Annotated in this window: 41 protein-coding genes and 2 pseudogenes; 24 read left to right on the top strand and 19 right to left on the bottom strand. The window is 44.1% G+C overall.

Going from position 1 to position 46,695, the window contains the following annotated elements:
- Positions 1-153: 153 nt before the first annotated feature.
- The 3 genes from MU515_RS19660 to MU515_RS19650 form a co-directional block, all read right to left on the bottom strand.
- Positions 154-870 (bottom strand): YebC/PmpR family DNA-binding transcriptional regulator, encoded by a 717-nt coding sequence (locus MU515_RS19660; protein ID WP_260262107.1) that lies wholly within the window; start codon positions 868-870, stop codon positions 154-156.
- Between the two features lie 83 nt (positions 871-953).
- Positions 954-1,163, bottom strand: coding sequence for a DUF3283 family protein (locus MU515_RS19655; protein WP_260262106.1), 210 nt, complete (start codon positions 1,161-1,163; stop codon positions 954-956).
- A 135-nt stretch (positions 1,164-1,298) separates the two neighbouring features.
- Positions 1,299-1,496, bottom strand: coding sequence for a PA3496 family putative envelope integrity protein (locus tag MU515_RS19650; protein WP_260262105.1), 198 nt, complete (start codon positions 1,494-1,496; stop codon positions 1,299-1,301).
- 370 nt (positions 1,497-1,866) lie between these two features.
- Between MU515_RS19650 and MU515_RS19645 the strand changes: the two genes are divergently transcribed.
- Genes MU515_RS19645 through MU515_RS19635 form a run of 3 tightly spaced genes read left to right on the top strand, consistent with a single transcriptional unit; the run spans position 1,867 to position 4,129 of the window.
- The gene (locus MU515_RS19645; protein WP_260262104.1) at positions 1,867-2,715 is read left to right on the top strand and encodes an ABC transporter ATP-binding protein; all 849 of its coding nucleotides are present in this window, start codon (positions 1,867-1,869) and stop codon (positions 2,713-2,715) included.
- Entirely contained in the window at positions 2,712-3,644 is a 933-nt protein-coding gene (locus tag MU515_RS19640) for an ATP-binding cassette domain-containing protein (protein WP_260262103.1), read from the top strand. Before MU515_RS19645 ends, MU515_RS19640 begins: the two co-directional genes overlap by 4 nt.
- Positions 3,641-4,129 carry a transcriptional regulator gene (locus MU515_RS19635; RefSeq protein ID WP_260262102.1) on the top strand — a complete coding sequence of 163 codons (489 nt, stop codon included), beginning with the start codon at positions 3,641-3,643 and terminating at the stop codon, positions 4,127-4,129. The genes MU515_RS19640 and MU515_RS19635 overlap by 4 nt, the downstream gene beginning before the upstream one ends.
- Before the next feature lie 389 nt (positions 4,130-4,518).
- On the opposite strand, the gene MU515_RS19630 is transcribed toward MU515_RS19635, so the two are convergent.
- Positions 4,519-6,489, bottom strand: coding sequence for a replication initiator protein RctB domain-containing protein (locus MU515_RS19630; protein WP_260262101.1), 1,971 nt, complete (start codon positions 6,487-6,489; stop codon positions 4,519-4,521).
- Positions 6,490-7,723: 1,234 nt separating this feature from the next.
- Between MU515_RS19630 and MU515_RS19625 the strand changes: the two genes are divergently transcribed.
- The 5 genes from MU515_RS19625 to MU515_RS19605 all read left to right on the top strand — a co-directional run bounded on the left by MU515_RS19625 (position 7,724) and on the right by MU515_RS19605 (position 14,641).
- Entirely contained in the window at positions 7,724-8,941 is a 1,218-nt protein-coding gene (locus tag MU515_RS19625) for a ParA family protein (protein WP_260262100.1), read from the top strand.
- A gap of 7 nt (positions 8,942-8,948) precedes the next feature.
- Positions 8,949-9,920 (top strand): ParB/RepB/Spo0J family partition protein, encoded by a 972-nt coding sequence (locus MU515_RS19620; protein ID WP_260262099.1) that lies wholly within the window; start codon positions 8,949-8,951, stop codon positions 9,918-9,920.
- Between the two features lie 158 nt (positions 9,921-10,078).
- Entirely contained in the window at positions 10,079-12,073 is a 1,995-nt protein-coding gene (locus MU515_RS19615; RefSeq protein WP_490723104.1) for a GNAT family N-acetyltransferase, read from the top strand.
- Positions 12,074-12,634: 561 nt separating this feature from the next.
- Entirely contained in the window at positions 12,635-12,934 is a 300-nt protein-coding gene (locus MU515_RS19610) for an STAS domain-containing protein (RefSeq protein WP_260262097.1), read from the top strand.
- Positions 12,935-12,943: 9 nt separating this feature from the next.
- Complete coding sequence (locus tag MU515_RS19605; protein ID WP_260262096.1) at positions 12,944-14,641, top strand: ATP-binding SpoIIE family protein phosphatase; 1,698 nt, start codon at positions 12,944-12,946, stop codon at positions 14,639-14,641.
- A gap of 15 nt (positions 14,642-14,656) precedes the next feature.
- Here the strand turns inward: MU515_RS19605 and MU515_RS19600 are convergent, their stop codons facing one another.
- A complete protein-coding gene (locus MU515_RS19600) occupies positions 14,657-15,700 on the bottom strand; it encodes an alcohol dehydrogenase family protein (RefSeq protein WP_260262095.1) in 1,044 nt (347 codons plus the stop codon).
- Positions 15,701-16,176: 476 nt separating this feature from the next.
- On the opposite strand from MU515_RS19600, the gene MU515_RS19595 reads away from it, so the two are divergent.
- From MU515_RS19595 to MU515_RS19580, 4 genes are all read left to right on the top strand, one after another.
- Positions 16,177-17,853, top strand: coding sequence for a flagellar assembly protein A (locus MU515_RS19595; protein ID WP_260262094.1), 1,677 nt, complete (start codon positions 16,177-16,179; stop codon positions 17,851-17,853).
- A 325-nt stretch (positions 17,854-18,178) separates the two neighbouring features.
- Positions 18,179-19,573: a glycoside hydrolase family 1 protein gene (locus MU515_RS19590; protein ID WP_260262093.1), complete on the top strand. Its 1,395-nt coding sequence runs from the start codon at positions 18,179-18,181 to the stop codon at positions 19,571-19,573.
- A gap of 197 nt (positions 19,574-19,770) precedes the next feature.
- Complete coding sequence (locus MU515_RS19585) at positions 19,771-20,496, top strand: IclR family transcriptional regulator (protein ID WP_432816163.1); 726 nt, start codon at positions 19,771-19,773, stop codon at positions 20,494-20,496.
- 5 nt (positions 20,497-20,501) lie between these two features.
- Positions 20,502-21,335 (top strand): arginase family protein, encoded by an 834-nt coding sequence (locus MU515_RS19580; protein WP_260262092.1) that lies wholly within the window; start codon positions 20,502-20,504, stop codon positions 21,333-21,335.
- A gap of 56 nt (positions 21,336-21,391) precedes the next feature.
- Here MU515_RS19580 and MU515_RS19575 read toward each other — a convergent pair whose 3' ends face one another.
- Positions 21,392-22,021 carry a bifunctional 4-hydroxy-2-oxoglutarate aldolase/2-dehydro-3-deoxy-phosphogluconate aldolase gene (locus MU515_RS19575; protein WP_260262091.1) on the bottom strand — a complete coding sequence of 210 codons (630 nt, stop codon included), beginning with the start codon at positions 22,019-22,021 and terminating at the stop codon, positions 21,392-21,394.
- Positions 22,022-22,890: 869 nt separating this feature from the next.
- On the opposite strand from MU515_RS19575, the gene MU515_RS19570 reads away from it, so the two are divergent.
- Positions 22,891-23,043 carry a hypothetical protein gene (locus MU515_RS19570; protein WP_260262090.1) on the top strand — a complete coding sequence of 51 codons (153 nt, stop codon included), beginning with the start codon at positions 22,891-22,893 and terminating at the stop codon, positions 23,041-23,043.
- A gap of 91 nt (positions 23,044-23,134) precedes the next feature.
- On the opposite strand, the gene MU515_RS19565 is transcribed toward MU515_RS19570, so the two are convergent.
- Positions 23,135-24,031: a LysR family transcriptional regulator gene (locus tag MU515_RS19565; RefSeq protein WP_260262089.1), complete on the bottom strand. Its 897-nt coding sequence runs from the start codon at positions 24,029-24,031 to the stop codon at positions 23,135-23,137.
- 126 nt (positions 24,032-24,157) lie between these two features.
- On the opposite strand from MU515_RS19565, the gene MU515_RS19560 reads away from it, so the two are divergent.
- The 4 genes from MU515_RS19560 to MU515_RS19545 all read left to right on the top strand — a co-directional run bounded on the left by MU515_RS19560 (position 24,158) and on the right by MU515_RS19545 (position 27,550).
- Positions 24,158-24,661, top strand: a complete 504-nt coding sequence (locus MU515_RS19560; protein ID WP_260262088.1) for a lactoylglutathione lyase family protein — start codon at positions 24,158-24,160, stop codon at positions 24,659-24,661.
- Between the two features lie 8 nt (positions 24,662-24,669).
- Entirely contained in the window at positions 24,670-25,659 is a 990-nt protein-coding gene (locus tag MU515_RS19555) for a zinc-binding dehydrogenase (RefSeq protein ID WP_260262087.1), read from the top strand.
- A gap of 207 nt (positions 25,660-25,866) precedes the next feature.
- A complete protein-coding gene (locus MU515_RS19550; protein WP_260262086.1) occupies positions 25,867-27,042 on the top strand; it encodes a MerR family transcriptional regulator in 1,176 nt (391 codons plus the stop codon).
- A 1-nt stretch (position 27,043) separates the two neighbouring features.
- Positions 27,044-27,550 carry a GNAT family N-acetyltransferase gene (locus tag MU515_RS19545; protein ID WP_260262085.1) on the top strand — a complete coding sequence of 169 codons (507 nt, stop codon included), beginning with the start codon at positions 27,044-27,046 and terminating at the stop codon, positions 27,548-27,550.
- 83 nt (positions 27,551-27,633) lie between these two features.
- On the opposite strand, the gene MU515_RS19540 is transcribed toward MU515_RS19545, so the two are convergent.
- The 4 genes from MU515_RS19540 to glpT form a co-directional block, all read right to left on the bottom strand.
- Positions 27,634-28,095 (bottom strand): RDD family protein, encoded by a 462-nt coding sequence (locus MU515_RS19540; protein ID WP_260262084.1) that lies wholly within the window; start codon positions 28,093-28,095, stop codon positions 27,634-27,636.
- A gap of 155 nt (positions 28,096-28,250) precedes the next feature.
- Positions 28,251-28,736: an RDD family protein gene (locus MU515_RS19535; protein WP_260262083.1), complete on the bottom strand. Its 486-nt coding sequence runs from the start codon at positions 28,734-28,736 to the stop codon at positions 28,251-28,253.
- A gap of 6 nt (positions 28,737-28,742) precedes the next feature.
- Positions 28,743-29,039, bottom strand: a complete 297-nt coding sequence (locus MU515_RS19530) for a putative quinol monooxygenase (RefSeq protein WP_260262082.1) — start codon at positions 29,037-29,039, stop codon at positions 28,743-28,745.
- Positions 29,040-29,272: 233 nt separating this feature from the next.
- Positions 29,273-30,655, bottom strand: a complete 1,383-nt coding sequence (gene glpT, locus MU515_RS19525; RefSeq protein ID WP_260262081.1) for a glycerol-3-phosphate transporter — start codon at positions 30,653-30,655, stop codon at positions 29,273-29,275.
- Positions 30,656-31,046: 391 nt separating this feature from the next.
- On the opposite strand from glpT, the gene glpK reads away from it, so the two are divergent.
- The 4 genes from glpK to MU515_RS19505 all read left to right on the top strand — a co-directional run bounded on the left by glpK (position 31,047) and on the right by MU515_RS19505 (position 37,410).
- The gene (gene glpK, locus MU515_RS19520) at positions 31,047-32,564 is read left to right on the top strand and encodes a glycerol kinase GlpK (RefSeq protein ID WP_260262080.1); all 1,518 of its coding nucleotides are present in this window, start codon (positions 31,047-31,049) and stop codon (positions 32,562-32,564) included.
- A gap of 167 nt (positions 32,565-32,731) precedes the next feature.
- Positions 32,732-33,523: a DeoR/GlpR family transcriptional regulator gene (locus MU515_RS19515; RefSeq protein ID WP_260262079.1), complete on the top strand. Its 792-nt coding sequence runs from the start codon at positions 32,732-32,734 to the stop codon at positions 33,521-33,523.
- 177 nt (positions 33,524-33,700) lie between these two features.
- Positions 33,701-35,260: a glycerol-3-phosphate dehydrogenase gene (gene glpD, locus MU515_RS19510; RefSeq protein WP_260262078.1), complete on the top strand. Its 1,560-nt coding sequence runs from the start codon at positions 33,701-33,703 to the stop codon at positions 35,258-35,260.
- A gap of 161 nt (positions 35,261-35,421) precedes the next feature.
- Entirely contained in the window at positions 35,422-37,410 is a 1,989-nt protein-coding gene (locus MU515_RS19505) for a U32 family peptidase (RefSeq protein ID WP_260262077.1), read from the top strand.
- A gap of 42 nt (positions 37,411-37,452) precedes the next feature.
- Here the strand turns inward: MU515_RS19505 and MU515_RS19500 are convergent, their stop codons facing one another.
- Positions 37,453-38,109 (bottom strand): HAD family hydrolase, encoded by a 657-nt coding sequence (locus MU515_RS19500; protein ID WP_349775481.1) that lies wholly within the window; start codon positions 38,107-38,109, stop codon positions 37,453-37,455.
- A 331-nt stretch (positions 38,110-38,440) separates the two neighbouring features.
- Between MU515_RS19500 and cspE the strand changes: the two genes are divergently transcribed.
- Entirely contained in the window at positions 38,441-38,653 is a 213-nt protein-coding gene (gene cspE, locus MU515_RS19495) for a transcription antiterminator/RNA stability regulator CspE (protein ID WP_260262076.1), read from the top strand.
- A 423-nt stretch (positions 38,654-39,076) separates the two neighbouring features.
- Here cspE and MU515_RS19490 read toward each other — a convergent pair whose 3' ends face one another.
- The 3 genes and pseudogenes from MU515_RS19490 to MU515_RS19480 all read right to left on the bottom strand — a co-directional run.
- Entirely contained in the window at positions 39,077-40,582 is a 1,506-nt protein-coding gene (locus tag MU515_RS19490; RefSeq protein ID WP_260262075.1) for an SgrR family transcriptional regulator, read from the bottom strand.
- A gap of 10 nt (positions 40,583-40,592) precedes the next feature.
- Positions 40,593-41,603 carry a Gfo/Idh/MocA family protein gene (locus MU515_RS19485; RefSeq protein ID WP_260262074.1) on the bottom strand — a complete coding sequence of 337 codons (1,011 nt, stop codon included), beginning with the start codon at positions 41,601-41,603 and terminating at the stop codon, positions 40,593-40,595.
- Positions 41,604-41,795: 192 nt separating this feature from the next.
- Positions 41,796-42,263 (bottom strand): annotated as a pseudogene (locus MU515_RS19480) (PTS fructose transporter subunit IIB); the annotation flags it as partial.
- A gap of 150 nt (positions 42,264-42,413) precedes the next feature.
- On the opposite strand from MU515_RS19480, the gene MU515_RS19475 reads away from it, so the two are divergent.
- Positions 42,414-42,950: a GNAT family N-acetyltransferase gene (locus tag MU515_RS19475; RefSeq protein WP_260262072.1), complete on the top strand. Its 537-nt coding sequence runs from the start codon at positions 42,414-42,416 to the stop codon at positions 42,948-42,950.
- A 204-nt stretch (positions 42,951-43,154) separates the two neighbouring features.
- On the opposite strand, the gene MU515_RS19470 is transcribed toward MU515_RS19475, so the two are convergent.
- A complete protein-coding gene (locus MU515_RS19470; protein ID WP_260262071.1) occupies positions 43,155-43,943 on the bottom strand; it encodes a glutathione S-transferase family protein in 789 nt (262 codons plus the stop codon).
- 50 nt (positions 43,944-43,993) lie between these two features.
- Positions 43,994-44,920 (bottom strand): glutathione S-transferase, encoded by a 927-nt coding sequence (locus MU515_RS19465; RefSeq protein ID WP_260262070.1) that lies wholly within the window; start codon positions 44,918-44,920, stop codon positions 43,994-43,996.
- A gap of 171 nt (positions 44,921-45,091) precedes the next feature.
- Here MU515_RS19465 and MU515_RS19460 point away from each other — a divergent pair, with 171 nt between their 5' ends.
- Complete coding sequence (locus tag MU515_RS19460) at positions 45,092-45,523, top strand: MarR family winged helix-turn-helix transcriptional regulator (RefSeq protein ID WP_260262069.1); 432 nt, start codon at positions 45,092-45,094, stop codon at positions 45,521-45,523.
- A 178-nt stretch (positions 45,524-45,701) separates the two neighbouring features.
- On the opposite strand, the gene MU515_RS19455 is transcribed toward MU515_RS19460, so the two are convergent.
- Positions 45,702-45,959, bottom strand: coding sequence for a YjhX family toxin (locus tag MU515_RS19455; protein ID WP_260262068.1), 258 nt, complete (start codon positions 45,957-45,959; stop codon positions 45,702-45,704).
- Positions 45,960-46,173: 214 nt separating this feature from the next.
- A pseudogene (locus MU515_RS19450) lies at positions 46,174-46,587 on the bottom strand (GNAT family N-acetyltransferase); the annotation flags it as partial.
- Between the last annotated feature and the right edge of the window lie 108 nt (positions 46,588-46,695).

Here is a 46,695-nt window from a genome sequence, read left to right as displayed (position 1 = left end):
GTTTATCCTACCGCCTCGAAGAGAAGATAGAAGTTATCCTCGATGGGTTAAGTTGAAACCCAAGAAGTACGCAACAAATAGGAAAAATGCCAGTCAGCTTAACTGACTGGCATTACTCGCATGTGCGAGGCTTTTTCATATCACGTTTAGCAATTACAGCTCAGCGTTGTGGTAAACCTGCTGAACGTCATCACAATCATCCAGCATGTCTTGGAACTTCTGGAATTTCTCAGCATCTTCACCAGTCACTGGAGTATGTGTTTGAGGTACGAAAGTAATCTCTTCCACATCTAGAGTTAGATCAGGGAATGCTGTGTTAAGCGCTGTCTTAGTTTTGAAAAACTCAGTGTGCGGAGCGAATACAGTAATAACACCGTCTTCTAGCTCAACGTCTGTCACATCTACGTCTTCCATCATCAGCGTTTCTAGGATCACTTCATCGTCTTCACCTTTAAACTGGAATACAGCTTGGTGATCGAACATATGCGATACTGAACCTTCAACACCGATTTTCGCGCCACACTTAACGAAGCATTGGCGAACATCTTGGAATGTACGGTTGCCGTTATCTGTCAGACAGTCAACGATTACACTTGTGCCACCAGGGCCAAAGCCTTCGTAACGAGCAGGAGCGTAATCTTCACCGCCACCGCCTGTCGCTTTATCAATCGCTTTTTCGATAACGTGTGCAGGAACTTGGTCTTTTTTAGCTTTAGCAATCAGGTGCTTAAGCGACAAGTTCATATCTGGGTCTGCACCGCCATTTTTGGCGCACATGTAAATTTCTTTACCGTATTTGGAATAAACTTTAATTTTTGCGCCAGCAGTTTTAGCCATAGAGGCTTTGCGCACTTCAAAACTTCTTCCCATCGGGATGTTCTCTCTTAATTCAATTTAACGCGGTGGATTTTAGCAAAATGTCGAGGCTTTTCAATTTTGCCTGACAGCTTGGGCTACGCGATACCCATTATTCGTTTGTATTTTGCAACACACTCCAAAAACCAAATGCGCTCATTCTCATCAATTAGCTTGTTAGCTTGCAGATCAATTTCTTCAGGGCCGCCTTTTGCTTCCCTCATTTTCCACACCAAAAACGAAGCCTGCTTATCAAGCTCGACTCGGTTCTTTTCATCGGCAGGTAGAAGTGACAAGTTTATCGACATGCTGGATCTCGAATCAGAAAATACAAAGGCGCAAATATAGCACACAAGAGGGGGATGTTGAGAATAGTAACAAGCGAAAATAACTAAGGGTGGCTCAAATATTAGCCACCCACAGGTCAAACATTACGATACACATCAGTGCAGCAAGCCAAGTTCCTTTGCTTCCTCAATAGTAAGACCGCTTTCTCGAATCTCTCTCAACGCTTCGATGCGACGACGAGCTTCGGCAGATTTTACCGTTGTGGTTGGCTTATGCGATTCTACTTCTTCCGTGAAGTCCCACTTATTCGCAATATTTGTCATTTCATCATGGTCAATAGAATTGATGGACATTGTAACCTCCGAACAAACCATGCTAGGGACGCCTCATTCTTAACAAACCTCAATCAAGTTTGTTAAGCATATTTGGTGAAGAATGTGATGGTGATAATAGTTCAAATACCTGATGCAAATTTTGCTTCGATTCTCTTTGCACCGACCAAATTTCCAAAGTACATTTAAAAAATTCCCCCTCAGAAAGGCCATGCTGTTCTAGATCAAGTGTGGTACAAAATCTCACCAGTTCAAACTTGCTTTCCCCGCGCACTATCTGCGTTTTCCTGCGCTCATTTTTCGACCTAGTTCACTCTTTTTTGTCACTCTTCTTTTCTCACGCAAAATAAGAGTTAATGATAACCATTATCTTTATCAAGTGAGTGTCATTATGAGTGAAACATTGTTACAGCATGCCTTTCATGCTGACCCTATAATTAAAATCCGCGACCTCTGCGTCGACTACATCACAGACACTGGTGACTTTAATGCCGTTAAGTCGGTTAGTTTCGATATTGGCAAGGGCGAAATCTTCGGTCTTGCTGGCGAATCTGGCTGCGGTAAAAGTACCATTGCGTTTGCGATAAACCGCCTACATAAGCCGCCTGCGTTTATCTCTGGCGGCCAAATCCACTTCGAAGGCCGTGACCTATTGAAACTGCCTGACAGCGAGCTAAACACCGTTCGTTGGAGTGAAATAGCCATGGTTTTCCAAAGTGCCATGAACTCGCTTAACCCTGTATTGCCAGTGAAAGAGCAGTTTGCAGACGTACTTCGCCACCACAAAGGCATGAGCGAAGCAGAATCAACCAAACGCGCTGAGCAACTGCTTGATTTGGTCAACATCCCTCGCGAGCGCTTAACGGAATACCCTCACCAATTTAGTGGCGGTATGCGCCAACGTTTGGTGATTGCAATTGCACTTTCATTGAACCCGAAATTGATTGTTATGGATGAGCCAACCACCGCGCTAGATGTTGTGGTTCAACGTGAAATCCTGCAACAAATCTATCAGCTACGTGAAGAGTTTGGTTTCTCGGTGTTGTTTATTACCCACGACTTAGCCTTGATGAGCCAATTGTGCGATCGCATCGCCATTATGCGCCATGGTGAGATTGTGGAGGTCAATACCTCAAAGAACATCCGTAATAACCCGCAGCATGCTTACACGCAAAAGCTATGGGCGTCTTTCCCGAATATCCATGAAGGTAAACACCAAACTGAAGGAGAGCCAGCATGAGCGAGCCAATCATCCAAGTAAACAATATTGTTAAAGAATTCACTATTGGTGGAGGCTTCTCTTCGGTTGAGCGTTTTAAAGCGCTGCAAGGAGTAAGCTTTGATTTGTATAAAGGGCGCACGTTAGCGCTGGTTGGAGAGTCTGGCTGTGGTAAAAGTACCTGTGCTCGCTTAATGACTAAAGTGTACCCAGCAACGAGCGGTGAGATCCTTTTCAAAGGCAAAAACATTGACCAGATTACCAGCCGCAAAGAGCTGCTTGATTATCGCAGCAAAGTACAAATGGTGTTCCAAGACCCATTTGGCTCATTAAACCCAACCCATACCATTGAGCACCACTTAACTCGCCCATTGAAGATTCATAAGCAAGTCTCAGACAACAGTAAGATCCCTGGTCGCTTACAAGAGCTGATTGATTTGGTTGAACTTGCTCCGGATACCTTGAAAAAGTACCCACACGAGCTTAGTGGCGGTCAGCGTCAGCGTGTTAACTTAGCCCGCGCTCTTGCCGTTGGCGCAGAAGTGATTCTGGCTGACGAACCAACCTCAATGCTGGATGTATCGATTCGTCTTGGCGTGCTCAACCTTATGCAACGCATGAAGAAAGAGCTTGGTATTGGCTTCTTGTACATCACCCACGACTTAGCCACTGCGCACTACATCGCGGAAGAGACAGCGGTAATGTACAAAGGCCAAATTGTGGAATGGGGTGATACGCAAGCGCTTCTAACCAACCCGCAGCACCCATACACCAAACTGTTGATCTCGGCGGTACCGGATCCTGATCTTCCATTTGGTCATTTGGTGGAAAGTGAACCAGACTATTCTGTAGACGCAGATAAGATCCGCGCGACCAGTGCCATTGTTCGCGATGGATTTGATCAAATAGGTCCTAACCACTTCGTTAAGCATTGGGTAGACGCAGCATGATCCAACTAGACACCTGGGTAGAACAAATCAGCACTTGGTACAAAAACCGAAAGCATGATCAAGATGAACAATTACAAACGTTGATCTTAACTGTGCCAGATTCGGTTTGGGGGCCAGAGGTGACCGAGCTGCAAAGCAAGGCCATTGCATGCTGGTTAGATGGCTGCCTGCGTGTCTTTCAAGGTTTGCGTTTTCAAAACCCAAATCAGGCTTACCAGTACTTGCAGCTAGCAACAAGCAAGCTGCAAGCGACGGTTAGCCAACCCCTCGCCGACCTTGAACTTCAAGATTGGTCAATGAAACGTTTGCAGCATCTCACTGTATTAGGCCTTGAATTTTGCAGCCAGCAAGAGCAAGACAAATGGCAGAGAGAGTCAAACGTGCTGGTGGAGAGCCACGTTGAATTTATGGCCGCTCATTCTTGGAATGAAGCCAATGGACAGAATTCACGGAACAATGATCAAGGCTCAGTCACATTGCACTGATTTTTAATCGACGAACAATGGAACGATGATCAAGGTCGCTAGCTTGATCATCGTTCCGTTTTATTTGGCAGATCAACTTAGCCACTCTCCTACTTCCCATCGCAAATTATCGCTCGGCAAGCTAAGTCCATTCTAGGTTTGGCAAATTTCAGGCAAAAAAAAAGCGAGCTCTTTCGAACTCGCAAAAATATTCAGAATGAATGTAACAATATGAGCCAATCTAAAGGGAAGATACTCCCTTATTCATCAGAAAGGACAAAAGGTTGTCTATTCGTGATTAATCATACTGTTTGGCGGTTGGCTTATGTCAATTGAGTGTCAGCGCAATGTTGTAAGTATGTTTGAATTGCAAATAATTCAAATTTACAGCGGTACTCAACGGACTTCCCCTAAACCGCAACTTCATCTAACGCCCTAAAGACCGTCTCATCAATGTGGCCTTCAAGCACTTGCTTACACACTTTACGGCGAACCGCCAAGCCTGCGATTAAGCGCTCAATCGATAAGTGCTTGTTTTCACTTTGACTGTTATACAGCTCCACCATTTTGCTCAATGTCTCGTATGGGATTTTGCTCTCACCGACGCGAAGCCAATCAAGCTTGTCTATAAGCTCCAGACACTCTTCTTTGATTGAGCTATGGGAGTGCCCTGTCATAGCGGCTAAAGCCGTTATACTGCGTTCTAGAGCCTCTGGAGAGGTATATTTCGATAGAGTAATGGTAATCTCATCCGCATTGACCTCAACCAAGTGTTTACGTTGTTTAACACGACGCCCCAAATGGCCTTTTGGAGAACGTTCTTTACGTTGGATTGGTTCAAACTCACCATCTATAATTTGCGACAGCTCATCAAGCTGTTGACGTGAGACCATCTCATTGCGTAATGGGTTTGGCAGTGTCGGCGCCATGTTGCGCTTACCCGCGTTGGTGGTGCGAGCACGCGAATAACGCAGCACTTCTTCAACGTCACACTTAATATCCACTTGGTAATCTTTGATCTTATCTTTTTCGATCATCGCTGAGATCGTTAAGTGATAACCCCAAAGATTCACCACAAACAACTCATCACTGCCCTTGCCATCAGAAAGACGTTTTAATTCACGAATCAGATCCATCGAGAAACGACGCCATTCGATATTACGCGCAAGCTTTTGGTTCAAGTCACTCAACATCATCACATCAGTATGGCGACGTGACATACGACTACGGAAGTAACTGTAGAGCTGGAAGACCAAAGTGTGCTGCTTCAGAATTTCAGGCGGGAACAAGAAGAAATAATCGCGCGTCAGCAGCTCTTCGTAGAAGGATGGCTCCCAAACTAGGATGTATAGGTTCGGTTTAATGCGTATTTCGCCGTCAGCGCCCTCTGTAGGGGCTTCTTCCGATGCAGTAATGGTACGGGCCAAAAATCTAAAACGATCGCTCTTAAAGCCTTCTGGCATGTTCTCACTAAGCCATCGACCTGTCAGCTCGTGTAATTGAAAATCGGTAAACTCGATACGATCAATACTGTCGCGAATAGAATCACGCGCAGGGCCACTGTCTTTCTTGCCACGTAGCGAAAGAATGTCCGTGATGTACAGCGGAGTTTTATTCGGTACCTGGCTAGCATCAAGCTGATATTGGTGTTGGTGATGCTCGTGATATTGCACGGTCAGCGTAAATAGGGCGAACAGTGTCATCAGATCATCAACGGTCATGATGTTCTTTGATGATCGTGTTTCGATCACAGCACGAGTACCAGAGATCGACACCATCGACTTCTGATAGTTTTTACGTGTGCGTGGCGGAGCCAATGCTTGGTCAATTATACCGGCCCAATTGGTCGGTGAGACAATAAACTGATCCGCTTCATCTTTCATCGCTGGTGGCGTATTCAAGCCATACTCATTCAGCAAGCGTTTGTTTACTTGTGTTTGAGCCAGCGCTTTAGAACGTTTCTGTTTTTCCGTTTGTTTAACGCTTTCAGTGACTAAGCTTGTTGCGCCTAGCGCAGAGATGAGTAAGTTTGGATTAACAAACTTGTGCAACATGGTTTTGCCCGCTAAGCCTTCTTCAAACTTAACGGGTATTTGATTGAAAAGACCGATATTAACTGCTGCGCGTAAACGTTGCTGAATAGCTGCGCGAGTAATTTGTCCGTCTGTTGCGTCGATAAGCTCTGTGGTAGATACCAGACCATCTTTGCTTCTGAAGCCACGTAGGGAGATCAAATTCAGCAGTTCAACAATACTTTTGGTGACACCTTTAAAGTGTTGGTATTGCTCAATCCAGTCTACGGCAGCTTCTGATACTTCAAATAAGTGGCCATCCTTATGGCTGCGTGGGGCTTTAATCAGTATTTTTTCTTCTGAGCTCATTTCTTAGATCCGTATCACATAAGCCGTAATATCGATATTGTTCCAGAAGAATAAAGAAAAAAAGATCATAAATAAAGAAAAAACTTATTGTTTTTAATAACTGATCTTTTTGATTAAATCTGATCTAATTGATTATATGATCTATTGATCTGAAAGAAATTTTACTTGTAAGTGCATGATAAAAAAAGACAAAAAAAAACCACCTTTGAAAGCATGATCAAGTAAAGCTCGAAACGATGATCAACAAAAGCCCGAAAACATGATCAATAATATCTGAAACGATGATCATGTTTGACCTGAACGCATGATCAAATAAAGCCTCGAAGCATGATCAACATGACTTAACACCTTATCCACAGGCCGGTTGCGTTGGTGACTTGTCTTTACCCGCGTATTGTAATCAATTTTCGTATTGTTTCCGAAACGATGATCAAGGAATCGCGATCAAAGTAACCCAACTGAATAAACATTAACCGATGTGTAAAATCCAAATACATGTCGAATTGAGTTATCCACATCGCGCTGATAAGCGCTAAAGTGCCGAAAGCATGATCAAGTGTGATGTTTTCCGTTGTGCAAATATTGCCTGCAAGCCAATTAGTTCGTTGATATAGAGTCATTTTGCTTCAAGCCACGGTTCATCTACATTTGGCCGTAAATTAGCGATAGATTTACATGCTTCCGGAAGAATGGATTCCTTGATCATTGATCCTAAAAACGATCATTTTGAAGTGCCATTGAAATTGCTCGATAAACCCATTCAAATTCCTTGATCATTGTTCCGTATCGTCACTTTTAGCCCGAAAGCATGATCATCATGCACTCCTTGATCATGCTTTCGGTAATTTTGCTGTCTGGATAAAACGGATTGTTTTGTTCGCCCTACTCTCAAAATTTAATTTCCAATTCACACATTGCAAAATTGAATTTACACCTACCGTAATTTGTCTCTGGTTTATAATCGTTCCGAGATTTGTGGTGAAAACAGCCGTTGATTACCGTTTTTACATTGTAAATAAGTGACAGTGTGACATTTTAAATCTGTGGTGTAATTCGTAGTAAGTTAGTCAGAAAAAATAGCCAATTTTTACGCCTTTTTCCCGATTGTCACTAAAATGAGAAAATTATCTCGTTTTAATGTGATGTTAATCTATAAGTGCATGTTCACCTTTTTATTGTTTTGCGTCATTATTGCTGTACAATCAAACGCGATGACTAATAACGGAAATTGGCAATGAAAAGAGAACAAACAATCGAGAATCTCATTCAGCTAGCAGAACAAACCGCACAGGTTCAAGCAGACCGTATTGAGATTGTGTTAGAAGAGCGCAGTGATGAGCATTTTCCACCAATGTCGAAAGCATTGATGGAAACTCGTTCAGGTTTGACTCGTCGCAAGTTAGACGATGCAATTAGTAAGTTAGAGGCGGATGGCCATCAGTTTACTAAGAACAACGCCAACCACTATTCGATTTCTTTGCAAGAAGCCCACATGTTAATGGACGCAGCTGGCGTTCCTAAATTCCATGAGCGCAAAAAGAATAGTGAAAATAAGCCATGGATTATCAACGTACAGAACCAAAAGGGTGGTACGGGTAAATCGATGACAGCGGTACACTTAGCCGCTTGTATGGCACTTAATCTAGATAAACGTTACCGAATCTGTCTTATCGACTTAGATCCACAAGGCTCTTTACGTCTATTCTTAAACCCACAAATCAGTATTAGTGACCACGAGACCATTTACTCGGCGGTAGATGTAATGCTTGAAAATGTGCCGGATGGGGTAGAGATCGACAACGAGTTTTTGCACAAAAACGTACTGTTACCCACTCAGTATCCTAACCTTAAAACCGTATCGGCATTCCCTGAAGACGCAATGTTTAATGCAGAGGCATGGCAAAACCTGTCTCAAGACCAGTCTCTAGATATCGTCAAGCTTCTAAAAGAGAAGTTGATTGATAAGATTGCCGATGATTTTGATGTCATCATGATTGATACTGGCCCACACGTTGATCCATTGGTATGGAACGCAATGTACGCGTCTAATGCGTTATTGATTCCTTGTGCGGCGAAACGTCTTGACTGGGCATCTACGGTTAACTTCTTCCAGCATCTTCCAACGGTATATGAAATGTTCCCTGATGATTGGAAGGGCTTAGAGTTTGTACGCTTAATGCCAACCATGTTTGAAGATGACAATAAAAAGCAAGTCTCTGTGCTGACAGAAATGAATTACTTGCTTGGCGATCAGGTAATGATGGCGACTATTCCACGTAGTCGTGCATTTGAAACTTGTGCCGATACCTACAGCACAGTATTTGACTTAACAACCGGTGATTTTGAAGGGGGTAAGAAGACCCTAGCAACTGCGCAAGATGCAGTTCAAAAGAGTGCGCTAGAACTGGAACGCGTACTACATAGTCACTGGTCAACACTGAATCAAGGGTAATTAAGTAATGGCAATTAAAACCTCAGATTTAAATGCACGATTGTTTGGCAAAACCAACAAACGCCGAGCAACGACACCGCAAGAAGCGCAACAAGCGGCAAAAGAACAAGCGCAAGTGATTGAACTGGCTGTCGCGGGGGAAGAGTTAGTCTCTTTTGAATTAACGCGTATTGAAGCAGACCAAGTTGCCGAGCAAACTGTAGTGTTCGCAGAAAACGCGCGTGAGCAATCTTTCTTAAACGAGCACGCATTATCAGACGTATTGGTGACACTAAAAGAACGTGGTCAGCAATACCCTGCGGTGGGTCGTAAACGTGAAGATGGTAAGATTGAAGTACTCGACGGTAGTCGTCGTCGCATGTCTTGTATTTTGGCAGGCAAGCCATTCCTGATTTATGTCGCGGAAGAGATCAACGCTGAGCATGCTAAGTTTCTTTCAGACGTTGCCAACGCGCATAAACCACTTTCTCTATACGAGAAGGGCAAGGAGATGCAAGCCAAGCTAGAAAGTGGTGAAGCTGAAGATCAGAAAGCACTAGCGAAGATGTTCCAATGCAGTGAAGCTTTAGTGAGTGGCGCATTGAAGGCGGCTGATTTGCCTTTAGCGTTACTGCAAGCTTACCCAAATGTTGCCGACTTAGGTCGCCCAACAATCGTAAAACTGCATAAGCAATTTAGCGATCTAAGCCATGCGGATAAATCGCTACTGCTTAAGAAGTGCCAAGATGAGAAAGGTTTTGCGTGGCAACGTAGTGAAGCCCAAGGCGTTGCGCGAATAACCAAAGACGTATCAGAAATGATCGAAGCTTGGATTGAAGAACTCGCGCCGACGAAACGTCCTGCTAATACCAAGGTTGAGCTGGTAAAAGGCCGCGTAAGCTACAACCGTAAAGGTGCAAACTTATCGCTGAACCTTAAGAAAGTGGACGATGAGTTAATGCAGGATATTCTTAGCTATATCGAAAACAAACTTAAGTAATCTCTTATCGTTTCTCAAAGCCGCTGATAGCGGCTTTTTTTACGTCTACTGAAAAGCAAAGACGGCAAGTTGTTGGAAGTGGTCTAACAATCTTCTTAGCAGCATTTCAATCTCGACAAGGTATACTATGGCTAATTCAACCAAGGTCTACATTCGTCATGCTTAATCTCGACACTTATTTTGCGCGTTTATCTCAGCAGTCCCAGCTTATGAACCATCGTCAAGGCGTGGTGGTGCGTGGCAATAGTGAATGGCAAAAGCAATGTTTAGAAGCGATATCCAATGCTTACACTGGCAATATATTCCAGCTCGGCGGTTCGAATGGTAGAGATGATATTCGTGTTGTCGCTGCGAACAAAGGACAACAGTTACTAGGGCAGGAGTGCAAAGTACTGATTGTCGATGTTTCGCAAAACTTTGATGCCAACAGCTTTACCTCTGCGCTCGGCACGGTTGTCGGCGGCGGTGTTATTGTGGTTATTGGTGAAAACCTAGCTTTAGATGGATACGCCTATAAATGGATGGCGCGCGCCTTTGAGCAGTTTCTGATGGTTGAACAAGGTGTTTGGTTACCTCTGCAGCCACCAGCATATGAGCCAATCGATGTTGATTGTTTTGCCCAGCAAAAACTTATCATCGACAAAATCCACAAAGTGTTGTCTGGCCATCGTAAGCGGCCTTTAGTCATTACTGCCGATCGAGGCCGAGGAAAAAGCAGCGCATTAGGCATTGCCAGCGCAGAGCTTATTTCACATAAGATGGCGAACAAAGTCGCGTTATCGATATTAGTGACCGCACCAACCATTCAGTCAGTGCAGCCGATATTTGAGCATGCGAAACGACTGCTTACTGACGCTGAAGTGAGTAAAACAAGTTTGACTTGGCAAGGGGCTAAAATTCAGTTCATCGCGCCGGATGAGCTGTTAAAAAACAAACCTCATTGTGACTTGCTATTGGTTGATGAGGCTGCGGCAATTCCTTTACCTCTGTTACAGCAGATGGTCGAGCACTATCATCGCATGGTCTTTTCGACCACGATTTATGGTTACGAAGGCTGTGGTCGCGGCTTTAGCATTAAGTTTAAAAAATGGCTTGGTGATAATCGTCCTGGTCACCAATTTTGTCATATGAGTCAGCCAATTCGCTGGGCTGAAAACGACCCAATGGAACATTGGCAATATCAAACGTTTTTGCTCAATAACGATTTAGCTAACAGCGCCTATTCAAAACAGGCTGAGCTCAAGTTAACCATAGTTGAAAAGCAGCAGTTATTTCAATCTCCCGAGTTACTCAGAGAGTGCTTTGCGTTGTTGGTCAATGCGCACTATCAGACAACTCCGAATGATTTAATCTTGTTATTGTCTGACGCTAGCGTTCATCTTTTTGCTGCCTTCAGCGAAGGCGTTTGTGTCGGTTGTATTGTCGCAATTGAAGAAGGGCAGTTAGACGAATCTCTGATTGAGGGAGTGAAGTTAGGAAAGCGTCGTCCAAAAGGGCACATGACTCCGGTCTCTATTTTGAACCAATATGGCTTAGTTGCTGCCGCTCAACAAGAAAGCCTACGCGTGATGAGAATTGCGGTCCATCCAGATTGGCAAAATGTTGGAATTGGCAGTGACTTGCTCGCGCAACTTGAGTCGCTCACAGACTACGATTATTACTCAACAAGCTTTGGTGCAACATCTGATCTGGTGCGTTTTTGGCAAGCGAATGGTTACGTGAATGCGCGTCTTGGCAGCCAGCGCGATCAAGCCAGTGGTTGCCATTCTTTTTTAATGGTGAAAGGCAAGCAGAGTTGGATCGATGAAGTCGCATCTCTTCAGCAGTATTCACTTTGTTACTTGGCCAAAGACGCATTTAGAAATATCGAGGTTGATTTATTAAAGCGTCTTATCGTCGCTGAACATCAATCGGTTGCTATCCCTAAAGCGTTAAACAATTACGTACAAGGTGGTTCTAGCTTTGACGCCGTTGCGCCATTTATTGAAAAAATATTGTTGGCTGATGGCAACGCCTTAGAACGCGCATCGGATCTGGTCATCCGTAAAGTTGTTCAGCAATGGTCATGGACTGAATGTGCTGAAGCATTTTCTCTTACCGGCCGTAAGCAAGTAGAGCAGCAATTGAGGAATGACCTTTCTCTCCTACGCTAGCTCAATTTACACTGTAAAACTGCGCGTCTATCAGCTTGCTAAATTTATAGCGTCTTCATTTACAGTGTAAACTGGCTAGTCGTTTACACTGTAAATTCATCGGCCTTATTTTTAAATTTGTCATTAGTTATTGTTTGATTAGACTTTTATCGCTAGTGACTTAACTAAAGCGAATATTTAACACTGCCTGTTGGTTGCTAATCAGCCATTTCTTTCTAGACTAAAACATAAGCAATCAGTTTTTTATGGCTAGGCAAAATAAGAATGCGGACGAGAGCACATTTCGCTTGTTTTTCAATACACCATGGATGGGTGTCGTACATACTCACAAAGCCCTACATCGTATTTAAGTCATCTGCGCTATCGCGGGTGGCTCTCTTCTCTCGTCTTTATGTTTTCATTCGTTGCCCTGTTGCGATTATCTACACCATCAAACAATACGAATTAGTGTGTAGCCAGTGAGTTTGCCTTTTTGCGATTCACGACCGCGGTGGAGAATAGCCTTTCATTGCCCTAAGTCAGTCTCTCAAGTATTGGCGAATGGGAATTAAAGGGGGAATTATGTCGGTTGAAACAGAGATAGATACCAGAGATAAGAAGGTGACGATTTTTGTCGATGGCGCATTTGGCTTTAACTTAGTCAACGAGTTTAAGCGCTGTTACTCAGACAAAAGAAACTACCGGTTTACCGTCGACTTACGCAAAGTTGACTATATCGATAGTGCCGGTCTTGGCATGTTGATCAATATGTATAATTACTTAGAGCAAGATGACGGCGCAATTCTGATCACCAATACCTTACCTCAGGTAAGAAAAGTGCTTTCTATTTCACGATTCGATCGTAAGTTTCGAATAGAGTAGGGGGCCGCAATGCGAATAATGATTGTTGATGACCACGCAACCAACCGTGAATTGTGCCGATTTATGTTGAGCCATATTGCGTCACGTATCGATGGGTTTGAAAACGGTGTTGGCGTTGTCGATGCAATGAAGCAGATGGAACAGTTGCCCGATGTGATTTTGCTTGATGTGATGATGCCGGTAAAAGATGGCTTTACTACTGCGCAGGAGATTCGCAAAGCGTTCCCGCATCAACATATCGCGATTATATTTTTAACCGTTCTTGATGATCATGATTCATTTGAGCGCTGCCTAGCGCTTGGTGATGATTTCATTCTCAAGCCAGTAGAACGTAGCGTATTGCTGGCTAAGGTACAGGCGCACTTTCGCATCGTACGAATGCACAACGAAGTCGCGGTGCAAAGAGATGAGCTTAGTCACTTCCATGAGCAAGTCAGTTATGACTATGCCATTGCCGAATCAATCTTCTCTAACCTGAAAGAGGAAATGAGCGGGCAAGTGAAACATGTCTACGGCGTTAATTATATTTCAACGCCTTCGACGGTATTTAATGGCGATCTCATTGTTGTTGCTAATCGTCCTCATGGTGGCATTTACGTCATGATTGCCGATGCGACAGGGCATGGTCTACCTGCGGCAATATCAGCCATTCCAGCAACTCGAGCGTTTTTCTCAATGGCAGTGAAAGGACTGTCGCTCGGTGAGATCGTCGCAGAGATGAACGAGGTGTTAGTACGATTTCTTCCGCCAGGAATGATGCTGGCGGCGAGCCTGTTTGAAGTGCGAGCCAATGGGTTTGAAGTGTCGTGGTGGGGCGGTGGTTTACCTGACGGCTATTTGATTGATCCCGATGGTCAGATTTGTCGCAAGCTGGTCTCAAAGCATATGCCTTTGGGCGTGTTACAGCCGCATGAATTCGAAACCGATTTGGTGCATTTTAAATTAGAGCCGAACCAGAAAATCGTGACTTATACCGACGGTGTCATTGAGGCGATGAACGAGCAAGGTGAACGTTATGGTCAGGAGCGATTAGAGAAAGTGCTGCAAAGCGGCCAAGCGGTGATTCCGACCTTGTTTGAATCGGTTAAAGAGTTTTCGTTGCGATCGGTTGATGATGATTTATCGATACTGGCAATGGAGTTTCCGATCTCTTGCGCGCAAGATCAGATCGTTAAGAAAGAGCTACCGGTGCTTAGTACCTTGCCATCCAACATTTCAATTCACTTTTCAGCGGAATTACTGCGTACGGTGAGCGTGGTTAATGAAGTTCGCGAATATCTGTCTGGCTTGATTAAAGGTGGGGCGCATTTAGATTTAGTCTGCTCAGTCTTGTCGGAGCTGTTTTCCAATGCGATTGACCATGGTCTGCTGCGTATGGATTCAAGCATCAAGGAGGAAGCTGACGGTTTCTTTCGCTTCTATCAGGTAAGAGAAGATAAATTAGCGGAGCTTGATGATGACGCTTGGATCAACTTAGAGCTTGATTACAATCCCAAAGACAAGCGGATTACAATGCAGTTAGAGCATAACGGTGAAGGGTTCGATTATCACGCCTTGCCGAAAGAGATCGACAACCCACTCACGCATGGGCGCGGTATCGTATTAGCGACAGAATTATGTGATTCGCTGAGCTATTCAAAGCAAGGTAAGAAAGTGACGGCCATATACAGTTTTGACGCGCCACATTGTTTTCCTAGCTCAGCATAGTGATGTGATTGGCCATTAAGGGATAAGAACGATTTTACCCACGTGGCCTTTTTCTAAGAACAAGTCTTGCGCTTGCGCGATATCTTGTAGTGCGAACGTCTTCGCGACTAATGGCACGATCTGTTTTGCTTCAATGCGCTTAACAAGGTTTGGGAACACTTGCGGTTCAAGGTGAGTACAGCCGAAAAAGCTCAAGTCTTTCAAATATAAAGTTCTGACATCCAGCTCTACAATTGGCCCACCGATTGCGCCTGAAACGGCGTAACGGCCATGGGGCTTTAAGACATCCAACAGTGCAGGCCACTGCGGCCCAGCGACTAAGTCTATCACTACATCGACGCTATTAGCGTTAAGTGCCTCCACTAAATCTGCATCACGCAGAATCACTTGGTCTGCGCCGAGTTGTTCTAGTTGAGAGACTTTGCTCGCGCTGGTGATAGCAATGACTTTAGCGCCGCGAGCTTTAGCAAGTTGCACTGCGGCAGAGCCTACGCCACCAGATGCGCCAGTAACCAACACGGTATCGCTGCTTTGCACGTTAGTTCGGGTAAGCATGTTCTCGGCTGTGGAGTAGGAGCACGGGAATGAGGCTAGCTCTACTGCACTTAAATCGCTGGTTACTTTGTGGGCATAGATTGCGTCAATGACAGTGTATTGCGCAAAGCCGCCATCACATTCAGAACCGAAATACCACATGGTGCTAAGTGGTTCGCCATTAAACTGATTCAGGCAAGGTTCAATGATTACCCGTTCGCCAATACGTGCGGCATCAACTTCACTGCCAACCGCGACTATCTCACCGCACACATCTGCGCCTTGAATTCTTGGTAGCGTCAGTGCGTTGCCTGCCCATCCTGCGTCTTCGCTATCGTTGTCGCCTTTAGAATACCAACCTGTACGAGTATTGATGTCGGTATTGTTTACCCCCGCAGCCAGCACTTTGATCATCACTTGGTGTGCTTGGGCGGTGGGTTGTGGTATTTCGTCGCTGTATTGCAATACTTCTGGGCCGCCATGAGCGGTAAGCAATACGCCAGACATTGTGTTTGATTTACGCATGGTTAGCGAGGCTCCTTAAAGAGAGTTTGAATTATGATGGTCGCCGACTCAATCGCTTGCTCACCCTGTATAGGCCACGCATTAACGATACCCTCAAGGATGAGTAACCACTGATTTGTTTTGGCGGGTTGTCCTGATATTTCACCCAGAATAGCACTCACTTGCAGCTTGTGCTTACTCACTGCGTGGGTGATTTCTTGAGTATTGGGAAAAGCGGTGCACGCTTAAGTGATATACAACGGTTAGGTCATCCCAGTCGCTAATGTTTTTATGACGTCTAGTAGCGCTTGTAGATTTACAATGTAAATGGTTTATGGCTGCTGGATTTCTATTCACTTTGGCTATGAGTGCGATGATCGACTGCTCGCTTTTGTGACCGATTACAGAACGTTTACTTGAAAATGCTACGCCATTCATACTTATATCGGCTGAAATTTTATAAACTGACCTTTGGATAAAACCAAGGTAGGTGAACCATGTGGAGTGATATTGTTGCTCGTTCTGAAGACGAGCAGCAGGTAATAGCGCAGCTGCCTAAAGAGCTTACACTCAGTGCTGATTTCGACCAAACAGGTTTGGTCGATGTACTGAGAGATTTAGGCGCCGATAAATTCTTCGTTATTGAAGAAGAGGTTTTGCGTTTTCTTACTTTGGCAAAAGAAGGAAAATCCGAAGGATTCCAAGGCATCGTCATTGCTGAAATGCGTGATGCGGCTGTCGAAATGATCTTAACCGAAAATGACATGCTGGCGACAATGAAAGTCACCGGCGCCTATGGGGGCAAACCGCTCTCAGGCCCGTTACTTGTTCACGCATTAGCTAAATCAACAGTCACTAAAGGTATTAACAAGCTCGCCTTAAAAAAGGTATTAGCAGTCAGTCAAAAGCTTGCGCCGGGTGAAGAGTTTTCCCAAGCGGTGGCGGCAGGTAAAAATCCTGTTCACGGTAGAGATGCTCGGTTTGTGCCTTTAGTTAAAGATGCATCTAAACAGGTGCTTGCTCCAGTAGAGGATGCGACGGGTAAAGTGGACATGCTTAACCTTGGCGAAACCATCAGTGTTGCGGTTGGCCAGCCTTTAATGCGTTATGAACCGCCTACCAAAGGCACGCCGGGCATTACGGTTCAAGGTCATGCTATTCCCGCGACTGAAGGTAAAGAGGGCGTGCTCAAAGAGGGCAAGGGCTCTGCGTTTTCTGAAAAGGATCAAAACGTATTAGTTGCCACTGTCGCAGGTATGCCCATTTTGCATGAGCGCAGTGTCGATGTAGACGAGGTTTTGGTTGTGCCATCAATCGGTGTCGCAACAGGCCATGTTCGATTTAAAGGCAGCGTAATAGTACGCGGCAACATTGAATCAGACATGGTGGTAAGGGCCACAGGAACCATCACTGTAGGCGGCTTTATTGAATCCGCCGATGTTCAAGCTCAAGGTGATATTGAAGTTGCTAAGGGAATTATTGGGCACAACGTGTCTGACGATGAGCAAAAATCCTGTGTGGTCAAAGCAGGCGGCACTATCAAGGCTAACTATGCGCAATTTAGTTTTCTACAAGCGGGGCACAATATTGACTTATCAGTGCACTGTTTAAATAACGAAATTCGTTGCGGTAATCAATTAACGGTCAGTGATGAGCCCGGTAGGCAGGGTACGCTAAGTGGCGGCCTAGCCAAAGTGGGTGGTAAAGTGGTGTGCGTTAATTTGGGTGTAGAAGGGGATACCCCAACTCATGTTCATGCGTTTGCCCGTTACCAAATGCATAAAGATCGCCAAGCGAAATTCAAAGAGCAGTATGAATTAGCGCAAGAAGCGACCATGAATGTCATCCGCAAAGAGATCGAATTTAAGAAACTGCCCAAGGCTGAACGCAGCGAAGAAAAGCAGGATGAGATTGATAAAACCAAAGTGGCAGCCAACACTCGGCTTGAAAAGGTCAAAGGCGCTCGTGACGAGCATGCTGAAGAGTTTGAACGTCTGCTTGAAGAAAATATCATCGAAGTGAAAAGCAAGGTCTACACGCACGTAACGGTACAATTTGGTGACGAGAAAGTCGTGACCAAGCGAGTCCACGGTGCGAGTTTGTTTACCTTTAACCAGTTTGAAATTAAGTGTTCTTCAATGTTTGATGACCAACTGCTCGAAGAAGAGGCTTAGTCGAAAGAGCCATTGTATTTACCAAGGGATGACAGTTATCGGTCATCCCTTTTTTGTTCGTAGCCCAGGCTGTATTTCAAAAAATAGGGAAGGGCGCTCTTATGAGCACTTCCCGTTTTGATGGCTAAGTATTCATTCCGGCCTGTTTTTGTCTTCCAGTTATCAAATACGGAATGAAAATCGCGTAAATCGCTCTCTTTTTCTTACATCATTATTTATCGATACTAGTTTTAGATTTGTGGCTCACTTATACGTGATTACTGTTAGTTGCTCGGTAGTTAGCAGAGATGAGTAGCAATTAATAATTGAATTGATAGAGGCTCGTATGACTAAATTTCCAGACAATTTCTTGTGGGGCGGCGCGATTGCGGCTAACCAAGTTGAGGGCGCGTTTCTAACCGATGGTAAAGGCTTATCAACCGCAGACATGCTACCAAATGGTATTTTAAGCCCGCATCAAACTCGTGAAGAACGAACTGATGGCATTAAAGACGTGGCGATCGATTTCTATCATCGCTACCCAGAAGACATCGCCTTGTTTAAAGAGATGGGTTTTACCTGCCTACGCTTGTCGATTGCTTGGAGCCGTATTTTCCCTAATGGTGATGAGAAAGAGCCTAATGAAGCGGGTTTAGCGTACTACGATGCGATTTTTGACGAGCTAGCTAAGCATGATATTCAGCCGTTTGTGACGCTCTCACACTATGAGATGCCGTATGCATTGGTTGAGAACTACAATGGCTGGGCAAGCCGTGAGTTGATTGAGTTTTTCGAGCGCTATGCAGTGAGTGTTTTTGAGCGTTACAAAAACAAGGTAAAGCTGTGGCTTACCTTCAACGAAATCAATATGTCATTGCATGAACCGTTTACCGGTGTTGGTTTACAGGAAGATGCCGACGAGCAAGAGATCTATCAAGCGATTCACCATCAATTGGTTGCAAATGCGAAAGCGGTTCAACGTTGTCACGAGATCATCCCAGATGGGAAAATCGGTAATATGCTGCTTGGCGCGATGACATACGCGTATACCTGTAATCCTGATGATGTGATTGCTGCAATGCACGAGAACAATCGCTGGTTATTGTTTGGCGATGTACAAACCCGAGGTCAGTACCCAGGTTATATTAAGCGTTACCTGCGCGAGAAAGGCATCGAGCTTAAAATGGAAGCAGGTGATTTAGAAGAGTTGGCCAAAGCGAGTGTCGATTTTATTTCGTTCAGCTACTATGCGAGCGGCTGCGCAAGCGCCGATCCAAAGAACAAAGAAGTCGGTAACATTGTAGAGAGTGTGCCAAACCCATACCTTGAAAAGAGCCAATGGGGCTGGTTGATTGACCCTCAAGGTCTGCGAGTTATCCTAAACTTCTTGCACGATCGCTACCAAAAGCCGCTATTTATCGTTGAAAATGGCTTAGGTGCCCGTGATGAAGTGAATGAAAATGGGGAGATCATTGATGACTATCGCATCAAGTACCTTAACGATCATTTAGTTCAGGCGAGAGAAGCGATTTTAGATGGTGTCGATCTTATGGGTTACACCAGTTGGGGGCCAATTGATCTTGTGGCTAACTCTACCGCTGAGATGAGCAAGCGCTACGGCTACATTTATGTCGACCGTCATGACGATGGATCAGGCACACTAACCCGCACTCGAAAGAAAAGTTTTCACTGGTATCAAGAAGTGATAAAGACCCAAGGTCAGTCACTTACAGTGAAATAGATTCGTCAGTTTCATTCAATACCAACCGATTCGGTTGGTATTTTTTTGCCTGCAATTTGGCGAGGTAAAATCAAAGTGATGTTTTAAATTCTTACTTAATGAGAAAGCAATGCTTAAAATCTTTATAAATTCTCATTAAGTAGGAATACAATTTGCTCAGTTCTTAATGAAAGCGATACAACATGAGTGTGAACTCGATGAAACAAAATTCAGGACAGGTTAACGAAAAACTCTTGCAGCTATTAATGCAAGTGGCCGTCAACGAAGAACCAGTAACCGCTAAAACACTTAGTGAGCAATTGGGTACGCCAATCAGCAGTCTTTATCGACATCTGAAATTGCTCAAAGAGTGGAACTTGATCGAAGAAAGTCCAAGTGACAAAACCTTGATCATCGGTCCGGCAGCTCTGCTGCTGATGCGCAGTTACGAAACCAGTAAACATGATTTGGATGATGTAGATGCGGTATTAAATCGCCTACAAAAACAAACCGGTGAAATGGCGGCTTACATGGTTCCGGTTGGCTACCGTGCTTTGTGCGTAAGCCGTAAGGAAAGTATGCAAGCATTGCGTTGTAGCTATGTTGAAGGACAAAGTCAGCCGTTGCTGCGTGGCGCATCATCAAAAGTAATGTTGGCATTTATGCCAGCTCAAAGACGGGAAAAAATCCTGCGCTACTTTGGTGAGGCTCATCGTATCAATGAATGGCAGCAAGAGTTAGATGAAATACGTGCTCAGGGTTATGCCTTAAGTACGTCAGAAATCGATTCAGGCGTATCTGGGATTAGTGCGCCGGTAATGAAAGGGAGCAAGTTGATTGGTGCAATTACGGTGATGGCTCCGGCCCATCGTGTGGTACAGAATCAGCAGCGTATCATACTTCATGTACTTCAAGCAGCGAGGGCATTGCCCCCGGAAAGGTAATTCATATGTTTGGGCTATTTCGACGCAACAAAACACACAGCATCACTGGCGTATCTTCATTTGCAATGTCGCTTTTAAGCGTGGCGCAGCATCTTAAGCCGATGAAAAATGTGGAGTTCGAAATGGCCAACCAAAGCCTTGAAGACGTCTTTGAATGGCTTGCCGAACAAGAAGCATCAAACTGGCTTAACGGCGGCCATTATCTACTTAATGATCAATCTATCGCACGTTACCAATTGCACTTAAGCCGTTACTTGGGGGCGCACACGCTACCTGTTGTGTTTAGTAATTGCAGTGAATCTATTTTGCACGCATTGCCAATGCTCAATATGGCCAACCAAGATTTGGGTATTGTGCATATCGGTAACCAGTTTGAAGTGAAAGCCAGTTTAGAGCCTGAGATAGGTTCGGCGTTTCATTTCTCTTTAGCAAGATTCAACGAAACCCGCTTGTTCTGCTTAGGTATCGACAGAGATAACCAAAGCGATAAAGTCATGGAGTATGCGGAAGATCTTGGTTGCGATTGGATGACGCTTAACGAGTGCCAGTTTAGCCATCGTTTTCAAGTTAAGCAGCAGCTTGCGAGTTACCTTGCCCATTGTGATCAGATAGTGCTGAATATCGACCTTGCCTCATTAGCGCCTAAATCGCGTTTGGAATCGAGTCGTTGTATCGATGTGCAATTGGTTAATCGTATTATTCGCCAAGCTTTGGTATCAGGTAAGGTGAAAATGATTCAGCTTGTCGGCTGGAAAGATAAGCACATATTCGCCAAATCAACGTTGAGCATCCTGCATGAAATAGCATCTATGGTGCCAAGCAGTGATAGAGCTGCCTGAACTGACCACAAATAAAAACGCCAAGCTTGTCGCTTGGCGTTTTTGTCTCAATAGCGTTAAGCCGTTTTACTGACCACTTCAGCCACAAGGCGGCCGATTTCTTGCCAGTTTTTCTGTTTGATTAATGCTGGTGAGACCATCCAAGTACCGCCACAACAAATCACACGCTCTATCGAAAGGTAATCATCCACATTCGCTTCGTTCACGCCACCAGTGGGCATTAGTGAAACATTCACATACGGTGCGAGTAAAGCTTTTACCATTGCTACACCACCGGATGCTTCTGCCGGGAAGAACTTCATAAAGGTTAAACCAAGCTCTAAGCCTTGTTCAATTTGGCTCGGATTATTCACGCCGGGTACGATTGGCATGTTGATACTTTGGCAATATTTTACCGTGTTTGGGTTTAAACCGGGCGCAACAACAAACTCCGCGCCTGCTTGTTTGGCGCTATCAACTTGTTGAGCGTTGAGCACAGTACCCGCACCAATACACATTTGTGGGTAAGCTTGGCGCATACGTGCAATCGCTTCTCGGGCGGCTTGAGTTCGAAAGGTCACTTCCGCCACTGGCAGGCCATTTTCTACTAGTGCTTTAGCTAATGGCTCGGCATCCTCTGGGTGATCAATTTGAATCACAGGAATAACACGAAATTGCTGCAAGCGTTCAATTAGAGATTGAGACATGAGTTTTATCCTGTTGCAAAGTTCGTCGAGGTATTTGAGGCTTTTACACTGTAAAGGAGGGCTCAAATACCAAAATTGATGGCTATGAGTTTACGAGGCTTGTAGGGGAAAATCCTATTCAATCAATAGATGCTTCGAGGCGATCACAGTTTGCCTGCGTGATTGGGATTGTTTGATTACAACGTGTACCGTTTATAATTTCTAACGGCCAGAAATACAAAAGCTGGCAATGAATGCCAGCTTAGACGTTGGTGATGCGCACATTAAGAGCTTTTCGTTTCTTGTTTATTCGCTTCTTTCCAGTATTGGATGCGAACACGATGCAATTGTGCTTTTCTCATTTTTTTCATGATATTTCCTCACTAAATCCTTGCTTACATATGAGCATATGTGAATACAGTTCCTCATGAACCCTTTGAATGTAGCGGCGATTATCTTATATAGCTAGGACTTTGATCACATTTTTGTGTTGAAATGTCGTGCTACACGAAATGTAATCTGAGCTACATCTCACTATAATATTTCTGACATCAAAGCGTCAGAAAAGTGCCATTCAAACGAAATCTAAATAAAACAAAAGGTTAAATTTTAGATTGCCGCCTAACAATAGTAAGCATATTTAATGCCAGTAAACATACGATTAGTTAGCAAGATATCGTACGTTTTTACGTGAGAGCCAGATCAAGAACTAGCGATGAATTGTGATGAAAATCTAAGCGATACAAAACTCTCAGTGAATAACCTTAGAATAAAAATGGAAATGGCATAATTTTTGTGATGTTAAGAGTATTTTACAGCTTGGATCATTGACGAATTCGTACGGTAACATTAAATTGGTAGCATATGTCCAACCGAAGAGAGGTAACGCAATGTTAGCACTAGGTATTCTTGCAATCGCTTTAGGCGTGTTTTTCGGCTCTTGGGTATGTCAGCATGGTTTGCCAATGATGGGCTTACATGTTGATACCGCCGACCCTCTCCTCGTTTCAGAAGTCAGTGGACAAGAAGTGCTTGAAGCATAGCACTTGAAATTGATAGCACTTAAATCGATAGAGTTTTAAATTGTGAGTAAAGGAGCCAACGGGCTCCTTTTTTTGTGCCTAGAATGGCTCTTTATTGGTGTCGGTGCAGTGTTGCTTTAATGGTGTCTATCACCGTTTTAAAACGTAGTGGTGTCGAGGGCTTTTGTTTAGACACCAAGTAGAGCGGTTGATCGACCACCTGCAAAGCTTGGTGAACATACACTTGGTCTTTTTGACTAAAACCATCCAGCGCGCTTTTGGGCAATACCGTGAACCCAAGCCCTTTGGCCACTGGCAACAGAATTTGGCTTAATTGGTTGACGTAGCCACTGAGTGGTAACTGATCGATTTTTATCTGCGCTAACTCTTCATCACCGCAGTGGGTTAAGTAGAGCGATAGGTATTGCTCAGCGTCTGGGTGCGCAATTAAACCGAGGTCAGATAGCGAAGAGGCGCTGAATGCTATTTCTTGATATTTGATGGGTAACATCAAACAGAGTGGTTCTCGGCTAAGCGGCTCAATAACATAGCGCTTATCTTGAGGTGCTTGCGTCACGATACCCAAATCGGTCTCTCCACTTAGTATATCCGCAAGAATCTTCCTATTGGGTGCAGCCTCTATTTGAGTGACCAATTCGGGATGTTTACATTGTAAATTGAGCAACTGAGGGTAGAGAAGCAGCGCAAGTGCGCCTGAGCAAGAGAGAGAAACAAAGCCGGAATAAGCGTGATCTGGCTGCAGCTGACTCAACATTTGCGCCTCTTGATTTTGCAATTGCTTTGCATAGTGATAAACCTGCCAGCCTTGCTCTGTCACTTCAAAGTTCTTCTTGTCTCTCTCTATTAACTTGTACCCACATGCTTGTTCCAACTTCTTAATGTGTTGGCTAACACCGGGTTGAGTCATAAACAGCTTTTCAGCAGTTCGAGTGAAGTGGCCTGTGTCGATCAGTGTTTGTAGCGTTCTAAGCCAGAGTGGATTGATCATCGGCTTAATTCTCATAACAATAAATTATTAAAATGAGAATAAACGATAATTTTAAATACTAAAACACCTGTACTACTATTTTCGTAACGAACAAGGCTATTTACCTTAAATATATGAGAGGTCGTTATGTCTATTCCTTACCCACGCACATTTAGCCATCTTGGTATTTCCGTACCGGATTTAGAAGCCGCAGTGAAATTTTACACTGAGGTATTAGGTTGGTATCTCATTATGGAACCAACAGAAATCGTCGAAGACGACTCCGCGATTGGTGAAATGTGTACCGATGTGTTTGGAGCGGGTTGGGAGCGTTTTCGTATTGCCCACCTTTCTACTGGCGACCGTATTGGGGTAGAGCTGTTTGAGTTCAAAAACCAACAAAACCCTGAAGATAATTTTGAATATTGGAAAACAGGCATCTTCCACTTCTGCGTTCAAGATCCAGATGTCGAAGGTTTGGCAGAGAAAATTGTCGCCGCAGGCGGTAAAAAACGTATGAAAGCACCGCGTTATTACTACCCAGGTGAAAAACCTTACCGCATGATTTACATGGAAGACCCGTTTGGCAATATTCTAGAGATCTACTCTCACAGCTACGAATTAACTTACGCAGCTGGCGCATACAAGTAGGAGCGAAGATGAAGGCGATCACTTACCAACCAGCAACAGACACTTTCAGTCTGTCTGAGTTACCACAACCACAAGTTCAATCAGACTTCGATGTCGTCGTAAGAGTGAATGCTGTCGGGCTCAATCCAGTGGATTGTAAAGTCAACTTATGGCACTCAATGGTCGAAGGAATGAACGATACATTCGTCGGGGGGCTAGATGTATCCGGAACTATCGTCGAGTTGGGTAGCGAAGTAACAGGTTGGCGGGTAGGTGATCGCGTTCTCTACCACGGTAACATGCGCCGCTTAAGTGGTGGCTTTGCAGAGTATGCAGTGCAGGACTCGCGTACCCTTATCGAACATCCTGATGTTCCCGCAGAGGTAGCTGCTGCAACCCCATGTGCAGGTTGGACTGCGTATCGTGCGCTGTTAGATAAAGTCGATATCACTCAGCATCGTTCTTTGTTTATCGCAGGTGGCGCAGGCGGTGTGGGTAGCTTTGCTCTGCAACTAGCAAAACATGCGGGTGTTGAAACCATTATTACCACCGCCTCAAGTGCTAAGCATGATTACGTGAAATCGCTGGGCGCGACTCATGTGATTGATTACCGAGAGCAGGACGTGGTTCAGCAGATCGCTGACATCACTGGCGGTGACGGTGTAGAGATTGCCCTTGACTGTGTCGGTGGTGACAACGACAAAACTTGCGCAGCCGTACTAGCTTATGAAGGCCACTTGATAGAGCTAGTGAAAACTCTTGAACCTTCAAATTATGATAATGCTTTCTTGCGTGGCTTATCTTTCCATCAGTTAAGCCTTGGTTCTGGTCATGTGAATGGTGAGCAAGCGCGTAAAGATCTTGTGCACGCCGGTGAAGCATTCTCTGCGTTGGTTGAACAAGGTCATATCCAAGTGAGTGAGCTTAAATCAATCCCACTAGACAGGATTGGTGAGCAGCTTGTCGCGATGCGCGATCAGCGCACCAAAGGTAAAATCGTCGCCATTGTGGCAGATTAAGTATTCAATCAAGCAAAAGCTCGCTCAGGCGAGCTTTTTTTGTCTGCAACATCTTTTCTTTTTTATCTCGATTTCTTAGTTGTGCTTCCTCTCACATCTAGTGAGATATTTCTTTTTCCTAATCTTCTCCACTGTGGACGAAAGTGTGTTGACCTGTCTATAACTTCATAGTTTATATTGCGCTTATTGAATGACGGAGCGATGGATATGTATCGAATCTCAGAGCTAGCTCAAAGAGTTGGGTTAAGCCGCTCTACCTTGTTGTACTACGAAAAGCTGGGGCTGATTTGTGGTGCAAGACAAAGTAACGGTTATCGACGTTATTCAGACAGCGATCTGCAACGGCTCAAACTGCTGCAGCAACTGCAAGCGGGTGGCCTGAGCCTTAAAGAATGTTTAGCGTGTTTAGAAGCTAAAGTGGATCGAGATACTTTGCTTCAACGGCTGAACGTATTGGATGAGGAGATAGCGCAAAAGCAAAAAGCACGCGCGTTGCTGTCCTCCATGCTTGGCCTTAACTCGATGAGAGATTGGCATCAATCGTTGGAACATAGTGCGCCATCAGCGCATTTGGATTGGCTAATGAAGCAAGGGTTTAGTGAAAAACATGCCCTAAGACTAAAGTGGTTATCGAAAGATATGAATGAACATCAACATTACATGGCGGATTTTGAGCGCATTTTTGAAGGTTTGGTGCACCTGGGGCCGACCTCAAAGCAAGACTCCCTCAAGGCGCTACAAATGCTGCCGAGCACACAAGGCAAGTTGCTTGATATTGGTTGCGGCAAAGGTGTGACCTCTATACTACTGGCAGAGCACAGTCAGTTTGAGGTGACTGCTTTGGATAATGATGAGTACAGTCTAAGTTGTTTGGCGGAATCAGTACGTAATTTAGGGCTAACTGATCGCATTGTGACTCAGTGTACCAGCATGACAGAGATGCCGTTTGAATCAGAGCAGTTTGATGTTCTTTGGTCAGAAGGCAGCGCTTACATCATGGGCGTCGAGCAAGCTTTGAAGCAGTGGCGTCGATTTATTAAACCCAACGGCTATCTCGTGGTGAGCGATTTGGTTTGGTTAACTGATGAACGAGACCAATCAGCACAAGTATTTTGGCAGCAAAACTATCCGCAAATGTCTACCGTCCAACAGCGTAAAGAGATGGTCAAAAATACAGGTTACCAATTGGTTGATAGTTTTACTTTGAGTGAAACGGCTTGGGACAACTATTTACAGCCATTAGCGCACAAAATGTCAACGGTGGAAGAGTCAGAGTTCATCTCAAACGCATTGGTAGATATAAAAACAGAGTTGAGCATCCACCGACAGTTCTTAGGTCAATATGGTTATCAGATGTTCGTATTAAAGAAATTAGGTCAATAGCATGCAAATTAGACAAGAAAAACAGAGCGACGTAAGCACAATTGAAGCAGTTACATACGCAGCATTTGAAAATCACCCACATCATGAACCGGGTGCAAAACCGACTGAACATCTCATGATTAACAAACTGCGTGATAGTAATGCTTTAACACTCTCTTTAGTTGCTGAAGATGAAACCGGTATTGTTGGTCACATTGCATTCTCTGCGGTAGAGGTGAATGGCGAGACGTGTCACTGGTATGGCTTAGGGCCTGTATCGGTGCTACCAGAGCGACAAGGTGAAGGTATTGGCGGCGCATTGATAAGACAAGGCATCGAGCACATACAGCTGATAGGTGGGAAAGGGGTTGTACTGTTGGGTGAGCCTGAGTACTACCAACGATTCGGATTCAAACCTCATCCCCAGCTTACATTACAAGGTGTGCCAGCTGAGTACTTTTTATCGTACTCGTTGGTTGACGAACCGTTGCCAACGGGTGCGGTTGTATACCACTCAGCGTTTTCCTAATTAAAAAAGGCATTCTTTATGAATGCCTTTTATTTGCGTGCTTTATTTGAATGCGATTATTAGCATGGGTGGTTAAGCATAACCTACGCGGTGAAGCGCGATGGTGCTTTTGCGTTGATCACTTGCGTATCCGCAATGAGATCATGCATGCAACGCTTGTCACCTTTAAAGATCATTAAGCCGTTAATCACAGTGATGATAGAGCCGAGAAAAGGAATCGCGGTCAGTAGAGTAATTGGTATCGAACGAAAGAATACAATTCTACGAAATGTCGCTTGGCGGCCTTCCATATCAACAATAGCGATATCGAGCATCTTTTTGCCAATGGTTTGACCGTGTTTGTAAATCAGCGAAAGATTAATATACAAAACGGTAATCACGGTGATGATGCTAAAAACACTCAAAGCCTCAGGTGACGTACTGTATTGAACGTACATAGGCGCAAATGCTACCGCGATTGTAAAAGTCCAAACAGCGAAATCGATCAGGCTAGCACCTAAGCGTGCCCATCTTGAGGCTAACTCATCGTTATTATCGTTATTCATGCCTTTTTGTCCTAATGTTGCTTTTTAATTTGTATTGCAAAAGAGTCACTTGCCGCAAAGTGGCAGAGGTTCTTAAATTGTTCTGTAGGGAATAGAGAGAAAAAAGGCACCCTAACCTTAGGTTAGGATGCCTTAAAAGATGGTTTATTGTGGGGTTATGCCATTTGAATCTCAGCGCCACGCACATAGCTGCGCTTGATCACTTGTGTACCAGCAAAAAGGTCGTGAATGCAGCGTTTGTCATCACGGAAGATCAGCAAAATGTTGACGATAGCAAAGATGCCGCCAACAAAAGGAATCGCCGAAATAAGAGCCACAGGTAGCCAACGTAGGAAGATCACTTTAAGTAAGCGAGCTTGTTGGTTATTCATATCTACGATGGTAATACCCAGCGCCATTTTGCCAATGGTTTGGCCACGTGAATAGAGTAAGAACATGTTGATAGCAAGGATAGCAACAACTGCGATACCAATCGCAATGATAGGGCCGTCAGAAGGGTAACTGCTGTAACCGTAGCCGTAATCTGGTGTTAATGAAAAGCTCGCGATGACGGCAACAAGTATCCATACAAGGCCATCTACGATAGCTGCGCCAAAACGTGCCCAACGTGACGCTAACGCACTGTTATCTGCGTGTTCCATAATTTGTTATTCCTGTTTAGGTAATGGTTTGGTTGTAATTTTATAGTGGCGCTCAACGTTTTTGCTGATTCGCCCCCAATCAGAGTTCGCAACGCGCTGTTGATGGAAGTCGAATGCGGCTTGATCAACAAACTCTTCATAGACGTCAAAACGATTCGGATTATTTGGGTCTTGGGTGACCTGAAAACAAAGGCATCCTGACTCTTGCTCAGTTAATTGGCAGTGTTTCGTCAGTGCCTGCTTAACGGATGATAAGTCGTTGTCTGCGACAATGATAAAGCCGCTTAATACAATGATGTCCATGAAACGAGATGTAGTGCTACTTTTAATTGGGGAGGTATTGTACCGTTGAATTTTATAATTCCAAGTGTTGAAATCAAAAATGGAAGGCTTATCTAGTCTAAATTTACAAATTTACCGTGATTGACTAACCCTATGAAGTGAAAGGAATGTTTACTAAGTAGAAAATGGTCAGCCAATAAATAAAACGCCCACTAATGTGGGCGTTGTCGATGAAGGCATTCAAATTATAATGATCAGCACTCAGCTATTTTTTGCTCTTCTAATTGCTTCTGTTGTTCGAGCTGCTGGTGGTGTGCACGCTCACCAAGAAACGCATAAGTTAAGCAGACAATCGAGGTGATACAAGAGCCGACTAAGATAATAAAGCCGCCATCCCAGCCGAAGTGGTCTACGGTGTAGCCAAGTATTGCATTGGCTGCTACCGCGCCGCCTAGGTAGCCAAATAAGCCTGTTAAACCTGCGGCTGTACCCGCGGCTTTCTTCGGTGCTAGTTCTAGTGCGTATAAACCGATCAACATCACAGGGCCGTAAATCAAGAAGCCAATTGCCACCAATGCCATCATATCGATAGTTGGGTTACCCGCTGGGTTAAACCAGTAAACCATGACTGCCACGGTAACGAGAACCATAAACAAGATACCAGCAGGGGCGCGGCGGCCTTTAAACAGTTTGTCTGAGATCCAACCACACAGCAGTGTGCCCGGTATGCCCGCCCACTCATAAAGGAAGTAAGCCCAAGAAGATTTATCAACTGAGAACTCTTTGGCTTCTTTCAGGTAAACCGGAGCCCAGTCGAGCACACCGTAGCGAATCAAATAAACGAAAGCATTGGCAATCGCGATAGACCAAAGCAGCTTGTTGGAGAAAACATACTTAAAGAAGATCTCTTTAGCGGTCATCTCTTGTTCGTGTGATTGATTGTAGTCATCTGGATAATCGTCTTTGTACTCTTCAATCGGTGGCAGGCCACAAGATTGAGGGGTATCGCGTAGTGTGAACCAGATAAAGATCGCCACTAAAGTTGCGAAGAATGCAGGTACATAGAATGCAGTGCGCCAGTCGTCATTGAAGGCCCAAAGACCAAGAATAAACAAAGGACCAATTAAACCGCCACCGACATTGTGTGCCACGTTCCAAACAGAAACGATCTCACCCCGTTCTTTGCGTGACCACCAGTGCACCATGGTTCGTCCACAGGCGGGCCAACCCATACCTTGGAACCAGCCATTTAAGAACAGCAAAATAAACATGGCGGTAATACTGCCGGTTGCCCATGGCATAAAGCCAAAGCAGAACATGACCAAGGCTGACATTAATAGGCCTGCACTTAAAAAGTACCGAGGGTTAGAGCGGTCAGAAACGCTACCCATTAAAAATTTAGACAGGCCATAAGCGATAGAAACGGCAGCCAATGCGACACCTAAGTCGCCACGGCTGTAGCCCTGCTCGATTAGGTATGGCATTGCCAGACTGAAGTTTTTGCGAACTAGATAGTAACCTGCGTAGCCGACGAAAATACCGATAAACAGTTGCCAACGTAAGCGGGAGTATGTGCTATCGACTTTGCCTGCCGACAAACGGTCGATGTGTGCCTTAGGTTTGAATATTCCAAACATGAGGTACCTCATTATGTTTTTGAGCGATGGTAGGGGGACAAAAAACACAAACGAGCAAAAAAGAACTTCGTTCGAAAGTGAGTGCATTCTATGAAATTCCATTTTTATTTCTGTGATAAATGTTGCACAGGGATTAATTTATATTAAATACATGTAATTAGAATTGGTTAGTTAGAGGAAGATTCGATTTCCCCCAGATTTAGTTACTGTCCATAAATTGTATAAACGATAAAAAACGAACAAAAAGAAGTTATGGAGATTTAAATACGCTCAAGGGAATGTTTGATATGTCGCGTAGGCAGCGTTTTTGCCTTTTGAATTTGCGTAACCTAGTCGGCTCAAGCAAGCTAATTGCAACTAAAATAAACATAAAAACAAAAGGGTTCTTATCATGAGTGAGCAAAAATACATTGTTGCCCTAGACCAAGGCACGACAAGTTCTCGCGCTGTCATATTGGATCATGATGCGAATGTGGTAGGTGTCTCACAGCGTGAATTTAGTCAAATTTACCCGCAGGCAGGGTGGGTTGAACATGATCCGATGGAAATCTGGGCAAGCCAAAGCTCTACCCTAGTTGAAGTGATTGCTAAAACAGGCGTTCGTAGCGATCAAATCGCAGCTTTAGGTATCACTAATCAACGTGAAACCACCATAGTTTGGAACAAAGAAACTGGTAAGCCTGTCTACAATGCCATTGTGTGGCAATGCCGACGCACAGCGGATATGTGTGAACAGCTAAAGCAGCAAGGCTTGGAAGAGTACATTCGTGATAATACCGGTTTGGTGTTAGACCCTTACTTCTCAGCCACCAAAGTGAAGTGGATTTTAGATAACGTAGAAGGCGCGCGCGAACAAGCAGATGCAGGCAATTTACTGTTTGGTACTGTGGATACATGGCTCGTTTGGAAGATGACCCAAGGCCGCGTGCACGTAACGGATTATACCAACGCCTCACGTACCATGTTGTTCAATATCAATACCCTTAATTGGGATAAAACCCTATTACAAGCGCTGGACATTCCGGCCTCTATGATGCCAGAAGTTAAGCGCTCTTCGGAGGTGTACGGCCGCACCAATATTGGCGGTAAAGGAGGCACTCGTATTCCTATCGCGGGCATCGCCGGAGACCAACAAGCGGCGCTCTATGGTCAAATGTGTGTGCAAGCAGGCCAAGCGAAGAACACCTACGGCACAGGCTGCTTCTTGCTGATGAATACTGGCCAAGAGAAGGTGACATCCAGTAATGGCCTATTAACCACCTTAGCTTGTGGCCCGAGTGGTGAGCCAGCTTATGCTCTTGAAGGTGCGGTGTTTATGGGCGGCGCGGCCATTCAATGGCTGCGTGATGAGCTCAAAATTCTCGCTGGAGCAGAAGACTCAGAATACTTTGCCACGAAAGTGGACTCATCTAACGGCGTCTATGTAGTACCAGCATTTACCGGGCTTGGCGCGCCATATTGGGATGCCTATGCGCGCGGCACGATAGTTGGCCTGACGCGAGGTGTTAACTCCAATCATATTATTCGCGCCACACTAGAAAGTATTGCTTATCAAACCCGTGATGTACTCGATGCGATGCAGGCTGACTCGGGCATTCGCTTGGAGACCTTACGAGTGGATGGTGGCGCGGTAGCCAACAACTTTTTAATGCAATTTCAATCGGATGTATTAAACACGGAAGTCCATCGACCAAAAGTGACCGAAGTGACGGCGCTTGGCGCGGCTTATTTGGCTGGCCTTGCGGTTGGTTTTTGGAGCTGTATTGATGAACTAAAAGACAAAGCAACACTCGATAGAACGTTTGAACCCCATGAAGATGAGCTAAAACGACAACGAAGATATAAAGGTTGGAAACGCGCGATAAAATGCGCGCAAACTTGGTCTGAACTTCACGATGAAGACGATTAATACTTGCGGTTTTATCAATAAAAGAGTGCTTCGGCGCTCTTTTTTTGGCTTCGATCGCGGATTCGCGTCAGCATTGTCTTCTCACATCGCGCTAATTCGAGCACAATAGAGCAAGTTCTATTTTCGAATTGAAGCATTGGCGATCAGCAAAGCCAAGGGAGTGCGAAGTGAAGCAGATACCACGACACCAACAAATCGTTGAACTAGTTAAAAAGCAAGGTTACGTCAGTACTGATGAGCTTGTTGAACAGTTTAACGTTAGCCCGCAAACCATTCGCCGCGATCTTAATGATTTGGCCGACGAGAATAAGATTCGTCGTTATCATGGTGGTGCTACCATTCCTTTGAGCTCTGAAAATACCTCTTACAATACGCGCAAAACGCTCAACTTTAACGAGAAAGACGTGATTGCCGAAGAGTTAGTCAAACATATTCCAGACGGCGCAACGTTGTTTATTGATATCGGCACTACGCCTGAAGCCGTTGCAAGGGCAATCAATAAGAACCACAAACAACTTCGCGTAGTGACCAACAACATCAATGTCGCAACGATTCTGTTTCCTAATCCAGAGATCAAAGTCATTCTCGCTGGTGGCGAAGTGCGTAACCGTGATGGCGGCATCGTCGGGGAAGCGACGCTCGATTTTGTAAAACAATTTCGCTTAGATTTCGGTATCTTAGGGATTAGTGGTATCGATTATGATGGCTCACTGCTCGACTTTGATTACCATGAAGTGAGAGTAAAACAAGCCATCATTGATAATAGCCGCAGCGTATTCTTAGCGGTTGACCATACTAAGTTTGGTCGTAATGCGATGGTTAAACTTGGCAATATTGCTCAGTTAAATATGGTATTTACGGATAAGCAGCCACCAGATGAAATTCGCTCAATTTTGAAAGAAGCGTCTGTGCCTTTAGAAGTGATCGAAACCAGCTCGTCGGACTCCGTTCAAGGCTAAATTCCGTCATTGATAACTGCTTAATGCTAACCTCTGCTGTTGATCAGTGGAGGTTTTTTTGTGTCTAAATCACACAAAACGCTCATAAACGAAAATATATGATGACCGCAAACGAAACTCGATCTACGCTCTAATGAGTTTCTAAAATGCTCGTTCGCTCATCGAGAGGTCAAATTTATGAGTATCCAACAAAATTCTTCTACGAATAACACATCTACGACTTTAGACTTGATCGTCATTGGTGGCGGTATTAATGGTGCTGGTATTGCGGCTGATGCGGCCGGACGAGGGCTAAGTGTCGGTCTATATGAAGCCAATGATTTCGCCTCGGCTACTTCTTCGGCAAGTTCTAAATTGATCCACGGTGGCTTACGTTACCTAGAGCACTACGAGTTTCGTTTAGTTTCGGAAGCACTCGCAGAGCGCGAAGTTATTCTACGTAAAGCGCCTCATGTTGCGTTGCCAATGCGTTTTCGACTACCTCATCGCCCATTTTTGCGCCCAGCATGGATGATTCGCTGCGGTATGTTCCTGTATGACAACCTAGGCAAGCGCACCACACTGCCAGGCAGTAAAACCGTGAATCTGGCTAAATCGGGTTTACTCAAACCTGAGATGAAAATTGGTTTTGAATATTCAGATTGCTGGGTCGATGATGCGCGTTTGGTACTGCTTAATGTATTGGCAGCGAAAGAGAACAATGCCGAGGTACGTAATTACTGCCGCGTGGAAAAAGCGCATCGTGTTGGTGGTGTGTGGAATGTAACCATTCATGATGTGATGACAGGGCAACGTTTTGAGCGCAAAGCAAGAGCGTTGGTCAATGCCGCAGGTCCATGGGTTAAACAGTTCTTTGATGATGGTTTAGAGCAAGTTTCGCCGCGCAACATTCGTTTGATCAAAGGCTCACACATTGTCGTGCCGCGTATTCATGATGAGCCTCAAGCTTACATCATGCAAAACAAAGACAACCGCATTGTGTTTATGATCCCTTACTTAGATAAGTTCTCCATTATTGGTACAACCGACGTTGAATACAAAGGCGATCCGCGTGATGTGGCGATCTCAGATGATGAAGTCGATTACTTGATTGATATAGTTAATCAGCACTTTGTTCATCAATTGACTCGCGATGATGTGGTATGGACATACAGCGGCGTTCGCCCACTTTGTGATGATGAGTCTGACTCGCCACAAGCCATCACGCGTGATTACACCCTAGAGATAGAAGCTGAATTTGATCATGCGCCATTATTGTCAGTGTTTGGTGGTAAGTTGACTACTTACCGTAAGCTAGGTGAAGCTGCGATGAAGAAATTGGCGCCATACCTACCTACTATGGGCAGAGATTGGACGGCAACACACGCGCTACCAGGCGGTAACTTTAGTTGTACACGTGAGCAATTGGCGAAGCAAATTCACGCACATTACTCTTGGGCATCTGTTGAGCTTATTCAGCGCTACGTTAATCAGTTTGGCACGCAAACGTGGGAGCTACTGTCTGGCGTGACTAGTCAAGCGGATCTAGGCCACTGTTTCTCAGAGCAAGCAGAAGGGGTATATCAACTTGAAATTGATTACCTGATTAACGTTGAAATGGCGCTAACAGATGAAGATATTTTATGGCGTCGCACCAAGCTTGGCCTGTACATGAAAGAGGATGAGCAACAAGTGCTAGGTGATTATTTAAAGCAAAAGCTTGAGCAAAAAGTGGTGAACATTTCTCAAGCAAGTTAAGCGAACATTTCTCTTAAAAAGCCTGCAATTGCAGGCTTTATGTTTATGGGTTGTGATGGAATTGACCCAGATTAATAAAACGTTAACTAATTGCGCATCACAAGGCTGAAACCCGTAAGATACGTGCCGTTTAGAATAATGGCCAAGATTAGAGACAGTCTGTGAAACGAGAGCAATTTGAATTGTTAGCCCCTGGGGGAGATTTAGAGTCAATTAAGGCGGCAATAGCCGCGGGCGCAGATGCGATTTACTGTGGTTTAGACCGTTTTAATGCTCGCAACCGAGCAACCAACTTAACTCTAGAGAACCTAAACAGCGTTCTGGCGCTTGCTCATCAGCATCAGTGTAAGATCTTTCTTACCTTGAATGTGCTGATTTTAGAAAGCGAGATCGCCGCAATTGTTCGTTTACTAAGCCAACTGAATACCACTCAGATCGATGGTGTGATCATTCAAGATCTGGGCTTAGGTTATATTCTTAAACACCACTTTCCTGATTTGGATGTGCATGCTTCCACACAGCTTAATACGCACAACGAAGGGCAGATCCTCTTTTTAAATCAGATCGGCGCAAGCCGAGTTAATCTTTCCCGCGAGCTCAACATCAATGAAATTGCCCATTTGGCGCAATTTGGTTATCAGCACAACGTGTTGATGGAAGTGTTCGTTCATGGTTCTTACTGCATTGGCTTTTCGGGTTTGTGTTATATCAGTTCTGCACGTAATGGTGCATCGGGCAACCGTGGCCGTTGTAGTCAGCCATGTCGAGAGCAATACCAAACCACTGACATGGGCAACCAATACCCGCTTAACATGAAAGACAACTCAGCCTTTGGTGATCTGACTGCATTAGCGGAAGCGGGCGTTTATTCATTGAAAGTGGAAGGCCGAATCAAGAAGTCACACTACGTTTATACCGTAGTGGATAATTGGCGTCAGCAGATAGATCGCTTATGCGATAGTCAGCCATTGCTTACCGATACGCGCTCCCTTTACACTGTGTTCAACCGAGATTTCACCAACGGTTTCCTCAATGGTGAAATCGGTAAGCACATGTACATCGATAACCCGCGCGATCATGCCGTTAAGCATTTTTCGACTATTTATCAATGCACTTCAGAGCAGCAAATCAGCGCTGTGAAGAAAGAGCTGTACGATGCCAAAACGGAAATCATCCAAAAAGTAGAACGTGAAACGTCGAGCTTTGATGTTGAAAGCGTTAAATCAGGTAGTAGCTTGAAGGGGGCGATTGATGTACCTGAAATGCCTCAGCTTGCTAAGGCAGAGCCCGTTGAGCAGACTCGATTATCCGTTTTAATCTCATCACTGGATGACTTGCCTGACTGTCAACACCCAGAGGTAGAGGTTTACCTGCAAATGCCAATGGACTTTGCCGCTCAGTGTGATGATTTAATCGCGGTATTTAAGGCGAATCCAGCGCTTAAACCGTGGTTCCCTGCCATTATGCTTAATGATGATTACCTTGCAGTAGAGCGTTTTCTTGCTGAGGTTAGGCCGAGTGTACTTATCACCAATAATGCTGGTGTGGGGCATCTTGCAGCGAAACTGTCGCTCAATTGGATTGCCGGTTCACAGCTTAATACAACCAACTCTTACGCGCTGCATTGCTTGCAGCAAGAGTATGGTGCTGCGGGCGCGTTTTTATCGGAAGAGCTTAACTTCAAGCAGATGCGTCATATTAAGCGACCGCAAGGTATGCGCACCTACTATAACGTGTATCGACCAAATACCTTGTTAACTAGCCGACAGTGTTTATTTCAACAAACCTCTGGCTGTAAGAAGATCAAGCTCAACAAAGGGTGTTTAAAGCGTTGTAGCAAGCGCACTTCCATCATCAACCTCAAAGATGCGCCTTATATTGTTCATAAACAAAAAGGCAGCCATAACAGTTTGTACAGTGAGCACAATGTACTCAACCTGCAAGTTATTGATCAGCTAAGCCACTTACTGACGGATGTGATGGTCGATTTACGTCAAATTGAGACAGAAACTAAAGTGACGGTGAGTAAAGCAGAGTTGATCGCGTTATTTCTTGCTGCGCTCAATAAACAAGAGCATCAAAGTAGCGTCGAGCAACTACATCAAGTGGTTGCGCCAACGCTCAACAAGCAGTATCAAAAAGGCTTGTAAGTAATTTCAGACAGGGGCGGGCGACTGCCCCTACTTTTAGTATTAGGCTTCCTTTCGCCAACAAAAGTAGCGCTCATTCGCTAGAGCGAGCATCGGCCTATCTTCATAGGTATCACCGTAAGCGTATACCTTTGGGTAATCATCGAGATTGAGCGAGCGTTGAATCGCTTTGACCTTATTTTCCAAACTGCAATCACCATACACATAGCGACCTGTATAGCGCTCACCTTTCTGTTCTAGCTCACTACACAGCAGTTTTACCCCATGTTGCTCACACCACGCTTGTAAGTAGGGGCTAAGCGATGCCGAGACAACGTAAACATCGTCCCCTTGTTGTTGGTGCCACTGCAAGCGCTCAAGTGCATTAGGCCGAATCACTTGCGATAAAAACTCTTGGTTGTAGCGTTCGGCAATTTGGTTCACCTTATTTACGCTACGCTGCCAAAACGCCACGCGTGACAATATTGGCCGAGTTTTGCTAGCGGGTAGCTTGCCCATTTTGTACAGCAACACCACAGGCCAAACCAACAGCATGCCCAATACTAAGCGGTATTTTGGCGTGGCATAAAAGAGAAATGCCGTATAAGCATCTTGGCTGGTCAGCGTGCCATCAAAATCAAATAGGGCTAAGTTGGCTTGTTTAGTCACTGTGCCTGCCTTGCTTATCCGCGCTGAGTTAGATGGGGTAATATCGCTCACATTTGTTCCTTGGGCATGCATATCAGTAATAAAAAGGCACTGTAACACGATGTTTATTGGTGATTGAAGGGGAAGTAGGAGGCAAGATGAGTCAACGCCCCATTTCTAACCCTATGATTTTTAATATAAATAAAAATAGGTAAAGAAAACTATATCTATTTAATTTACACCGTGTATAGTGTTAACTAGCTCAAACAGTGAGCTATTGATAACTTATAGTTCAAGACCTTCTCAGTTCCTTTCGATTTGATTCGTCATATCCTGCGATACCTTTTGCTTCAAGCCTTATTTAGTAGCTCCAATTTTTAATTAATCTATCGAGATATAATACATGTCTAATAAAACAACTGGCACAGTAAAATGGTTTAACGAAACTAAAGGCTTTGGCTTCATCGCACCTGATGACGGCAGCGCAGACGTATTCGTTCACTTCCGTGCGATTGTTAGCGATGGCTTCAAAACTCTAGCTGAAGGCCAAAAAGTAGCTTTTAACGTTGAGCAAGGTGGCAAAGGCCCACAAGCTGCTGACGTTACAGTACTTTAAGTATATAGGTGAGGTCTTGCTTTCTTGTGAAGGCGAGACCTCTTCTTTTCCAGCGCTAATCCGCGCATACACGCTCACTCATACCCTCAATAAACCTCTCCTGATTTATCTACCTATTTTTATTCTAATTTCCTCGTTTAGCCGATAACCATTTTTCATCAATAGGTTAGGTATTCTCGTATCTAGAAATTGCGCTTAAAAAAGAAACAGACCCAACAGTATGATGCATTTGGAGATGGATGCTCCGCTAAAGGTGCACTGATCGGAACAAACGTTAGAATGCTATTTAGGTAACTATAATCTTTATTCGGTTACGTGTGTTTTTTAGATCATTGTGCCTAGAGTGCGGCAGTATTTGAGAGCCTTGTTATTGGCAGTGAAATGTCAAAGAGAACATCTAAGCGCTTTTTAACATGGCTGAGTTTATAAATGATCACTCCACAATTGGTCGAGCTCACACCAACCGAAACCATTTAATTGCGCCCTGTTTATCTTCTCAGAAATCTCTAAGTAAAATGCTTCTTGTTTAAGAACAACAACTATACCCGCGTCATTTAACCAATGTTTGAGTGCTAACAATGCATTCATAGCTAGATCAAAGTTCGGTTCGTTTTTAATTGAGTACAAACTTTGTTCGACGGTTTCTAATATCTCTGGAGATAGTTTTAAGTCTTCAAATGGGAAGCGACGGAAGAACTTAAGCCAGGCTACAAAGCTGTCATTCTCATCAATAATACTGCATAGAGTGACGTCTTTTGTAGCAAGGTAGTTTCCATATTCCACACATGAGTGGTTATCACCAATCTCAGATAACTGATGGAATAGAGCTTGGCATTCAGAGGTATCTTCAATAGTGAATTCGCGATTTTGTAAAGACTGTGCTGGGTTTTGGATTTTTAAAAATGTTGAACTAAAACTCTGTAGAGAAGATGTACGATCGCCAGCAATAGTTGTAGTTTTTTCAGGTAGCTTCATGCACACCTGATTTTGGGCGCAAGCTTTACTTTGTGCCCAGTCAGGATAGACCCACAACTCGACTTGATTGAGGATTGGTGTTCCGTGAGAATACAAGCTATTGCGGCATAATCTCAGCATTTTGCTTGAGAAAATATCTAATGAATACGCGCCAGAGCCAATGAGTCTATCGGTGGTGGAGTAATCAAATATGGAAGCCTCAACTTGAGCAAGTAAGCGAGGTAAATACCAATCAGGTTGATTCAATCTTACTACGATCACATTACCAGATAAGACCGTCACCTCAATAATATGCTGATAACAGCGGTGCCATACTTTGCTTCCACATAGTGAGGAAAGGCAGCGTACTATGTCTTGAGGTTCCAGTGTTCGACCATTATGGAATTGAACGCCATTGCGGATTTGGAAGCGCCATTCTGTTGCATCTTGATTCGCTTTCCAATTGTAAGCCAAATCTCCACAGACCTTACCGTGTTGAATAGAGGTCAGGCGTTGGCAAATCTGCATCACCAAGAAACGCTCAGTACGTCTAAGCACGCGTCGAGGGTGAAGTTTTTCCAGCTCTCGGTGAAACGGAATATAGGCGATATTCTGAGCCGATTGATTGTTGCTGTTTAGAAAGGCTTGAAGTTCTGTACTAGCGTTTCGGCCATTAAAGCTTAAGGTATTGAATACTTGTTCTATATTGCCAGCGTTAGTTTGTTCTTGGGCAAATCGGTAACATGCATCAATGGGCTCAACCAAACACGTCAATAGTGCTTTCTTGTTGCGCCCTGCGCTCGCTTGCCATTTTATCCAACCTTGTGCCGTCATTGCTTTGAGTAAGGTTTGTACGTGACGTTCACTTACATGCAGCAATGTTGCTAGTTGTTGAACCTGACAGTGTGAAACTCCAGGTCCAAACGCTTGAAATATTTTCTCATACAGTTCAAGTTTGCGCTTAAGGTTGCCCAATTTACTTTCCCTAACGACGAGGCTGAGTTAAATGCTGATAGCCAGATTCAAAGAGTGCTTTTTCCATTGTATCGAGAACTTGATAGGTAATCTCTGATTTTAAGATAGACGATTCAGTTTTGCCTTGTATAACCAGCTCTGAAAAGTGATCAATTTCAAACTCGAATCCATTTCCATTCACTCGTCGATTGATAGTCGATTTTTTTCCTAGATGCTCTATCTCAATACATTCAGGGTTCCACCATTTTTCTTTAATAGTAATGTTGATGCCTGGTCCTCTTATATGGGCAGATCTAGGAAGGTTTTCCACTATCGAGGCTGATATTTTGCCGCTTATGTCACCTGAAAACGTAAAATCGGCATCGGTATCGACTCTGGAACTCTCATGAAGGCATGACATGTGTGTCTGAGGCGCTGAAGGTGTCACGTCAAGCGTATGGCACAGATCATAGAAGAACCAAAGCCCGTAGACTCCTACATCGAGAGTTGCTCCTCCTGCCAATTCAGGATTGAAGATAAATAGCTCAGGATCAGGGTCATGTTCGTTACCAAAGCTAGCTTCTATGAAGTCAATTTGAATGTTGTTGTTAACCAAGAATGATTTGAGCTCGCGGTAAGCGGGAAAGACGACGGTTTTCATTGCTTCTAGCAACATCACATTATTTTTCTTCGCGAGGGCTTTCATCGCTATCCAGTCTCCAATATTGGTAAAAGCGGGTTTCTCGACCAACACGTGCTTGTTATGCGTTAGAAACAATTTGGTTAGTGGTAGGTGGTATGGGTGAACCGTCGCGATATAAACCGCTTCAACGTTAGGATTACTTGCCATTTCTTCATAAGAGCCATGAGCATTGACACAACCATATTTTTTGGCAAATTGGGCTGCTCTCGATTGGTCTCTTGCTGCTACCGCATAGAGTTCTCCATGTCGACAGTGTTCTGTTAATGCCGTTGCGAATCGATTGGCAATATTACCAAGCCCTGCGATGCCCCATTTAACTTTCGGTTGTGTATCTCTCATCATTTACTCCTGTTCGCTGTTTTGTATCAGTGTGCCAAGAGAAGCCACATACAAATAGAGAACAGATTTCTCAACCTGTTCTCTATTTGATTTATTTTAGAGCGCTGTGGAGTGGTTCTGAACGATTGAGGCTTTAAACATGGCTACCAACTGAGTCGTTTAACTCTCTGTGCTAATCAAATCCGATTGCTATTACACCGCCTTTGAAACTAACTCTCTAGCGCAATAGATTGCATCTTTGGTTTCAACGTCGACGACTTGAATTGCATCAAAGCGGTCGGCGTTTTTGACGGCGACATCGTGCGCCAAAATGACAAACTTGGCGTGAGCTATATCTTTAGCGGTAATTCGATTGGAGATGCCGTTGGCACCTTGGGTTTCGACTTTAATTTTAACTCCCAACTGCGCTGCGGCTTTTTCTAACGAGCGTGCAGCAAGAAAGGTGTGCGCAACACCAGATGGGCACGCGGTTACTGCGAGAACGTCAGCGACACCTTCTTCCGTAATTTGGTCGCCGACTGGTTGATTATCAAAGCTGCTATTGTCTTGCACGACGTTCTTTTTCAGGGAGATAACGATGATGGCCGTGGTCAAAGCACCAAAGACTGTCCCGAGAATGTAACCAATCAAGCCATCGACAACCGGCAACACAATCCAGCCGCTTTTTATTAAATTATCCACTCAGCGATAAGCGTGTAAGATTTTCTAATCTAGTTGTGCCTAAAATCAGCCAGAATCAATATTCCTTGACCTATCTAATACTCTATAGTTTAACCTTGGTTCTTCACCATTAATAACAGGTTATTTGATATGGACTTTATGCTTCTAAAGCACCCGCAGGCTGAATCACTAAAACAACTGTTCACGCTGACCTTTAGCGACTCTGAGGGGCCAGAAGAAGGAAAGGTAGTAGGTCAGCTGGCTAAAGACCTTCTTGAACAGACTAACAGCGATGATATTTACGTGTTTGCTGCGATGGAGCATGATGAGTTAGTTGGTGCAATCTACTTTACTCGTCTTTGGTTTGAATCAGATAAAGTGGCATTTCTACTCGCTCCAGTTGCTATACGTACTGACTTTCAAGGCAAAGGCGTTGGTCAGAAGCTTATTCAATATGGCTTAGAGGGGATGGCCGAGCGTGGGGCATCACTTGCGTTTACATATGGAGATCCAGCATTTTATGGCCGTATTGGCTTTGAACGCATTACAACAGAACAGTTTTCTGCTCCACGTCAATTGAGCTATCCCCATGGCTGGCTTGCTAAATCACTAACTCAATACCCTCTAGAGCCCATTGCAGGTCCTTCTAGATGTGTAGAGGCGTTTAATAAGCCAGAGTTATGGTAACGGGCGATCTTCTTCGAGATTGTGGGGTAGATGTTATGCTAACTCACAATTGCCCCAAAACGAGTTAGACCAATTGCACTTAGCGGGGCTGGAGCCAGCCCTTTTGGTATACTTTTCCTTATAACTCTATAACTCTATAACTCTATAACTCTATAACTAATATAGCCTAACCAAAAACCGAGGATGTACACCATATAAACCTATTTACTTCCGTCCCCCTGTATAGCGAATCACTTTCATCATCGCTCGGAGCATACAGTTAGGAATCGGAGCCATATAGGATTTTACACCTTGAATAAACGCAGGCCTTTTTTCTACTTTATTCATCCAGCGTGACACATGCGGATAATCTTTTAATGAATAGGCGAAAACTCTGCCAAGCAGATATACAGTTGGAAACCACGCAATATCAGCCAAGGAATAGTCTTTTCCTACTAAGTAACGCTGCTGGCTTAACCTTTGCTCAAGTTCAGATAATACGTGTGCTATTCTTTGCTCTGACTCCCTAAGAGTGACCATTGCATCTCCTGCAACACGGTCATTATGGAATTGAGACCGATGAGGTACATATTGGTCATAAAAAGCTTTTTGTTCTGGAGTTGGGAATCTCCCGAAACCCTTAGCGTATAACCATGGGACTATGTACTCCATATGCGATTTAGATGCCAACTCAAGCAAATAATCTATCTGTATTTTTTCCTGTAAATCACTGGACACAAGAGAAGTTTCTGGAAATGCTTCTTCTATATAACGAAGTATGGTGATGCTGTCCCCCATAGTTTTGCCATTGTGGACAATAGCTGGAACATCACAGGTGGGGTTTATTACTTGGTATTCAGAAGTTAATTGCTCACCTTTGAGTAGATCGACAATATGAACCTGCACATCGAGTTTTTTTTCGGCTACGGCAAGCATGACTCGACCCGCACAGTTGGAGTAAGGGTTACAGAATAAATGAAGACCTTGGAGTGCTGATACATTATTAGGGATCATAAGAATATTTATTTTTCGCTCTTGTTGGCTATCTTGGAATTTTTTAAGAATTAGTAACCCAGCTTAGGGAAATGAACGTGAACCGTGCCTACTTCATCATCCTCTCGGTGTAAAATAATAGTTTTATCATCTTCGCCTACAATAATGCCCTCGACACCGTCATTCATTTCCGCCATAAAACCTCCATTGCGATAAGTAATTTTTTCACCAATTCGGGAGGAATGCAGATATTGCTCACTTACTGGCATAGGTGAAGACTCCCGAGCAATATCGAGACACTTGCGACCATCAACTTCTGCAAACTTTCCAGTGCCCATCGCGGACATTCTTAAATACCACTGTTTTAGATGCTCTAACCCTTTAGCAATTTTTAACTTATTAATCGTGTCAAGATAGTAAATCATTGTGTAAGCGCTAAAATCAACGGATGTCGGCTGCTCTTCCGTCAACATGAACTTGTGGCCATGCAACTGGTCGTTCAATTCCTCCAGATAGCTTCTCGCAATCGCCACTTTTTCTTTATGTGATAGTTCTGCGTTGGGAATAGTGATCTTCTTTGCAAGTTTTGCTCTATCAGTAATAAAGTGCCACGCATGACTTGGGGGCATGTTTCTGAAATATGCGATAAGCAGTTCTAATGGTTGAATCGAACCAAATATTGAAGTATTTCCAGCCAATTCTATCCTTTCAGACCATTGCAGAGCTTCCCCTTCAGAAGGGTAAGTGATTAAAGAACTTTCATGATTATGCTTTGCCATCATTCGAAGGATCAGTTCTGAATCGCAATAAAGATCCGCTCCCATTTGTAGAATTGGAATTCTTCGGCTGTATTCACCCACTAGCGCCTGTTCGATAGGTCTCGGTATGCCTTTTGGAGCAATAAAAGAGAGGTATGGCTGTTCAAGGTATCCCATAAGTAACATGATTTTTTGGGCATAAGGTGACTTGAGTGAACGGTGCAGTATTGGTGTTCTCATAGAAAGACTCACTTTAATAAATAGAATCCATGGATTATATATCCATGGATGTAAATATATAGTCCATGGATTACACCTGTCAAATGGTTTATGATTTTGACATTGATAAGCAGGATACAACTACTGGCACCGACGGTTAGGGTGTGATACATGAGAACTTAGGAGTATAGGTTGGCAAACAAACAATCAATCATAGATGGCGACTTCCCAATAGAGTCGAAAATTCTTGCTTTGATAGCCTGCATCGGCCAAGAGCAAAAAATGGAAATGACAAGGCGTATAAAGCACACTGGGCTGTCGTTAACGCAGCTTCAATTGCTGCATATTCTTTCTCAAGCACCGCTGGAAGGATTAACGATCAATCAGTTAAAAGCATTGATGGTGGATGACAGTCCCAATGTTTCAAGGGCGGTCAACAAACTGGTTGATGGTGGTTATGCTATAAAAGAACGCAGTGAAACTGATCAACGAATTGTGCATGTTCAGATAACAGAATCTGGTGAGTTAGTTCACGTGGAATGTGACAAGAGCTTAATGGGGATTTCTTTGGGGCTAAGTGAAAGCGAAGTACAAAGTTTATACGAGCTTCTCAGAAAAATGTGACGTCTTGTAACCTGATATCCCAAAAAAATCCTCTCCATTCCTTATGTTTCTTTTCTATTCCCTAAAATAAATAGAAATATCGTGACATTTTCTTAGTTATATCTTGGTCTTACACAACTAACCCAGTTCAAGTGAGTTAGACTGTATGCTCTAACTCACTTCTGTTAGTCTTTAACTATTAACGCTGATTTATCTGAGCCTGTACAGAAGTTGCTCCTAACATCGTAATTCGATAAGGCTTTCCACCTTTTGAGCTGATCAATCTCTTACTTTTCAGCTTTTTAAAGACTTCCATATTGCAATTAGATAAACCATAACCTTCACGGGTGAAGCAAGTGATTTCAACTAATTTTTTATTCTCATTTCGGTAGCAACGAATTTCTCCGCCCAATGCTAGCGTATGAAGTACACGTTGTTCTTGTTTCGATATGTTCAAAGGATCTCTCCACTTGTATTTAAAAATTGTTCCTTATGGTTAGTTTGAATTTGTGCTTGTCGAACTCTGCGCCAAACACGGGTTTATACAATGCTAATTTGTGTTTTATTCAAAAATTACCTTGTTATTTATTTTTAATTTCATAACTACAAGTCGGTCGTGGCGACACTCAATCGCATACAGATCGCTTGCGGTATGAGGGGCGCCATATTAATTACACTTGCTCACTTGGATGTCCCCACATCACAGGTTCAGCGTAAGGACCTTCAAGAGTCGAAGTCGATTCGCCAATACCATCTAGTGCGCCTTGTGTTAGTTCTCTTGCAAACCAACACTCTAAAGGTGCTTGAGTTTTTACTGGTGGCAACACATTGTGAGGCGTGTTGTAGCGGTTTCCATAATGGAATGGTTCACCCATAACAAAGATCACGTCAGCGTCCAATTCTTTTTCTGCTTCTTCCATCAATCGTGTTGCGTAGCCTTTCCCTTGGTAGTCAGGCAATACTGCAAGTGGTGCTAGTACATAGCATTTAAGATGAGGTGCCTTATCAATCGTAATTGGTGTATAGCAGGCGTGAGCTACTCCCTCATACACAATCGAGTAACTACCATCTGCAATAAGGGTGGGATCGAACTTTAACCACTGAAAATAAAAGACTTTATTTTATTGGGAACTTTTCAAGGTAATCACGATCTGATCATGAAGTTAAAAATATGAGAAACTCGTGCATGATTA

The organism is Vibrio intestinalis, assembly GCF_025195085.2.
GTDB lineage: Bacteria > Pseudomonadota > Gammaproteobacteria > Enterobacterales > Vibrionaceae > Vibrio > Vibrio intestinalis.
Note: the sequence above shows the minus strand (reverse complement) of the source record. Positions and strands in the feature narration are given on the sequence as shown.

What these genes read in the sequence shown, in the direction of transcription:
- MU515_RS19550 (WP_260262086.1), top strand. Translation starts at nt 25,867, where the DNA reads ATGTATCGAATCTCAGAGCTAGCTCAAAGAGTTGGGTTAAGCCGCTCT.
- MU515_RS19590 (WP_260262093.1), top strand. Translation starts at nt 18,179, where the DNA reads ATGACTAAATTTCCAGACAATTTCTTGTGGGGCGGCGCGATTGCGGCT.
- MU515_RS19540 (WP_260262084.1), bottom strand. Translation starts at nt 28,095, where the DNA reads ATGAATAACGATAATAACGATGAGTTAGCCTCAAGATGGGCACGCTTA.
- MU515_RS19585 (WP_432816163.1), top strand. Translation starts at nt 19,771, where the DNA reads ATGAAACAAAATTCAGGACAGGTTAACGAAAAACTCTTGCAGCTATTA.
- MU515_RS19465 (WP_260262070.1), bottom strand. Translation starts at nt 44,920, where the DNA reads ATGAGAACACCAATACTGCACCGTTCACTCAAGTCACCTTATGCCCAA.
- MU515_RS19620 (WP_260262099.1), top strand. Translation starts at nt 8,949, where the DNA reads ATGGCAATTAAAACCTCAGATTTAAATGCACGATTGTTTGGCAAAACC.
- MU515_RS19630 (WP_260262101.1), bottom strand. Translation starts at nt 6,489, where the DNA reads ATGAGCTCAGAAGAAAAAATACTGATTAAAGCCCCACGCAGCCATAAG.
- glpT (WP_260262081.1), bottom strand. Translation starts at nt 30,655, where the DNA reads ATGTTTGGAATATTCAAACCTAAGGCACACATCGACCGTTTGTCGGCA.
- MU515_RS19545 (WP_260262085.1), top strand. Translation starts at nt 27,044, where the DNA reads ATGCAAATTAGACAAGAAAAACAGAGCGACGTAAGCACAATTGAAGCA.
- MU515_RS19560 (WP_260262088.1), top strand. Translation starts at nt 24,158, where the DNA reads ATGTCTATTCCTTACCCACGCACATTTAGCCATCTTGGTATTTCCGTA.
- MU515_RS19565 (WP_260262089.1), bottom strand. Translation starts at nt 24,031, where the DNA reads ATGATCAATCCACTCTGGCTTAGAACGCTACAAACACTGATCGACACA.
- MU515_RS19625 (WP_260262100.1), top strand. Translation starts at nt 7,724, where the DNA reads ATGAAAAGAGAACAAACAATCGAGAATCTCATTCAGCTAGCAGAACAA.
- MU515_RS19580 (WP_260262092.1), top strand. Translation starts at nt 20,502, where the DNA reads ATGTTTGGGCTATTTCGACGCAACAAAACACACAGCATCACTGGCGTA.
- MU515_RS19575 (WP_260262091.1), bottom strand. Translation starts at nt 22,021, where the DNA reads ATGTCTCAATCTCTAATTGAACGCTTGCAGCAATTTCGTGTTATTCCT.
- MU515_RS19660 (WP_260262107.1), bottom strand. Translation starts at nt 870, where the DNA reads ATGGGAAGAAGTTTTGAAGTGCGCAAAGCCTCTATGGCTAAAACTGCT.
- MU515_RS19530 (WP_260262082.1), bottom strand. Translation starts at nt 29,039, where the DNA reads ATGGACATCATTGTATTAAGCGGCTTTATCATTGTCGCAGACAACGAC.
- MU515_RS19650 (WP_260262105.1), bottom strand. Translation starts at nt 1,496, where the DNA reads ATGTCCATCAATTCTATTGACCATGATGAAATGACAAATATTGCGAAT.
- MU515_RS19615 (WP_490723104.1), top strand. Translation starts at nt 10,079, where the DNA reads ATGCTTAATCTCGACACTTATTTTGCGCGTTTATCTCAGCAGTCCCAG.
- MU515_RS19605 (WP_260262096.1), top strand. Translation starts at nt 12,944, where the DNA reads ATGCGAATAATGATTGTTGATGACCACGCAACCAACCGTGAATTGTGC.
- MU515_RS19570 (WP_260262090.1), top strand. Translation starts at nt 22,891, where the DNA reads ATGTTAGCACTAGGTATTCTTGCAATCGCTTTAGGCGTGTTTTTCGGC.
- MU515_RS19535 (WP_260262083.1), bottom strand. Translation starts at nt 28,736, where the DNA reads ATGGAACACGCAGATAACAGTGCGTTAGCGTCACGTTGGGCACGTTTT.
- MU515_RS19645 (WP_260262104.1), top strand. Translation starts at nt 1,867, where the DNA reads ATGAGTGAAACATTGTTACAGCATGCCTTTCATGCTGACCCTATAATT.
- MU515_RS19655 (WP_260262106.1), bottom strand. Translation starts at nt 1,163, where the DNA reads ATGTCGATAAACTTGTCACTTCTACCTGCCGATGAAAAGAACCGAGTC.
- MU515_RS19595 (WP_260262094.1), top strand. Translation starts at nt 16,177, where the DNA reads ATGTGGAGTGATATTGTTGCTCGTTCTGAAGACGAGCAGCAGGTAATA.
- MU515_RS19600 (WP_260262095.1), bottom strand. Translation starts at nt 15,700, where the DNA reads ATGCGTAAATCAAACACAATGTCTGGCGTATTGCTTACCGCTCATGGC.
- cspE (WP_260262076.1), top strand. Translation starts at nt 38,441, where the DNA reads ATGTCTAATAAAACAACTGGCACAGTAAAATGGTTTAACGAAACTAAA.
- MU515_RS19475 (WP_260262072.1), top strand. Translation starts at nt 42,414, where the DNA reads ATGGACTTTATGCTTCTAAAGCACCCGCAGGCTGAATCACTAAAACAA.
- MU515_RS19555 (WP_260262087.1), top strand. Translation starts at nt 24,670, where the DNA reads ATGAAGGCGATCACTTACCAACCAGCAACAGACACTTTCAGTCTGTCT.
- MU515_RS19485 (WP_260262074.1), bottom strand. Translation starts at nt 41,603, where the DNA reads ATGAGAGATACACAACCGAAAGTTAAATGGGGCATCGCAGGGCTTGGT.
- glpK (WP_260262080.1), top strand. Translation starts at nt 31,047, where the DNA reads ATGAGTGAGCAAAAATACATTGTTGCCCTAGACCAAGGCACGACAAGT.
- MU515_RS19640 (WP_260262103.1), top strand. Translation starts at nt 2,712, where the DNA reads ATGAGCGAGCCAATCATCCAAGTAAACAATATTGTTAAAGAATTCACT.
- glpD (WP_260262078.1), top strand. Translation starts at nt 33,701, where the DNA reads ATGAGTATCCAACAAAATTCTTCTACGAATAACACATCTACGACTTTA.
- MU515_RS19610 (WP_260262097.1), top strand. Translation starts at nt 12,635, where the DNA reads ATGTCGGTTGAAACAGAGATAGATACCAGAGATAAGAAGGTGACGATT.
- MU515_RS19470 (WP_260262071.1), bottom strand. Translation starts at nt 43,943, where the DNA reads ATGATCCCTAATAATGTATCAGCACTCCAAGGTCTTCATTTATTCTGT.
- MU515_RS19635 (WP_260262102.1), top strand. Translation starts at nt 3,641, where the DNA reads ATGATCCAACTAGACACCTGGGTAGAACAAATCAGCACTTGGTACAAA.